The sequence below is a fragment of the Vibrio sp. 10N.286.46.A8 genome (assembly GCF_041470165.1).
Taxonomy (GTDB): Bacteria; Pseudomonadota; Gammaproteobacteria; order Enterobacterales; family Vibrionaceae; genus Vibrio; species Vibrio tasmaniensis_A.
Window position 1 is genome coordinate 1 of the sequence record NZ_JBFRLX010000058.1, and the last position, 41425, is coordinate 41425.

At 44.5% G+C, this 41425-nt stretch carries 41 protein-coding genes and 2 pseudogenes; 26 read left to right on the plus strand and 17 right to left on the minus strand.

What is annotated here, in order from left to right; translation table 11 throughout:
* The 9 genes from AB4232_RS06925 to AB4232_RS06965 all read right to left on the minus strand — a co-directional run.
* Positions 1-612, minus strand: a 612-nt coding sequence (locus AB4232_RS06925; protein ID WP_372086710.1) for a flagellar basal body L-ring protein FlgH, incomplete at its 3' end; no start/stop codon positions are given.
* 71 nt (positions 613-683) lie between these two features.
* Entirely contained in the window at positions 684-1472 is a 789-nt protein-coding gene (gene flgG, locus AB4232_RS06930) for a flagellar basal-body rod protein FlgG (protein ID WP_009848570.1), read from the minus strand.
* A 21-nt stretch (positions 1473-1493) separates the two neighbouring features.
* A complete protein-coding gene (gene flgF / locus AB4232_RS06935; RefSeq protein WP_009848571.1) occupies positions 1494-2243 on the minus strand; it encodes a flagellar basal-body rod protein FlgF in 750 nt (249 codons plus the stop codon).
* 269 nt (positions 2244-2512) lie between these two features.
* Complete coding sequence (gene flgE / locus AB4232_RS06940; RefSeq protein WP_009848572.1) at positions 2513-3817, minus strand: flagellar hook protein FlgE; 1305 nt, start codon at positions 3815-3817, stop codon at positions 2513-2515.
* Between the two features lie 45 nt (positions 3818-3862).
* A complete protein-coding gene (gene flgD / locus AB4232_RS06945; RefSeq protein WP_009848573.1) occupies positions 3863-4573 on the minus strand; it encodes a flagellar hook assembly protein FlgD in 711 nt (236 codons plus the stop codon).
* A 17-nt stretch (positions 4574-4590) separates the two neighbouring features.
* Positions 4591-5004 carry a flagellar basal body rod protein FlgC gene (flgC, locus tag AB4232_RS06950; RefSeq protein WP_009848574.1) on the minus strand — a complete coding sequence of 138 codons (414 nt, stop codon included), beginning with the start codon at positions 5002-5004 and terminating at the stop codon, positions 4591-4593.
* 4 nt (positions 5005-5008) lie between these two features.
* Complete coding sequence (gene flgB, locus AB4232_RS06955) at positions 5009-5404, minus strand: flagellar basal body rod protein FlgB (protein ID WP_009848575.1); 396 nt, start codon at positions 5402-5404, stop codon at positions 5009-5011.
* Positions 5405-5659: 255 nt separating this feature from the next.
* Positions 5660-6487 (minus strand): protein-glutamate O-methyltransferase, encoded by an 828-nt coding sequence (locus AB4232_RS06960; protein WP_009848576.1) that lies wholly within the window; start codon positions 6485-6487, stop codon positions 5660-5662.
* A gap of 11 nt (positions 6488-6498) precedes the next feature.
* Positions 6499-7425 carry a chemotaxis protein CheV gene (locus AB4232_RS06965; protein WP_009848577.1) on the minus strand — a complete coding sequence of 309 codons (927 nt, stop codon included), beginning with the start codon at positions 7423-7425 and terminating at the stop codon, positions 6499-6501.
* Positions 7426-7501: 76 nt separating this feature from the next.
* Between AB4232_RS06965 and flgA the strand changes: the two genes are divergently transcribed.
* The 3 genes from flgA (at position 7502) to AB4232_RS06980 (ending at position 9234) form a co-directional block, all read left to right on the plus strand.
* Positions 7502-8248, plus strand: a complete 747-nt coding sequence (flgA, locus tag AB4232_RS06970) for a flagellar basal body P-ring formation chaperone FlgA (protein WP_017099163.1) — start codon at positions 7502-7504, stop codon at positions 8246-8248.
* A 177-nt stretch (positions 8249-8425) separates the two neighbouring features.
* The gene (flgM, locus tag AB4232_RS06975; RefSeq protein WP_029223115.1) at positions 8426-8743 is read left to right on the plus strand and encodes a flagellar biosynthesis anti-sigma factor FlgM; all 318 of its coding nucleotides are present in this window, start codon (positions 8426-8428) and stop codon (positions 8741-8743) included.
* A gap of 65 nt (positions 8744-8808) precedes the next feature.
* A complete protein-coding gene (locus tag AB4232_RS06980; RefSeq protein ID WP_086048932.1) occupies positions 8809-9234 on the plus strand; it encodes a flagella synthesis protein FlgN in 426 nt (141 codons plus the stop codon).
* Between the two features lie 266 nt (positions 9235-9500).
* Here the strand turns inward: AB4232_RS06980 and flgP are convergent, their stop codons facing one another.
* Complete coding sequence (gene flgP / locus AB4232_RS06985) at positions 9501-9932, minus strand: flagellar assembly lipoprotein FlgP (RefSeq protein WP_012603423.1); 432 nt, start codon at positions 9930-9932, stop codon at positions 9501-9503.
* Positions 9933-9941: 9 nt separating this feature from the next.
* Positions 9942-10577 (minus strand): FlgO family outer membrane protein, encoded by a 636-nt coding sequence (locus AB4232_RS06990; RefSeq protein WP_012603422.1) that lies wholly within the window; start codon positions 10575-10577, stop codon positions 9942-9944.
* 192 nt (positions 10578-10769) lie between these two features.
* Here AB4232_RS06990 and AB4232_RS06995 point away from each other — a divergent pair, with 192 nt between their 5' ends.
* Together AB4232_RS06995 and AB4232_RS07000 are read left to right on the plus strand one after the other, a co-directional pair.
* A complete protein-coding gene (locus AB4232_RS06995) occupies positions 10770-11903 on the plus strand; it encodes a flagellar assembly protein FlgT (protein WP_372086713.1) in 1134 nt (377 codons plus the stop codon).
* Between the two features lie 139 nt (positions 11904-12042).
* Positions 12043-12549, plus strand: a complete 507-nt coding sequence (locus AB4232_RS07000; RefSeq protein ID WP_009848584.1) for a hypothetical protein — start codon at positions 12043-12045, stop codon at positions 12547-12549.
* 333 nt (positions 12550-12882) lie between these two features.
* Here AB4232_RS07000 and AB4232_RS07005 read toward each other — a convergent pair whose 3' ends face one another.
* Genes AB4232_RS07005 through AB4232_RS07015 form a run of 3 tightly spaced genes read right to left on the minus strand, consistent with a single transcriptional unit; the run spans position 12883 to position 15641 of the window.
* On the minus strand, positions 12883-14124 hold the full coding sequence (locus AB4232_RS07005; protein WP_372086714.1) for an NAD(P)/FAD-dependent oxidoreductase: 1242 nt from the start codon (positions 14122-14124) through the stop codon (positions 12883-12885).
* 24 nt (positions 14125-14148) lie between these two features.
* A complete protein-coding gene (locus AB4232_RS07010; protein ID WP_372086716.1) occupies positions 14149-15222 on the minus strand; it encodes a methyltransferase in 1074 nt (357 codons plus the stop codon).
* A 29-nt stretch (positions 15223-15251) separates the two neighbouring features.
* Positions 15252-15641, minus strand: a complete 390-nt coding sequence (locus AB4232_RS07015) for a hypothetical protein (RefSeq protein WP_372086718.1) — start codon at positions 15639-15641, stop codon at positions 15252-15254.
* A gap of 71 nt (positions 15642-15712) precedes the next feature.
* Here AB4232_RS07015 and AB4232_RS07020 point away from each other — a divergent pair, with 71 nt between their 5' ends.
* The 18 genes and pseudogenes from AB4232_RS07020 to AB4232_RS07105 all read left to right on the plus strand — a co-directional run bounded on the left by AB4232_RS07020 (position 15713) and on the right by AB4232_RS07105 (position 31448).
* The gene (locus AB4232_RS07020) at positions 15713-16492 is read left to right on the plus strand and encodes a beta-ketoacyl synthase chain length factor (protein WP_372086720.1); all 780 of its coding nucleotides are present in this window, start codon (positions 15713-15715) and stop codon (positions 16490-16492) included.
* Entirely contained in the window at positions 16489-17259 is a 771-nt protein-coding gene (locus AB4232_RS07025) for a 1-acyl-sn-glycerol-3-phosphate acyltransferase (protein WP_012603417.1), read from the plus strand. Before AB4232_RS07020 ends, AB4232_RS07025 begins: the two co-directional genes overlap by 4 nt.
* A 106-nt stretch (positions 17260-17365) precedes the next feature.
* Positions 17366-17626, plus strand: coding sequence for a phosphopantetheine-binding protein (locus tag AB4232_RS07030; protein ID WP_009848590.1), 261 nt, complete (start codon positions 17366-17368; stop codon positions 17624-17626).
* Positions 17627-17636: 10 nt separating this feature from the next.
* Positions 17637-17894, plus strand: coding sequence for an acyl carrier protein (locus AB4232_RS07035; protein ID WP_009848591.1), 258 nt, complete (start codon positions 17637-17639; stop codon positions 17892-17894).
* Positions 17894-18451, plus strand: a complete 558-nt coding sequence (locus tag AB4232_RS07040) for a septation protein IspZ (protein WP_012603416.1) — start codon at positions 17894-17896, stop codon at positions 18449-18451. The genes AB4232_RS07035 and AB4232_RS07040 overlap by 1 nt, the downstream gene beginning before the upstream one ends.
* Before the next feature lie 6 nt (positions 18452-18457).
* Positions 18458-19840 (plus strand): AMP-binding protein, encoded by a 1383-nt coding sequence (locus AB4232_RS07045; protein ID WP_372086722.1) that lies wholly within the window; start codon positions 18458-18460, stop codon positions 19838-19840.
* Between the two features lie 87 nt (positions 19841-19927).
* Positions 19928-20290 carry a 3-hydroxyacyl-ACP dehydratase gene (locus AB4232_RS07050; RefSeq protein WP_009848594.1) on the plus strand — a complete coding sequence of 121 codons (363 nt, stop codon included), beginning with the start codon at positions 19928-19930 and terminating at the stop codon, positions 20288-20290.
* A pseudogene (locus AB4232_RS07055) lies at positions 20283-21072 on the plus strand (glycosyltransferase family 2 protein); the annotation flags it as partial. The gene AB4232_RS07050 and the pseudogene AB4232_RS07055, both read left to right, overlap by 8 nt.
* A gap of 62 nt (positions 21073-21134) precedes the next feature.
* Positions 21135-22100, plus strand: a pseudogene (locus AB4232_RS07060) (glycosyltransferase family 2 protein); the annotation flags it as partial.
* Entirely contained in the window at positions 22078-23625 is a 1548-nt protein-coding gene (gene hutH / locus AB4232_RS07065; protein WP_372086725.1) for a histidine ammonia-lyase, read from the plus strand. The pseudogene AB4232_RS07060 and the gene hutH, both read left to right, overlap by 23 nt.
* Positions 23626-23664: 39 nt before the next feature.
* Positions 23665-24195, plus strand: coding sequence for an acyl-CoA thioesterase (locus tag AB4232_RS07070; RefSeq protein WP_372086727.1), 531 nt, complete (start codon positions 23665-23667; stop codon positions 24193-24195).
* Positions 24182-24880, plus strand: a complete 699-nt coding sequence (locus AB4232_RS07075; RefSeq protein WP_372086729.1) for an outer membrane lipoprotein carrier protein LolA — start codon at positions 24182-24184, stop codon at positions 24878-24880. Before AB4232_RS07070 ends, AB4232_RS07075 begins: the two co-directional genes overlap by 14 nt.
* Positions 24852-27224, plus strand: a complete 2373-nt coding sequence (locus tag AB4232_RS07080) for an MMPL family transporter (protein ID WP_372086731.1) — start codon at positions 24852-24854, stop codon at positions 27222-27224. Before AB4232_RS07075 ends, AB4232_RS07080 begins: the two co-directional genes overlap by 29 nt.
* Positions 27221-27844 carry a DUF3261 domain-containing protein gene (locus AB4232_RS07085; RefSeq protein WP_372086733.1) on the plus strand — a complete coding sequence of 208 codons (624 nt, stop codon included), beginning with the start codon at positions 27221-27223 and terminating at the stop codon, positions 27842-27844. Before AB4232_RS07080 ends, AB4232_RS07085 begins: the two co-directional genes overlap by 4 nt.
* 5 nt (positions 27845-27849) lie before the next feature.
* A complete protein-coding gene (locus tag AB4232_RS07090) occupies positions 27850-29049 on the plus strand; it encodes a beta-ketoacyl-[acyl-carrier-protein] synthase family protein (RefSeq protein ID WP_372086735.1) in 1200 nt (399 codons plus the stop codon).
* Positions 29042-29506 (plus strand): hotdog family protein, encoded by a 465-nt coding sequence (locus AB4232_RS07095; RefSeq protein WP_017103978.1) that lies wholly within the window; start codon positions 29042-29044, stop codon positions 29504-29506. The genes AB4232_RS07090 and AB4232_RS07095 overlap by 8 nt, the downstream gene beginning before the upstream one ends.
* On the plus strand, positions 29503-30228 hold the full coding sequence (locus AB4232_RS07100; protein WP_017099148.1) for a 3-ketoacyl-ACP reductase FabG2: 726 nt from the start codon (positions 29503-29505) through the stop codon (positions 30226-30228). The genes AB4232_RS07095 and AB4232_RS07100 overlap by 4 nt, the downstream gene beginning before the upstream one ends.
* Positions 30225-31448: a beta-ketoacyl-ACP synthase gene (locus AB4232_RS07105; protein ID WP_372086737.1), complete on the plus strand. Its 1224-nt coding sequence runs from the start codon at positions 30225-30227 to the stop codon at positions 31446-31448. The genes AB4232_RS07100 and AB4232_RS07105 overlap by 4 nt, the downstream gene beginning before the upstream one ends.
* A gap of 86 nt (positions 31449-31534) precedes the next feature.
* On the opposite strand, the gene gltX is transcribed toward AB4232_RS07105, so the two are convergent.
* The gene (gene gltX / locus AB4232_RS07110) at positions 31535-32962 is read right to left on the minus strand and encodes a glutamate--tRNA ligase (RefSeq protein WP_009848605.1); all 1428 of its coding nucleotides are present in this window, start codon (positions 32960-32962) and stop codon (positions 31535-31537) included.
* A 318-nt stretch (positions 32963-33280) separates the two neighbouring features.
* Between gltX and AB4232_RS07115 the strand changes: the two genes are divergently transcribed.
* Positions 33281-36064 (plus strand): heavy metal translocating P-type ATPase, encoded by a 2784-nt coding sequence (locus tag AB4232_RS07115; RefSeq protein ID WP_135382681.1) that lies wholly within the window; start codon positions 33281-33283, stop codon positions 36062-36064.
* On the plus strand, positions 36054-36494 hold the full coding sequence (locus AB4232_RS07120; RefSeq protein ID WP_029223113.1) for a DUF411 domain-containing protein: 441 nt from the start codon (positions 36054-36056) through the stop codon (positions 36492-36494). The genes AB4232_RS07115 and AB4232_RS07120 overlap by 11 nt, the downstream gene beginning before the upstream one ends.
* Positions 36495-36743: 249 nt before the next feature.
* Here the strand turns inward: AB4232_RS07120 and AB4232_RS07125 are convergent, their stop codons facing one another.
* Positions 36744-37457 (minus strand): oligogalacturonate-specific porin KdgM family protein, encoded by a 714-nt coding sequence (locus AB4232_RS07125; protein ID WP_009848608.1) that lies wholly within the window; start codon positions 37455-37457, stop codon positions 36744-36746.
* A gap of 536 nt (positions 37458-37993) precedes the next feature.
* Positions 37994-40648, minus strand: coding sequence for a beta-N-acetylhexosaminidase (locus tag AB4232_RS07130; protein WP_372086739.1), 2655 nt, complete (start codon positions 40646-40648; stop codon positions 37994-37996).
* A 404-nt stretch (positions 40649-41052) separates the two neighbouring features.
* Between AB4232_RS07130 and AB4232_RS07135 the strand changes: the two genes are divergently transcribed.
* Positions 41053-41425 (plus strand): TraB/GumN family protein (locus tag AB4232_RS07135; protein WP_372086741.1); only part of this gene is annotated, 373 nt, incomplete at its 3' end.

Genomic DNA, 41425 nt, shown 5'->3' on the forward strand with positions numbered 1-41425 from the left:
CTCATCACCCGTATTCAACGTCATCCACTTTTCACCACGAACCACTAGGTTGCCATTAGCTAATACTTCAATAACTTCAACCGTAATGTAACCGCTGATGCTGTTACTTTGGTTAGCTGATGCATCTCCAGCAAAGGTGTTGGTGTTACTAAGATCGTAAGAAAAGTTGTATTTACCAAGTTCTAGATTTTCACCGCCTACAGCTAACGGTTCCATCGATGCATCGTTCGATTTAGACATATCTGCATTAGCTTTTTTAGTCGCTCGCGTATTCTCATCTAACGCAACTGTAATAATGTCACCAATACCGCGAGGTTTTGAGTCGTCATACATGCTACCAATGTGGTTAGCATTGAACAGTGAGCCTGTTGCTGCCGCATAATGCTCTTGTTTTTTCTTCGGGTTAATTGGCGCCCATGCAGGATCACCAGCAATAGGGTCCGTTCTATCTCGAAGTGTGTCGATAATACCAGAGCTTTCCTGGGCCGACTTGTCGCCTTCTACGGCATCAACCACTGTGGTTGCGTTCTCTTGCGCCGGAGTTTCAATTGGAGCCAATGGGGCGCAGCCAGTCATAGACAAAAATAGGGCTAAACAAACAATACGTTTCATGGCGACATACTCTCAGCGGGCAATGGTAAACAGAACGATCAAAAGAAATAAGTAAACAGCGAATTAACTAGCTACAGTTGTTGGTTAACGAAGCTCATCATCTTATCTACCGCCGAGATAACTTTTGAGTTCATTTCGTATACACGTTGAGCTTCAATCATGTTAACCAACTCTTCAGTTACGTTTACATTGGATGCTTCAAGCATAGACTGACGAACATTACCTAAGCCATTCAACCCCGGAACACCCTCTTGCGGGTCACCACTTGCACCTGTAGGCAAGTAAAGGTTTTGGCCAATGGGCTCTAAACCACCTGGGTTTACGAAATCAGTAATAGTGATTTGACCAACCACGACGTTGTCTTGCTGACCACGTAGACGAACCGACACCTCACCATCGTTCCCAACCGTTACCGAGATCGCGTCTTCAGGAATAACGATTTCGGGTTGTAGGGCATAACCTTGACCCGATGTTACGATCGCGCCGTCACCGTTCAATGTGAACTGACCATTACGGCTGTAACCTGTTTCACCGTCTGGCATCTCAACTTGGAAGAAACCGTCGCCTTCAATCATCATATCTAGGCTATTCGACGTTGTTTGTGCGTTACCGTGAGTGTGCACCTTTTGGGTTGCAACTACCTTAGAACCAGCACCCAACATCAAACCACTTGGCAACTCAGTATTCTGAGACGATTGGCCACCTGGTTGGTTAATATTCTGATAGAACAGATCTTCAAACACCGCGCGGCTCTTTTTAAAACCAATGGTTGAGGCGTTGGCAAGGTTGTTTGAAATTGTTGAAATATTGGTTTGTTGGGCGTCTAAACCGGTTTTACTTACCCATAATGCTGGATGCATAGTAATTTCCTTAAAATTCTATTAGCTCATACGAAGCAGTGAATCAGACGACTTGTCCATTTCCTCTGCTGTGCTCATCATCTTGACCTGCATTTCAAACTGACGTTGTAAGTCAATTAAGCTGGTCATTTCACCTACGGCATTTACGTTACTGCCTTCGATAGCACCTTTAAGCAACGTTACCGCTGCATCTGCTTCGTATGCCTGATCTGGGTTTTTCGAACGGAAGAGGCCATTCGTATCTTTAAACAAGCTTTGGTTATCTGGACGCACAAGCTTAATACGATCAACTACGGCTAATTCTTCAGCTGGAGCGCCTTGAGGAATCACCGAAATCGTACCATCAGTACCAATTTCTACTTTACTGATTGGGATTGGGAGCGTGATTGGTGCGTCGTTTTCACCAAGCACTAAATGGCCACTTGCGTTGGTAAGTAGACCGTTTTGGTCAACCCTTAGGTTACCGTTACGAGTTAAACCTTCACGACCAGTGTTGTCCATAACTGAAATCCAACCATCACCTTGAATGGTGACGTCTAGATCTCGGCCTGTAGTAACCACACTACCCTGAGCGAAATTATGACCCGGACGCTCTGTCATGCTGAAAACACGAGTAGGCATACCTTCGCCATACGCTTGCATTGAACGTGCCTGTGCTAAATCAGCACGGAAACCCGTTGTACTTACATTGGCAAGGTTGTTCGAACGCAGCTGCAAAGCCTGCATATTTTGCTTAGCGCCGCTCATGGCAAGAAACAGTGCGCGATCCATAATTTTGCTCCAAAAATCATTTTCTGGAACTAATAAAGCAAACACTATGCCAATATTTTTAACTGTTATTTATCAAAAACTTAAACGGAGAAACAACAAAAAAAACTGACCATAAAGGATCATTGAGGAAGAATTGTTGCCAGAGGCATTACCGGGCGGCAATAGGGGCGGCAAATAGAAAAACAAACAGCCATACGTAATTCATCAACAATACCCAATTCAATAACATTGAATTGGGTATTCGCAGATGATTCAAACGCTCGAAACGATTAACGAATCTGAAGAATATTCTGTTGTAGTTGGTTGTGTACTTCTAGAGAACGAGAGTTCGCTTGGAAGTTACGTTGAGCAGAAATCAAATCAACCAATTCTTGAGTCATATCGATATTCGACTGCTCTAGTGAGCCATTGTTGATACTACCAAATGAACCTTTATTTGATTCACCCCAGATTTTATCACCTGAAGCGTTAGTAGAATCCCATTGAGTGCCGCCTTTCTTATCTAGACCATGCTCATTAGGTACACGAACTAAACCTACGCGGCCTAGTATCACATTTTCACCGTTTGAGTAACTGCCTAGAACACTGCCGTACTCATCGAAATCGATTTTCGTTAAGAAACCAGTTGTCGCGCCATCTTCATCAAACCTAGACAGTTCGAATGGAGCGGCAAACTGAGTTGAAGAATCCAGACCAAAGTTAAGTACCTGTGTCGGATCTGCACCGTTCAAATCAATTGCGTTCTCACCAGCGCCGATAGGATCAGATAGAATTGGCTGACCACTGTTAAGGCTTGCTAAGGTACCGTCATTGTTGAATTTCATGGTGTGACCAACATGACCTGCTGAATTCGTCGCGTCGCCACCAGTAATATTTACCGGCTTCTCGCCCGTTTCATCTGACATGGTGTAGTACGTTTGCCAAGTATTCGGTTGAGTCTGATCTTTTAGGTAGTAAGTCGTTAACTTGTAAGACTGTCCCATAGAATCGTAGACCGTCGAAGACGTTGCACGGTTATAGGTATCTGGATCTTTGAAGTCAAATGTTGCCGGGTCTTTAAGATCACCGTTCGCAGGAAGGTTAACCCCTACTTCAATGTTTTCTGTCTGTTTAGGCTTACCAAACTCAGCTGGAATGTCGAGAGGCTTTGGTGCATAAGAAAGAACTTCACCCGAGTTTGGATCGACATCATAACCTAAAAGAAACTCATCATTGGCCGTAACCATGTAGTTGTCTTTGTTTAGGTGAAATGCACCATTACGCGTTAGTTCATTGATCTCTGGCACCATACGGTCTTTCGATACTGCAAAGAAACCTGTACCACTTACACGCAAGTCCATTGGGTTATTCGTATAGATACTTGAACCTTCATGGAACTGTTGTGCCACTTGGCTAGCTTGCGCACCACCTCCTGGCGTCGTTTTTGCGTTAGTGAACAACGAGCTTGAGTAAACATCCCCGAACTCCGCACGAGACTCTTTAAAGCCAAATGTGTTTGCGTTCGCAATGTTGTTACTGGTTGTATTCAGGTCTAACTGTGCAGCGGATAGACCGCTTAAAGATACATATGACATTCCAATATTCTCCTAATCTAGCTAGCATAATCACTCTAAAAAGAGCTACGCTTTACCAACTTCTAGTACTTCAGCAAGTCGTACTGGCGATGTAAAACCAGCCAGATTGAGTAGTACGTTGCCATCGCCTTTACCAAGAAGCACACTGTTCACGTTCGCATAACTCGACACTTGGAACTCTGTGTTCTCACCTTCCAATAAACCCGACGCTTTCACGTTGTATTTACCGGCCGGCAATGGATTACCGTCTTCGTCTTTTCCGTCCCACTCAACACGCGTGTCACCAGATGGTTTTGAGCCGATATCAAAAGTGCGAACCAATTGGCCAACTTCATTCTCAACACGGACCATTACATTGTCCATTGCCTGAGGAAGCTTAACCATTGACGCCATACCGCCATCACCTTGTTTCACACCTGCCGCTCCAGGAACCAATACATCGCGGCCAACCAAAGAAGATGCCTGCAGTGCTTGGTTAGAGGTCATTGATGAATTCAAGCTTTCAAACTGTGTATTCATTTTGCCAATGCCATCTACGGTCGCAAATGAAGCCATTTGCGCAATCATCTGGTCATTGCTAACCGGCTTAAAAGGGTCTTGTTGTGCAAGTTGCTTAGTCAACAACGATAAGAAGTCATCTTGTTTAAGATCTTGCTTACCTGTCGTTTCATCGGGCTTCTTAGCACCATCTTGAAGACTCTTCAGCTGGTCAACATAGGACAAGCCGCTTTGACCAACATTGTTGATTCCAGCCATTTGCTACCTCCTTATCCTTATTGACCCATCTGCAGCGTACGCAGCAGCATTTGTTTACTCGAGTCAGCAACCTGTACGTTTGTTTGATACGCACGTGATGCTGAAATCATGTTTGCCATTTCTTCCATAACGTTAACGTTAGGCTTATAGATGTAGCCTTCGTTGTTCGCTAACGGGTGATCTGGGTTGTACTCCGCATTCAGCGGTTTATCGCTTTCTACGATACCTAATACTTTTACTGGCACAGTGTGACCACTATTACGTGCCTGATTTAACTCAGCGCCAAACACTGCGTGACGAGCCTTGTAAGTGTCTTTAGCAGAGCTACTTACACTGTCTGCGTTAGCAAGGTTACTTGAGGTAGTATTTAGACGAACAGATTCAGCACTCATCGCAGAACCAGTCACATTGAATACATTAAATAAGCTCATCTAGTTATTCCCCTTTTATCGCTTTAGTTAAATTCTTGAACTTACTTCCTAAGAAGTCGAGAGAGGCTTGATGCCTAATTTGGTTTTGCATGAAAAGATTTCGTTCCAAATCCAAATCAACCGTATTGCCATCTCCAGTATCAGGTTGCGTAGGAATTCGATACTTCGTTTCCCCATTCACCGTTGTTGAGGCAGAAATATGCCGACCGTCTGTTCGGCTAAGACCAATGCTTGCCCCAGAACTTGCCGCCTGCAGTGATTTATTAAAGTCTAATCCCTTTGCTTTATACCCAGGCGTGTTAGCTTGCGCGATATTGGTGGAAAGCACCTCAGCGTTACGCTCACGTACACCAACTGTGTGCTGGTGAATGCCTAAAGCATTGTCAAAAGAAATAGCCATGTAAACCTCAACTCAAGAACTGACTGTTATGAAATAACCCAAGCAATATATATACCAACTTTAAAAATAAAGTGGCCGACCATTACTTTTACAGGTTACTCGTGGGTAAACTTGCAATATACAAGCCAACAAATAGAGTAAATTGGAATGTCACTCTGACTTAAAGATATAGATTAAATGAGAAAAAGAAAACCCAGCACTTGGCTGGGTTTTAAATCTGGACAGTAATATTGCACCTTAAAGTGGTGACACTAATTACTTTAATTTGTAGATGATGCCTGGATTACAGCGAACCATTTCAAAACGATCTGTTAAGCCGGTTAACGATTCAGACGCACCCAATAACAGGTAACCACCAGGATTCAGGCTATTTGCCATCTGGTTAAGTACTTTTGACTTCATATCCGGAGAGAAATAAATCAACACGTTACGACAAAAGATAATGTCGAATTTGCCTAACAGTGCATAGCTCTCCATCAAGTTCTGAGGACGGAAGTTTACCATTCGCTTAACGTTGTCTTTCACTTTCATACGACCATCGCCAGCATCTTCAAAGAAAGTGCGACGGCGCTCAGGAGAAAGTCCTCGGCCCAAGGCAAGGTTGTCATAAGCGCCAGTGCGGCACATATCTAACATACTTGCTGAAATATCAGTAGCGGTAATCGATACATTTGGCAACATACCCGGCTTACGTGCTTGGGTCTCAAGTATCGTCATAGCCATTGAGTATGGTTCTTGACCTGAAGAGCTTGCCGCAGACCAAATCTTGATAGGACGTTTATTTGCCGCTATTTCCGGTAGAAGTTTATCCGCTAGTACAGCAAACGGATAAGTATCTCGGAACCAAAGTGTCTCGTTAGTCGTCATAGCATCCACTGCCGCCACTCTCAACTCACGGTTTCGACCTGTCACTACATCTCTTAGCAAATCAGACAATGAAGCAACATTAAACTTCGTTACTAATGGGCTTAAACGACTGCGCACTAAATACTGCTTACTGTCACCTAATACAATGCCACATTGAGATTCTAAGAAACGGCTGAAATCGCGATACTCTTGATCACTTATTGTTATAGCAGTCATTAATGTCTCTTTTAGTTAGTTAACGCAGCTTTAACCGCGCCACCAAGCTCATCAGGATTGAATTTCGCGATGAAGGAGTTAGCCCCTACACGCTCAACCATGGCTTGGTTAAATACACCACTCAATGATGAGTGCAAAATTACGTATAAATCTTTTAGTTCTGCGTGACGACGAATCTCAGCAGTCAGCGTGTATCCATCCATTTCAGGCATTTCAATATCTGAAATCACCAATGAAATTTGATCGTAAATACTGCCTTCCGATGCCATTTTCATCAGAGTCTCATAGGCTTCTTTACCATCTTTGACAGCAATGACCTCAAAACCAATAGATTCTATAGCACGTTGAACCTGCTTACGAGCAACCGTCGAGTCATCAGCAATCAAGATTCGGCGAACCAATTCTTTCTCTTGTTCAACTTCTGCAATTTCCTCTGCGATTCTGCTATCCATGGTTTCATCAACAGGTGATATCTCAGCAAGAATCTTTTCAACATCCAGAATTTCAACCAATTCATTATCGATGTTGGTTACCGCTGTTAGGTAATTATCTTTACCTGAACCATCTGGTGGTGGAAGAATAGCTTCCCAGTGCATATTAACAATTCTATCTACAGAGCTTACGAGGAATGCTTGGATAGTACGGTTAAATTCAGCAATCACCACAAAGCACTTATCGATATCAGATGTAGGACGTCCGCCTACCGCTAGGCTCAAATCAATGACAGAAACTGTCTGACCACGAATATGAGCCACACCTTTTACGAGATGATGTAAATTTGGCATTAAAGTCAGACGAGGGCATTGTAAAACCTCTTTCACTTTAAATACATTAATACCGTAACGCTGACGCCCCATTAGGCGAAAGGTTAGTAATTCTAATCGGTTTTGACCGACGAGTTGCGTACGCTGATTCACTGAATCAAGAATACCCGTCATGAGCTCATCTCCATATCAAACTTTTTGGATAGAAAGTGTTAGTCTACTGCAGGCTACGAACCACTAGAGAAATAAAATGACATATCATAAAGCAAACATATATCTTTTTTCCATAGCTATGTGTAGAACTATTTTTAAAACTGTCGCTAAGTTTATCGGCATTCTAACAATATTGTTTAGTTTTTTTACACACGCGGCAACGCCGGAACAAATTGACATGATCCAATCAGCGGCTGAGCAACACATCCTTGACTCGGTGGAGCAACCGCGAGGCGGTGAACTTTTTGTTAATTCCGCTAATGTAGACTCTAGAATCAAAGCAACAAATTGTCCTATCCCCCTTGAGACAAGTGCCTCTACAACAACCAACACTCGCAGCAGCATTACTGTTTTAGTTCGTTGTGTTCCTGATGAATGGCGTGTTTACGTGCCAGTGCGCCTTTCAATGTCAGTACCACTTGTCACAACGACTCGCTCACTGGCGAGAGGCGAAATTGTCGGTCAATACGACGTCACGACTACGATGATTTCTCTCAACAAATTTCGTCGCCAAGGCTTTACCACTCCACAACAAGTCATCGGTGCTAAGGTAAAAAAGAACCTAAGACCCGGTGATGTTGTCGAAAGAGGCGATATTTGTGTCGTATGCCGAAATGAGAAGGTTATCATACAGGCAGTAAAAGGTGGCATGACCATTACCACCAAAGGTACTGCACTTACCGATGGCTCAATGGGTGATCAAGTTAGGGTGAAAAATGACAAATCACAGCGTATAATCGAAGGTATTGTTACCAGCATGTCTGAAGTCACGGTTTACTTTTAACACTTCACTTTAAAGTGTCGGTATCGTTAGCGCTTTTATTCTCAACTCTAACATCCAATTATAACGGTTGAGGTGTTTGGTTCGTTTTCGACTATTGAGCTAAAAATTGCTAAAGTATTCTCACCCATGGTCGATATTGACTGTACAGGTTCCCATTTTGAAGAAAAAGGCTTAACTATGGCAGGTATTGATAATATTCGTTCAGGGCAAACCCTAGCGAGCACTAACCGCTCAGCAGTACGCTCTGATTCTAAGTCTGAGGCATCAAGATCTGATGCATCATCTAAATCACCAGCAAGCAAAGATGCGGTTTCACTAAGCCAACAAGGCAAGGCGATTGGTCAACTCCATCAAGAGATGGCAGCACAACCAAGTTTCGATTCAGTGAAAGTCGCGGCAATAAAAGAAGCGATCGCAAATGGTTCATACACTGTTGATCCAGAAAAGTTGGCCGACAACATGATGAAATTTGAAAACGAATTAAAAGGTCTTTAAGCAAACATTAGCTTTAAAATAAAGTTATTATCTTAAAGTACACGAGGTTATTAGTAGGTTACATTATGGCGGCACTAGCAGATTTAGTTAATTTCCAACTTCAAAATGCCAAAGCCTTATCTGAATTATTGAGTTCAGAGAAAATCGCTATTACAAGCCGACAATCAAGCGATATTGAGCGAATAGCCAAAGAGAAAGTGGTTCTTGTTGAACAACTAAGATCAACCGATCAACGAATCGCTGCCCATACTAATATATCTGAACTGACCGAGAACCCTGAACTTGCTCAGTTAGTCACAACCATCAAATCCATAGTGCACGACTGTCATCAAGCGAACTTGGTAAATGGCGAAGCCTTGAATCGAGCACACCTTAGCTTCAAAAAACTCAGCAATATGATGCAGCAAAGTCACGGCAAAATTGGCATGACCTACAATGCCGGAGGCCAAACGCATACAATTTCTACGCTAGGAACCAACGTTAAAGCCTAGTTAGGTAAACCACCTCCTTCTCATATCTGTATCTGTATCTGTATCTGTATCTGTATCTGTATCTCAGCCTACCCTTCTCGTTACACCAGTCAAATCTCCCACTAAACCTGTGAATGTACTCCCCAAGCCGATAAACAAAAAAGCGGCAAGTACTTTAATACTTACCGCTTTCTTATTCATAACCGTTACTGGTTGCCGTTACGCCATCTGGAAAGCGAATAGCAGCCAATATAAAAGGAGAAACCTATAACTAGACGATCCTTAAACTAGAACAACGTTTGTTGTCTCTTCTCAGGCACTGGCTGAACTTCGCCATAATTACGCAGTTGTTCCATTTTTTGGATATCTAACCGCAGTTCAGTCACATAGCTGTCGCCAACAGGGTAACTGCGCACCACTTCGGCACCACGGATAACACCATCAACCGCGCCTGAAGTTCTCTCAGTACCAAGACGCTGATCTTCAAGCTCAGCTCGACCACTCACGCGCATACCATACACTTGCTCGGCAAGTTCACGATACGCATCAATTTTAGAGGCTCTCATTGCTCGAATACGTTTCTCTTCGTCATTACGACCTTTCTGCTCGCTGACACTCGCGTAGCCAACCGCAACCAAAAAGTCATTAGGTCTCATGCTTTGTAATGGTTGACAGCCGACAAGCAATAAAGCGGCAACAACAAATATTAACTTCTTCATCACGAACTCCTAAGGGCGAAGAATAACAGTATGAGGCTGACTGATCGTTGGATCAGAACGAATAATAACCCCATCTTGAGTTCGAATACTGTTCAGGGTATCTAAGTCACGACCAATACGGTCTGCAGGTAAAAAGCCTTGTGCGGAAGCAACAACGATGCGAGTTTGCATTCCAACCACACGAGCATTCACTAGAACACCGCCTTCTTGACGAAGCATAGTTCCAGTCAAAACATACTGGACGTCTTGCTCTTGGGCTAAGTCTTTCCAATCGCGGCTAATAGCAAAATCCCCCTGGTGGGTCACTTGGATAGAGCCTGTGGTTTTAAAATCAACCACTTTAAAACCTCGACGCTGAAACTGATGAATGAAACCTTCTGATACCGAGTTTCCTAACCAACTGGTTGTGTCCATGTGTTGCAGATCGACAAACGAGGTAATGGCAATGGGTGTTCTGGCTGAAATACTCGTATTCGACAAGATCAAATCTTCGGTCATGCTTTCCACGAAAAAATCCATGGTATGACGCGGGCTGTCCATCAACATAAACGGACTGCCTGAATACTCAGACTTACCGTTATAGATTGGCGAATAAGCGCATGATGTCATTAACATGACACTCATTACTACGAGCCATTTTTTCATTCTCTTATCTCCAGATATATTTAGTGCTTGCTGTTCCAATATGTTCTCGCCATGACTCTTTTCAATGGATTACAATGTTGGAACAATCTTTGCTTTTCATTAATGGTTCAGATTATGAAAAACGCACTTGAGTCAGCTTTAAGCTTATAGATATTTGTTAAGCAATATTTATACCCAACTGGTAACGAATAGATGAAAAAAATAATTTATTACTTATTTTCAATAAGTTTACTGACAACCATCAGCTTCAGTACTCATGCCTCTTGGTATGAAGTTACCGGTACTGCAACCATCGTATCGTCAGAGGATGCGGCAAGGGTTCATGCCCTAGAGGATGCCGTTTACAAAGCCATACAGTTCTCTGGCGCTGACATCGGCAGTATTGCAAACCTCACCCCCTACTTAGATGCAAAAAAGAAAGAATTTCAATTTACCAATCATGAAGTGCGCTACATCTTAGTAGAAAAAGAGAAGAAACGCGGTGGCAATATAATGGTCACTGCAAGGATAGACATCTACCCTTCGGCAAGTGCTTGCCATGAAAGCCAATATAAGAAGACGTTTTTGGTCGGTAGTATTGATGTAAGCTCTCCACAACAAGCTGTGATGGGCCGAATCTATAACATTGGTGATGATTTTGGCCATGTCGTTAACCGACAACTGGCGCAAGAATCTCGCAGTTTTGTCTCTGTTGGCACAACAAATTACGACATAGACAAGCGTCGACCGGAAGTGATCAAAATGATCGCACAAGATACGGGGGCACAGTACATCATAGGTGGTGACATCACCGACTTAACCGCAACCATTGAATCGAAGCTTTTGAAAGACGACATTATCAATCGCCAATTTGCGTTAGAAATGCAGGTATTCGATGGTAAAACAGGTCATCAGGTTTACAACCGAAGCTATCGCGAAGTAGCAAAATGGCCATTTGCGAAGACCAGTGAAATCGACACCCGCAGTGCTCGTTTCTGGGCATCAACCTATGGCAGCATGATGCTTCGTGTCAGTCGTAATATTATGTTGGATTTAGAATCGGAAGTATCTTGTAAAATCACGCTTCCTGAAGTTGCTGCTGTGTTTGGGAATATGGTGACCATTGATTTAGGCCGAATGCACGGTGTAGAACAAGGTGACAAACTTCAGCTTTGGCACACAGGTTCATTTATCGACCAAAGAGGCTTGCCACGCAATAAGGTCTCTCAAAGTGATATCACCCTGACGGTTTCTCGCGTTTATGAAAACGAAGCTGAACTCACCATTGATCAACCAAGCCTTGCTGGAAGCATTCAAATTGGTGATGTAATGCAGAAAGTCATGTAGTTAGCAGCACCATCAACTCATGTTTTCTAATAAAGCCTTAGCAAAAATACTAAGGCTTTATTTTTTTCATGAGGATTAGTTTCGGTTTCGTGGTATTTGTCGTAACCTTATTAATAACATAATCATCATTTAGCGAACTATGAGCCAGAATAATCTAATTGGTGCTACCGGTTACCGCTTTATCTCGAAAGGTAAGACCGCTTTTAAGATCCACATTCATACACCCGACGATACGGTATTACATCGTTCAGTTGGCTTTGTTCGTATGGGGGAAGACAAAGCACTCAAGAAAACCATCAAATTAAGAGATGAGCTAGGTAGACAGCTTTGGGGCAAGTTTTGGCCAAAGGTCCTCAAAGAGCCCTATCTCATGACACGTCTGCCTCATAGTTTAGAGCCTAAAATTGTATTTAAGCCTAATCCAACGCAGAGTGACCCTGAACATCGCGACGAGTGCTACATAGCGAAATGGCGTGTTTTCTCTGAGAATGGTGATTACAAATACAGAACGAAAGTATGTTCTATACGGAAACACGGTCGACTCGCAGCCTACAGCCAAACCAAACGAGCACTGCTTGAAGCTCACAAAGATGTGATTGAGCTGCTTATCTTTATGGGACGATTGAACAGCATTGATCTGAAGTAGTATCAACCTCGATAACTTCGTTAGAAACTTTGGATTCTGACGTAATGGAGTTGGTATTCGATCTGAGAGGCTGATTATCAAATACAAAAACAGCCGCGCATTGCGGCTGTTTTGATTCATGGCTAACCATAGTGACCATTTAGCATGCTGTTATACCAATCACAGTAAGTAAGTGATCATAAATAGCGCAGGAAAAAGGCTTAAGAACAAGGCAGAAATTTTCGATAAGTAGTTATTCTACAATCAAAATTTCTAACGTAGTTATTGAGCGTTTTAACCAGCTAGGATGACCAGTTATTTACTACGATTGGTATTACATACTAAATAGACCATCTAGCTTCGGCATATCTCTGCCAGCGTCTTCAATCGACGTTTTGACTCGTTTACATAGGGGTTGCTTTGATCCCATGCGTAGCCCGCCAAAATCGAACATACCATTTGCTTTATCTTCGGGTTTGGTTCTTGATAGAAAATCACATCCTGAAGAGCCCCCGAGTACCACCCTTCAACATACGTTCTAAAAGTATTTACCCCAATCATCAATGGTTCAGCGTATTCACGATCCCAGTCGACTTTCTCGCCATTGAGTTGTTTTTCCACACACTCAACCACAAACTGAGCCGACTTCATCGCAATAGTCACTCCCGATGAAAATACAGGGTCAAGAAATTCCCCTGCATTACCCAGTAATGCATACTTATCGGTTGCAAGATGTTTAACGTTGACAGAATAGCCACCAATTTCGCCTGCGGGATTTGGATACTCCGCATTTGCCAAAATCTCGGCCAAGCCCGACTCTTCTGTTGCCAGCTGCTTAATCGCCGAAATCTTGTCTTCTGGGTATGATTCAAAGAATTTAGGTTCCCCTACCACACCGAATGAAGAGACTCCGTTACTGAAGGGAATCAACCAATACCAAACATCAGGATTGGTTGGATGTACCGAGACCAAAATTTTACTGCGATCGTATTCAAGATCAGTATCCGTTGCTGAGATATGATCATTAATATGTGTGAAGATAGCTTTGCGCGGAGGAAGTCGTGATGGCTCTTCTAAATCGAGCATCTTGGGTAACACTCGACCAAAACCACTACCATCCAGGACGTATTGAGCCTCTAACTGATAACGCTCTCCACCCTGTATTTGTACATCTAGTATAGTATGGTCTTCAGCGAAATTAATGCCTATCAGTTCATGTTGGTAATCAATGGTAACACCCTGCGCTTCAGCACAGTCTGCCATTACCTTATCAAACGCGCCTCGTTGAACCTGAAACGTCGTTCCCGGCCCAGAAGAGAACTTATCTTCAAAATTAAACGCCGTATAAACACCATTTTTACGAAAAGCCGCGCCATCTTTAAATTGGAAGTTAGCATTAGCCACAGCTTCGCTCATGCCCGCTTGTTCGATCACTTCCATGCACGCTGGTAACAGGCTTTCACCAATAGAAAAACGGGGGAAAAGGCTTTTTTCAATCACTCGAACATCGATGCCTTTTTTATGAAGCAAAGACGCAGCAATAGACCCTGATGGGCCAGCTCCGATGATCACTACTTGAGTTGACAGTTTTTTCATTAATTTAAGCCATGTTTACCATGATTATTTCGCGCTAGCTTTCAGCTCCAGAAGCGTATGCCCAAGACCGATATCGTCGGTACGAGTCACCACATCAAAGCCAGCCTCTTCCACTATCTCTAGGAAATCTTCACTGCGGTAAAAGCGGCTGTTGCCGTTGGCCAAGCAAGTGAAGTAGAGAGACGTCGCATTTAAGCTATAAGAAGCCGCATCGTATTTCTGTGCATCCCAAAACAGTTCAAGAATATAAACAGTCGCGTCTTCTGACATATGAGAGCGAACACGCTTTAATATGCTAAGAATTTCCAATGGCGAGAAGCAATCAAGGAACTGACTCATCCACCACACATCCGTACCTGTCGGCAGCGCTTGCTGTTTATCAAGCATGTTAGCGGGGAATGGAGTCACTCGGTCTTGATGACCGTGCTGTGTTGCGTTTGCCATTGCCATTTCTAATTGCTGCGGCAAATCGACAATCGTCACCTCGACATCAGAGTCGTAGTTACAACATTGCATTGCCCACTTACCTGTATTACCGCCAATATCCACCAGCGATTTAGGCTTCTTACTGAAAACTTTCTCAAGCAATACAGGGAACGAACGATCTGAGTAGAAATGATCAAACTTAAACCAGCTTTCTTTTGCTTTTTCTGGTAATTGAGACAAACCTTGGTAAATCGTTTCCCAATCACCCAGCTCTTTCAGGCCTGCAGGTGTACCTTCTTCTATTGCTTCGGTTAAATGCATCATCGCGGCATAACAAACATCAGCCGTGAAATCCATATTTGCGTTGGTCATGCCATCGTGCAATAGATAGAAGCCTAGGTTAGCCATTTTATAATGGGGCTTATCCCAAGTAACGATATGAGCACTCAGCGCCATATCAAGCAGAACTTTGACACCGTATTCGGATACACCCGTTGCTTGAGAAATAGTTTCAGCGGGTAAACCATCATTGCCCGCGTCATCTAACGCTTTCAAAATACCTAAATCACGAAGTGTACGAGCTGTATGAAAAACAATAGGAGCAAAAGACAATTTTTGCGCTTCTGTTTTTGCTTCTAATGCGTTAAATGGATCTAATTTATATTCCGACACGAAAAACCTAACTTTAAAATAATAGAGAGCTACATAGCAGCCATTTGTGCAAGCTTGCGTTTAATATCAACGTTCAAGTTATTAACCCAACGGTTGTAATTACGGTGTATTTCACCATCGTCGTACTTCAAATTCTCGGATTCGACGTAAAGAATAGAGTAAAACTTATCATTATATGGAATATCAACCACAGCATGATATGAACGGACATACAGTTCAGCACGGATTAGGCCTGGCTTAATTTCTGAAACCAACCAACCTCGGTTCTCAGCAGACTCATAAATTGCTGATTTCACCTGTTTACTTTGAAGATTCAAAGCAACTGGAGTATCCTCAACATTCATTACAGGTTGGACACGTCCACAGCCTGCAAGAACGAGTATAAATAACATTGAAACGGCTATTTTTAGTAATTTCATTTAAACTCCTTACCCGTGTTTATTTATAAGCATGCATAGTATTAGTTAGACCCAAAGTAAATCAATACTCTATGTCAAATCAATCCCAATTAATGTCGTTTAATATTGAAAAATGGTCAGCAAATTCGCCAGGCCTCTATTCCGTTGCCGAGTGGCAAACGTGGAGCACTCATTTAGATTGGCCACAAAGTGGCTCAACCGAATTTAAAGCCATCCCGCCCATGATGCGCCGTCGAATGAGCATGCAAAGCAAACTCGCTGTCCAAACCGCATTAACCCTATTAAAAGATACCTCGATTGATTATCTGGTTTTTGCCAGTCGACATGGTGAGCTCCACCGAACTGTTGCTTTGATTCAATCAATATTAGAAGGTGACGATGCCTCTCCAATGGCGTTTTCCCAATCAGTACACAACACCGCAGCAGGCCTAACAACGATTGCTGCAAAAGCACCGATTCCACTGACCTCTATCGCTTCTGGGCAAGATACCTTTCACAACGCCCTGATTGAAGCTTATCTTTACCTACATCAGTATCCGTCACATCGTGTACTCGTCATTGACTTCGACCAACCTCTGCCTGATGTATATCGAGAATACGAAAATCAGCACTATGCTGACTACGCTCTAGGTTTAGTCCTCACTGCAGGCAGTGACTACTCAGTTTCGAGAGCAGTAACAAGTAAACCAATCGCTAGCCCCCCCAAAGTTAGAGACAGCTCAGCCGCTGATTTACCACAAGGCCTACAAACGCTACAACATATCCTATTGGGAACACAGCATTGGACTATTGCTGGTAAGCACCAAAACTGGTCCTGGGTCAATAACGCCCAAGCAGGTGCACAGAAATGAGCAAAGTAGGCCAATGTTGGCGAGTATTCGCGACGGGGCTCTGCTTTACCATCTTTGGTTTGGGAGGCTTAGTCTTAAGCTTCTTAATCTTACCTTCGATCGCCCTAACGACTCGCAACGTCATAGAAAGAGAGCTCAAAGCACAACGATTAATCCGTTTCTCATTCAATGCATTCTGCCAAATAATGAAGTTCACAGGCGCGATTGATTACCAAATTGATGGCGCCGAACTGCTCCGCGAAGATCGCAACTGCATCATTGTCGCCAATCACCCTAGCTTGATTGACTATGTACTGATCGCCTCTCAACTTCCTCAATGTGATTGTCTTGTTAAAGCGGCAATATGGGAAAACCCGTTTATGAAGAGGATTGTCAAAGCAGCGGGATACATACCCAACCAAACCCCTGACGATCTTTTAGAACGCTGTGAAGAACGCTTTTCGCGTGGAAATGTATTGTTAGTTTTCCCTGAAGGAACTCGCACAACGCCAGGAATTGAACCATCCTTACAACGTGGTGCGGCACAAATTGCCACTCGAACACAAACCGACTTACGCGTGATTCATATTACAGTTTCTCCGACATTCTTAACAAAAGAGAAAAAATGGTATCAAGTTCCTGCCACTAAACCCTTTTTTCATATCGCAGTGAAAGGTAAAATAGACGTCGCACCCTTTATTGAGAATTCAAACAACTTAACTTCGGCAGCAAGGCGCCTCAATCAACACCTTGCACAGACTATTTTTCCTTCCGAAGAGAATATTTAGCTCATCAATAAAACAACTGGTGATATCAGCGTTTCGAAAATACATCACATAATGTAGAATCGCCCCCCTTGAAGTAGCATTTAGATAAAGTACTAAGTAGGCCTAAGTGGAAACATTACACAACGAACTAAAACAACTGATTATCGACGCACTGAATCTTGAAGATATGAGCATTGATGAAATTGAAACGGAAGCACCACTGTTTGGTGATGGACTTGGATTAGATTCTATCGATGCCCTTGAGCTCGGCCTTGCTATCAAGAAAAAGTACAACATTGTTATCGATGCCGACGATTCAAACACTCGCCAGCATTTTGCATCGGTTGAAAACCTAGCTAACTACATTTCATCTAAAACAAACAACTAGACAGATCTTTATGACACAAGCTAACCAACAAGAAGTATTCAACCAGGTTAAAGATGCGCTTATCGAGCTGTTTGAGCTTGATGCTGAAGATATCACTCCAGAAGCACACCTTTATCTCGACCTCGATCTCGACAGCATTGATGCCGTTGATTTGGTCGTTCACTTACAGAACGTTACAGGTAAGAAGATCAAGCCTGAAGAGTTCAAAGCAGTACGCACCGTTAATGACGTTGTCGAGTCTGTGGTTGAACTATTGAAGGACGCATAATGCGTCCTCTGCTGACTTTACTGTCGGCAATCATACTTTTCACTTATCCAATAGCGGTTTACTTTGGACTCAACAAGTTTGGCCTACAAACCGTTGGTATCGTCTTAGCCGCTATTTTTGCTGTCCGCATTTTCACCGGTGGTCAGGCTAAAATCAAAGAGCTAAAACACCTAGCTTGGATCAGCGGAAGTGCCGGAATTGTTCTGCTGGCATTAGGGTTAACCTTCAAACAGCACGGCTGGCTAACTTATTACCCCGTCATCGTTAATGTTTGTATGCTGGTTGTGTTCGCCTCGAGCCTATGGCAACCGCAAACGATTATCGAGCGGCTTGCTCGCCTCCAAGAGCCAGAACTTCCACAAAGTGGCGTTGATTACACACGAACAGTCACCAAAGTTTGGTGTCTGTTTTTTGTTATCAATGGCTCTATCGCCCTTTACACCTGCTTCCAACCTCTTGAAATATGGACTCTATACAATGGCTTACTCAGCTATGTATTTGCAGGGTTGCTCTTTGCAGGAGAGTGGGTAGTAAGACAGCGCATTCGTCAGAGTTAAATTGTTATGACCCAAACCGTCTCTTACACTTCCTTGTCTGAACTTCTCAGTCAGAACAGATCGCCTGATTGTATTGTCTGCTTTGACGACAATAGCGAGATTTCGTGGCAAACATTTAACGACGACTTATCTCAACTCGTACAGCTTTTATCTTCATCCCCTTTTCAACGAGTTGCGATTTGCACCCAAGACAGCTACCTATTTTCAGTGGCCTTTTTAGCGTGCGCAGCCAGCAACAAACACATCATCTTGCCAGGTAACTATCAACCGTGTGCGCTTGCCGAGCTGAGTGAGCATTTTGACTGTCTGTTGGTCGATGATGCGATTGGTGCAGTGGAAATAAATGAAGTTCGCAATATCCAAACCTTATTAGACACCGAAATACGAGAACCTCTAACCGATAATCTTCCCGCCATTGAGTTAGCAGCAATCCAATTGACCTTGTTTACTTCAGGCTCAAGCGGTACACCAAAAGCAATCCATAAGACCTTAGAACACCTAGATATTGAAATCGCTCAGCTAGATAAAAACTGGGGCGCCTTGCTTAAAGACAACCAAGTCCACAGCACCGTCTCACACCAACATATCTATGGTCTGTTGTTTCGAATCTTATGGCCGCTTTGTTCTAGCGTTCCATTTTCTCGAAACAATCTCGAATACCCGGAACAGATCCTGTCTCACGCTAACAAGCAGAGCGTGCTGATCAGCAGCCCTGCGCTACTCAAACGATTAAAACACGAGACAAAGTCTACGCATCTAGCGGGGGTGTTCTCTTCTGGTGGCCCTTTACCTACCGAGTCGGCTCATCAATCACGAGATCTGCTTGGGCATTTACCTATCGAGGTGTTTGGCAGCACAGAAACCGGCGGCATCGCGTTTCGTCAGCAACAGAGCGTTCAAACACCTTGGCAGCTTTTTGACTGTATTAAGGCTAGTCTTAATAGTGAGAATTGCATTAAGTTATTGTCGCCGTACATCGACAAAAACAACTGGTATCAAACCGCCGATGAATGCGAAATGGTCTCAGAGAATCAATTCATATTGAAAGGCCGAACCGACCGAGTGATCAAGATAGAAGAAAAACGAGTATCACTGGTTGAAGTCGAAAAGCGACTTGAGCAACTGCCTTGGATAAGCGAGTGTGTGGTCATTCCCTTTGAAGAGCCTGAACGCTTAATTTTAGCATCGGTTTTGGTATTATCAGAGGAAGGCCAAGCGACTCTCGCAACCATGAGTAAAGGTAAATTCTGGTTAATGTTACGTTCAGAACTCAGAAAATGGTTAGAGCCAATCGCTATTCCAAGAAAGTATCGTGTTGTTGATGAGATCCCCCTCAACAGCCAAGGCAAGCGACTAACCTCTCACATAGAGCAGCTCGTAAAATCATAAAAATCACTGGTCGCATTTTATACTGAGATTATCTTTTATATTTTTGTCAGAAGACCCATTTTAGCCCAAGGATTCTAAGCACACGCTATGGATAAGAGAAAACCAAACGTCATTGCTGTTGACACTGTAGAGAAAGAATCGACCCTGACACTCCATGTTACCGGAGACATCACCGATTTTAAGGGGCACTTTAAGAGCTTCCCTATTCTTCCCGGTGTGACACAAATTGACTGGGCACTTCACTATGCTGTCCAAGAGTTAAATGTCCCTGGTTACTTTAAAGGTATGGAGGTCATCAAATTCCAAGAGCCTATCCTTCCTGACGCCACAATCCAGCTATCACTCAAATGGGATGCTGACAAAGACAAGCTGAGCTTCAGCTACACCTCAAACAGCGGTGAACAGACCCACTCTTCAGGAAAAATGAAGCTGGGAGAGAAAAGTGAATAGCGCTCCTGAGGCTGCTTCTCAACACCTAACAAAAGAAGGCGACTACAAAGCTTGCTTCCTAATTCCGTGCTTTAACCACGGTGAAACCATGCCTGCAGTGGTGTCGTCACTCCATCATTTTGAGTTGCCGATCATCATCGTTGACGATGGCAGTGAACTCACCACGAAACAGTTTCTGGCTCCCCTAGTAGAGAATTCAAACGTAACCTTGGTGACGCTTGAGCAGAACCAAGGCAAAGGCGGTGCCGTAAAAGCTGGCATCAAACGAGCACAGGATCTCGGCTTTAGTCATGCCATTCAGATTGATGCTGACGGTCAACATGACCTAGACGCCCTACCCGCATTAATCGAAGCGTCACAAGCTAAGCCCCAGCGCCTGATCTCAGGTCAGCCTGTCTATGACGATAGCGTACCGAAGGCAAGGCTCTACGGGCGCTACGCGACACATATTTGGGTGTGGATAGAAACTCTATCTCTCTCGATTAAAGACAGCATGTGTGGCTTTAGAGCGTATCCAATCGATAAGGCACAAACAGTACTGAATAAATACGATGTCGGTTCGAGAATGGACTTCGATATCGAGATTCTGGTTCGCTTATACTGGGAAGGTTGCGACATTGACTTCATTGAGACGCGAGTCATCTACCCTGAAAATGGTGTCTCTCATTTCGATGCGCTGTGGGACAACGTAAAAATCAGTTGGATGCATACTCGACTGTTCTTCGGCATGCTGCCAAGAGCCCCTAAGCTGATTGCTCGTCACTTCAAATCAAATTCTGAAGATCACCTAACAAGTTCGACACAATTTTCAGAAAGCAATCAGGCGCAGCAGACACCAAATAGCACTGAACAGCCTCATTGGTCCAGAACTCAAGAGCGCGGCACAGTTCTCGGTATCAAACTGTTGTTAGCTGTGTACTCACTATTAGGCCGAGGTGTATTCAACCTAATTTTGCGCGGTGTGATGCGTTACTACCATTTGACAGGCAAGCGCGCGCGAAACGCTTCTGAGCAATACCTATTCCAGCTTAAGACATACGCAGAGCAACAGAATATTGAGTTACCCGCTGAATTAACCAGTTATAACCACCTGCTTTCGTTTGGCCATACCATGCTAGACAAATTAGCCGCATGGAAAGGTGATTTTTCAGTCGATAACCTGACCATTCATGGTCAAGAGCAATTCGAAAGTATGGTGGAAAACCAGCAAGGTGTGCTAATCCTGGGTTCTCACCTTGGTAATATCGAGTTGTGCCGTGCTTTGGGACGTCGACACTCACACATCAAAATCAATGCGCTGGTCTTCACGGAACACGCCGAACGCTTTAATTCGGTGATGAAAGCAGTAAACCCACAATCTGATTTAAACCTGATTCAGGTGACATCGATGGGCCCTGATACCGCCATCTTGTTGCAACAAAAATTGGAGCAAGGTGAATGGATTGTGATCGTTGGTGATAGAACCTCCACCAGCAAAGAGAGTCGCTCAGTATGGGCAGAGTTCTTGGGTAAAGAAGCTCCCTTCCCTCAAGGGCCATTTATGTTAGCCTCTGTTCTCAAAGCGCCAGTATTCTTATTGTTTGGCCTACGAGATGACTCACAAACCAAACCGCATTTTAATGTCTATTTTGAGCATTTCAGCGACAAGATAGAGCTACCAAGGAAGACTCGCGAACAATCTTTACAGCAAGTCGTGCAGAAATACGCAGACCGACTTCAGCACTACACACTGAAAGCACCGCTTCAGTGGTACAACTTTTTTAACTTTTGGACATTGAGCAAGCACCATGACGAAAACAAATCCAAATAGCATCACCTTTGGTGCCGAACGCCTCACGATTGAGGATGTTGTCGCTATTTCACAAGGCGCAAAAGCCTCGATGAACTCAAGCAATGAGTTCACATCAAAGATCGACCGCGGTGTCGCTTTTTTAGAACGCCTATTGAAAGAAGAAGGCGTGATCTATGGTGTGACAACGGGCTACGGTGACTCATGTACCGTTGCAATTCCGCCAAACCTTGTTGATGAATTACCACTGCATCTAACGCGCTTTCATGGCTGTGGTTTAGGCGAAATACTGTCTCACGAACAATCTCGTGCAGTATTAGCGACACGTCTTTGTTCATTGTCACAAGGTGTCTCTGGTGTGACTCACGATTTGCTCAACCAGATCGTCACTCTGATCAACCAAGATATCTCGCCGCGCATTCCTCAAGAAGGATCGGTTGGTGCCAGTGGTGATTTAACGCCGCTGTCTTATCTGGCAGCTGCACTGATTGGTGAGCGCGATGTTATCTACAAAGGTGAAGTTCGCCCTACTAGTGACGTTTACAAAGAGCTAGGGATTAACCCTATCAAGCTTAAGCCAAAAGAAGGCTTGGCATTGATGAATGGCACGTCAGTAATGACGGCTTTGGCTTGTATCGCCTACAAACGTGCAGAATACCTAGCTCAGCTATCGACTAAGATCACCGCAATGGTGTCTGTAGGTATGCAAGGCAACGATTTCCATTTCGATGAAGCGCTGTTTGCAGTGAAGCCTCATCCGGGTCAACAGCAAGTTGCTGCATGGCTACGTGATGACTTACAAGCGGATCGTCCGCCACGCAACAGTGATCGCCTACAAGATCGTTACTCACTGCGTTGTGCTCCACATGTGATTGGTGTGGTTCAAGACTCTCTGCCTTGGCTACGCCAAATGATTGAGAACGAGCTCAACAGTGCTAACGATAACCCAATTATCGATGGCGACAATGAGCGCGTACTGCACGGTGGACACTTCTACGGTGGCCACATCGCAATGGCAATGGATACGCTAAAAACAGCAGTAGCCAACCTTGCAGATCTACTTGATCGCCAAATGGCGCAGTTGATGGATTACAAGTTCAACAACGGCTTACCATTTAACCTAACGGGTGCTGAAGGCGAACGTAAACCAATCAACCACGGTTTCAAAGCGGTACAGATTGGCGTTTCAGCTTGGACAGCAGAAGCATTGAAACACACCATGCCAGCAAGCGTGTTCTCTCGTTCAACCGAGTGTCACAACCAAGACAAAGTCAGCATGGGCACCATTGCGGCTCGTGACTGCTTACGCGTTCTTGAACTGACTGAACAAGTAGCGGCAGCATCACTTCTGGCGGGGACACAAGCGCTTGAGCTTCGTAAGCGCCACAATGAGCTTGATGAGCACCACATGAGTGAAAACCTAAAGCACATTCGCGACGAAGTACTCAAAGAGTTTGAATTTATCGTAGAAGATCGACCACTTGAGGGCGATCTACGCCACTTCATTACTCGTATTCAAAGTCAGCATTGGTCACTTTACTCATAAAGTAGCTACCCTTTTACGCAATATTGTTGAGAGCGATTTATGTCTGAAATCCTTCATCCATTAAAATCAGAGGTGACGCTTATCACCTCATTCCAAGATGCCGACCCAATGGGCGTGATCTACCATGGCAACTACTTCCGATTTTTTGAAGAAGTTAGGCGCATCATGATGGATAAGATTGAGTACAACTACCATGAGATGAAGGATTCGGGCTACATGTGGCCGATCATCGACACGCGCGTAAAGTACATCAAAGCAATACCGTTTAATCATCAGATCACGGTATCCGCTAAGTTAACTGAATGGGAAAACCGCTTGCGTGTTGACTACGAAATTCACGATGCCAACACCGGTGCTCGTATGACACGCGCTCACACCATGCAGGTTGCAGTAACCATTGAAGAGCAAGAGATGTGTTTTGCTTCGCCGAAGGTGTTTACCGATAAAGTCGAACGCTGGCATCAATTTGGCTGCTTACCCCAATCAGCTGAGCAGCAACCAAACGACCAACAATCAGACCCATCTCAAGTATCTAACACACAGCAGCAGGTGAAACATGAGTCTGTTTAAACACGGCCGTAAGCAAATCAGTATCGCACTGCTAGGGCTTGCTTCAATGATGGCGAGCCACCTTGCTGGCGCTAGCGAGAACACAAATGCTGTCGGTTCTATTACAGAACTACAAACCGTGTTAAGCGAAAATAGTATCGTTCGTGGTCAGTTCACTCAAACACGCAACATGGAAATGTTCGCCCAACCTCTAACATCACAAGGTACTTTCCTGTTAGACAAGTCGAATGGTTTACTTTGGACACAAGCGACCCCCTTCCCTGTGAGCTTAGTGCTAACCGATAACAAACTGAGCCAAAGGTTTGCAGATCAACCCGCTAAAATCATCACCGACAAAGAAAACCCGATGGCGTTTTATTTCAGCCATATCTTCTTGTCAGTGTTTCATGGGGATACGCAAAAGCTTCAAGAGCAATTCTCACTTTCATTTGAACCAGCAACTGCGAAAAATTCTGATGAAAGTGCAAACTCAAGTTCAGAAGACACACGATGGACACTCACTCTAAAGCCAAAGAATGCACCAATGAACGCGGTGTTTGAAGCCATCACGCTGCAAGGACAAGATGACATTGAACGTATCGAACTTAGAGAAGTTCGTGGAGACAGCACAGTGATCGAATTTAGCCAGTTAAGCCATCTACCGGAAGTATTATCAGATGCTGAAGCGCAACAATTCCAATTCTAGTCTAGCCCTTGCTTGGCTTGTTGTCGTAGTGCTATTTAGCGGATTGTTGATCAAACAATTCGCTTTTTCTTCGTCAGCACCCATTGAAAGCAACATCATGAAATTGCTGCCAGAAAACCAGCAAGACCCCATAGTAGAGCAAGCCTTTCAGCAGATATCCAGCTCGATGAGCGAGCAAGTGGTCTTTATCATAAGTGCCTCCGACGTCGAACAAGCCATGACAGCGACTGACGCTTTTGAAAAAGCCCTCAACCGAAGATCTTTCTCAAATAAGCCAACGCTATTTAAGCAAGTTCAAGGAAAGATCAACGCCAGTACTCAAAGCCAGTGGAGCGACTTCTATTTTCGTCACCGAGCTCAACTGCTGACCCAACAACAAAAAGAGACGCTGACACACTCGCCGGATTCGCGAGCTCAATATGTCATTCAGTCTCTGTACAATCCGTTCTCAGGCGTCACTGCAGCAGAGCTATCTCTCGACCCATTTCTGCTATTTCGCGACTACATCAGTGCTGTTGGCGTTCAATCAAGTAACTTTGTTGTGAAAGAAGGCTACCTCACCGCTCAATCTAATGAGCAAACTCATATTTTGGTGACGGCGACTCTGGCAGGTTCGCCTTATAGTTTAGCGATTCAAGAGCAACTTCCCGATCTTGATTCAATTGAGCGCGAGATCGAAAAGCAGTTTGGTGTCAAAGTGCAGCATACCGGTGTGGTGTTCTACGCCAATTACGGTACCGAAAGCGCGAAATCAGAAATCAGTACCATTGGTTTGGGCTCATTGGCCGGTGTAATTTTATTGGTGTGGCTAACATTTCGTAGCGCCCTCCCACTTGCCTTGTCTTTGCTTTCAATCAGTACCGGATTATTGGTCGCTCTGGCAAGCACCGTCGCTATCTTCGGTAAAGTTCACCTGTTTAGCTTGGTGTTTGGCGCTAGCTTGATTGGCGTATCCATCGACTACTCCTTTCACTACCTGACTGATCGCTTGGCGGCTGGTAATCAATGGCAAAGCGACAAAGGCTTGAAACATATTATCGTTGCGATCACCTTGGGTCTGATCACCAGCTTGATTGGCTACCTAGGTCTGTTAGTGGCACCTTTCCCGGGGTTACAGCAACTTGCTCTTTTTTCGTCGATTGGACTGATCGCAGCTTACGCCAGTGTGGTGTGTTGGTATCCGGTTTTAGCGGCAAAACCAAGCCAAGAACGACCTCTTCCCTTATCGAAGCTTTGGCATACTTGGTTAAGCCTCTGGAGCAACCAAAAATTTAGAATTGGCTTACCATTAATAGTGACTGTCGTTAGTTTGATATCACTCAGCCAAATTCGCTACGACGACGATATTCGTCAACTTCAAGCGATGCCTGATCAACTCAAACAGCAAGAACAAGCCATTACTGAGATATCAGGATTAGGCAGTGGTCAAAATATGCTGCTGGTGACCGCCAACAGCGATCAAAAACTGCTAAAAAAACTGGCAGATATCACCACGAGCTTAGATTCTTTGGTCGATAGCCAAGGTATCTCCGGATATCGCAGCATCAATCAACAGTTGCTAAGCGAACAAGACCAGCATGATAACTATCAGTTAGTTGAACAGCTCTATGGCCAGCAAAGCCATATATTACAAAGCACGCTAGGTTGGTCTACTTTTCCACAACTACCAAAATTCGAACCAATCACGGTATCTGGATTTTTAGAATCACCGGTGTCAGAACCTGTTCGACCACTTTGGTTAAAACCGATCGATGGGCAAGCCGCGTCAGTCATTTTGATAAAAGACGTCACGAATTCAGAATTGTTCTCTCAATGGCTCGATTCAAGCTTTGCTCAGCAACAAGGCGTTAAATACCTTAATAAAGCCGATGAAATCTCCGCTCTCTTTGCGGAATATAGAGTCAAGATCACCGAGCTATTATTGATAGCTTTGGCGGCTATTGGCATGGTGTTGGGTTGGCGTTATGGTGTGAAGCAAAGCCTATTAATGCTGTTGCCTTCATTAATTTCCGGAGTCGCTGGTTTAGCGGTCACGGGTATTTTAGGCTCGACACTGAATCTGTTTAACCTGCTTGGACTGATTCTAATTTTAGGGATTGGTATCGACTATACCCTGTTCTTTGCTGAGCAGAAGAAATCACTAAGCACCTTATTAGCGATTACTTTGTCAGGCCTCACGACGCTACTCTCATTTGGCTTGTTGTCACTGAGTCAGACTCATGCCATTCATAGCTTCGGAGTCACCGTCCTAACTGGTATTTTCGTCGCGTGGTTGCTTTCGCCACTTGCAATCAACCACCAACAAGCAGCGGAAAAATCAAACTCTCGAGAGGCTTTTAGATGAACAAAACAATCAAGATAGCGCTCGCCGTTGGATTGGGCTTACTACTCAGCGCTTGTTCGATGGTGTCTCAACAGCCTACAGGCGCAAGTGTCGCAATCGACAAAGACACAGAGCTAGCCTTGCCGCTGCCTGCTGAACTGGGATACTCATTTACGGCAAGTCAGCTGATCAGCGCAACATGGCAAGATGATACGCAGCAACTTCCTGTTCAAGTCGAAGTCACATCAGACAGAGTCGTGTTGGCGGGTTTCTCCTCTTGGGGTACTCGCATTCTATCGCTGCAATACCAAAACCAAACGATTGATACTCAAGTTCTATCTGGTCTTGGCGCTACCCTGCCGCTACCCGAGCAAGTACTATTTAATTTGATGCTAACTCTATGGCCAGTTGAAGCATGGGCTCAACCTTTACAAGGCATCGGTTGGTATTTGGTCGATACCGAAAACAGCCGCACCGTATTTGATGAAAACCAACAGCCAATCATTAAAATTGATTACGAAGCAGAGCCCGGAACACACAAAACCGCAGGCAACATTGTTTTCAAGCATTTGATTCAAGGCTACACCATCACCATACAAACGTTGAACTCAACGATTGTCGATAATCCAAGTAAGAGCTAAACATCATGCCTATTTATATCCAAGACTGTGGTTTCCACTCCGCATTAGGCTCAAGCGTTGCTGACATTCATAGCTGCCTCAAAGGCGAGCATGAATCAAACATGGTTGAAGTGAGCGACATGCTAAACGACGGTAAGCCGACGGTCGTTGGTAAGGTGGCTGGCGAATTACCAGAAATCCCATCAGAACAAGCGGAATACGCCACTCGCAACAATCAACTGGCGTTATCGGCTGTTAATCAAATCAAAGACTCTATCGAGCAAGCAAAATCACAATTTGGTGCCGATAGAATTGCTGTAGTTATCGGCACAAGCACCTCGGGAATTTCTGATGGTGAAACGGCGTTTAAACACAAACTAGAACATGGCTCTTTCCCCGAAGATTTCCACTATTCAAAACAAGAACTAAGCAACACCTCTGAGTTTGTTAGCCAACATTGTGCATTAACCGGGCCAAGCTATGCGATATCGACCGCTTGCTCATCAAGTGGCCGTGTATTTGTTACTGCCCAACGTTTGTTAGATTCAGGAATGGCTGATGCTGTGTTGGTTGGAGGTGTCGATACACTATGTAAACTGACGCTCAATGGCTTTCATGGTCTTGAAGCGCTATCAACCACACATTGTAAGCCCTTTGGCGCCTCTCGTGATGGCATCAACATCGGAGAAGCAGCGGCATTTATGTTGCTTAGCAAGACAAAACCAACCGCTACTAATACAACTCAAAGCACTTCGAATATAGCCCTATTAGGCTATGGCGACAGCTCCGACGCACACCATATTTCCGCGCCCCATCCAGAAGGGAACGGTGCAGAACAAGCAATGAGAAAGGCGTTAGATTCTGCACAGTTACGAGCAAAAGACATCGGTTATATTAATGCCCATGGCACCGCAACTCCACTCAATGATTCAATGGAAAGCAAAGCCATCCATCGTATTTTTGCAAACAAGGTTCCCGTCAGTTCAACCAAGCCTCTAACAGGACATACTCTTGGAGCGGCAAGTGCGATAGAGGCTGCAATTGCGTGGCATATTCTAAAATATGACTTACCACTCCCCTTACAAAAATGTCAGTATAAAGCTGAAGATATTGAGATTGATTTGGTAAACTGTTCCCAGAAACTTAAAGTAAAGAACATCTTAAGCAACTCGTTCGCTTTTGGTGGCAACAACATTAGCCTGATTTTTGGTGTAGTAAATGACTGATATCCCTTCTGTAGACCAACTTCTCCCACACGATGATCCGATGATATTAATCGATCGAGCTATCAACGTTGAGGCATTGTCGATTCACTGCCAGGTCGATATTGGCGCGCACAACCTATTCTTTGACGTCGAATCTCAAACGGTCCCAGCTTATGTTGGCATCGAGTTTATGGCGCAGTCTGTTGCAGCTTGGTCTGGATACCATGCGCTGAAAAACGGCACTACTCCTCCAATCGGCTTCTTACTCGGTTCTCGTCGCTACAAGTCACTGTGTGATGAATTTACTCAAGGTCAAACCCTTGATATCTATGCTGAACAACTCATGGAAGACAGTGGCATGGCCGTGTTTACCGCCCGAGTCGAAGACCAAGGCGAGTTAGTGGCTCAATGCCAACTCAACGTCTACGTGCCGACCGAACAAAAATTACAAGAAATGAAAACTAGGAGCCCATCATGAGCCGTCAGGTTTTAGTCACTGGTGCCAGTAAAGGCATTGGTAAAGCGATCGCTATTCAACTCGCGAAAGACGGTTTTGAAATCGCCGTTCATTACATGGGTGACAAGCAAGGTGCTGAAGACACATTAAAGTCGATCACTGAGCTCGGTGCTGCAGGACGTCTGATCCAATTTGATATCAGCAATCGCAGCGAATGTCGCGAAACGCTTGAGTCAGATATTGCCGAACACGGCGCTTACTATGGTGTGGTGAATAATGCCGGTATTACTCGTGACACGGCATTCCCAGCTATGACGGAAGAAGAGTGGGATGGTGTTATCCATACCAACCTCGACAGCTTCTACAACGTACTTCACCCGTGCGTGATGCCAATGGTTCAAAAACGCAAAGGCGGTCGAATCGTTACTCTGGCTTCTGTATCCGGCATCATGGGTAACCGCGGTCAAACCAACTATGCCGCAGCAAAAGCAGGTGTGATTGGCGCGACTAAGTCACTTGCTCTAGAACTAGCAAAACGCAAGATAACGGTAAACTGTGTCGCTCCTGGTCTAATCGATACCGGGATGGTTGATGAGCATGTAAAAGAGCATGCGCTGCCTCAAGTTCCATTACGCCGCATGGGTGAACCAGAAGAAGTAGCAGGCCTAGTCAGCTACCTAATGTCGGATATTGCGGGCTACGTAACTCGCCAAGTGATTTCAGTTAATGGAGGCTTAGTATGACCCGCCGCGTTGTTGTAACTGGCATGTCAGGCGTTACCGCTTTTGGCAACGATTGGCAGCACATCGAGCCAAAACTAAAAGCATGTGAAAATGCGACCCAGTACATGCCTAGCTTTGAGCAGTACGATGGCCTAAACACTAAGCTTGCAGCTCCAATCGATGACTTCCAACTACCTAAGCACTATAAGCGTAAACAAGTACGTGGTATGGGCCGTGTGTCTCGCCTAGCAACAGTGGCGACCGAAAATGCACTAGAGCAAGCAAGGCTGATTGGCCACGACGTTTTGACTAATGGCGAAACAGGCATTGCCTATGGTTCTTCAACCGGCAGTACAGATGCTGTTGGTGCATTTGGCGTGATGCTTAACGAGAAATCGACACGAGCGATCACCGCAACGACTTACGTTCAGATGATGCCACACACCGCGGCGGTCAACGTCGGGCTATTCTTTGGCTTACGTGGACGTGTGATTCCCACCAGCAGTGCCTGTACTTCAGGTAGCCAAGCGATTGGCTACGCCTATGAAGCAATCAAACACGGTTACCAAACCGTGATGGTTGCCGGTGGTGGTGAAGAGCTATGCCCAACCGAATCTGCCGTTTTCGATACCCTTTTTGCTACCAGTTTAAAAAACGACACGCCAGAAAAATCCCCTAGCCCTTACGACAGTGAGCGCGATGGCCTGGTTATCGGTGAAGGCGCAGGTACACTTGTTCTTGAAGAGTATGAACATGCTGTGGCTCGTGGCGCAAAGATCTACGCGGAAATCATCGGTTTTGCCAGCAACTGCGATGCCGCCCATGTGACCCAACCTCAAATGGAAACCATGCAAATCTGTATGGAGAAAGCGCTGAAAGATGCACAGCTTCCTGCTGAAAAAATTGGTTACGTTTCGGCGCACGGAACGGCAACAGATAAAGGCGATATTGCCGAAAGTAATGCGACCGCGAACATTTTTGGTGAAGTGCCAATCAGCTCATTAAAAAGCTACTTTGGTCATACGCTTGGCGCATGTGGTGCCATTGAGGCTTGGTTGAGCCTAGAAATGATGCATTCCGGCTGGTTCAGCCCAACATTGAACCTTGAAAACATCGACGAACGCTGCGGTAGACTCGATTACATTACAGGTTCTGGTCGCGAATTGGATGTTGAGTATGTAATGAGTAATAACTTTGCCTTTGGCGGAATCAACACTTCCATCATCTTCAAAAAGATTTAAGCTTATTTATTAGCTAAAACTCGAGACAAATAAAAAGGGTCAGTAACCAAGTTACTGACCCTTTTTTGAATCTAGCAAAAGCTCAATTAAGCATTAGCTTCACGCTCAGCGATGAACTCAAGAGCCATCTTGATACGAGCGATTACGCGCTCTTTACCAACAAGCTCCATCACTGCATCAACAGAAGGAGACTGGCCGCCACCTGTTACTGCTACGCGAAGTGGCATACCGATTTTACCCATGCCGACCTCTAGCTCTTCACATACTGCTGCAATCACACCATCTTTGATGTTTGCAGTAGTGAAATCTTCAAGCGCTTCAACCTTAGCAAGAGCAAGCTCTAGTGGGCCTTTAGCAACACCACGTAGGTGCTTCTTCGCTGCGCCAGCTTCAAACTCAGAGAAATCTTCGTAGAAGTAACGAGACTGTTCAGCAAGTTCGATAAGCGTATTACAACGCTCGCCAACTAGCGTTATCACTTCAGTGATAGCCGGGCCATTTGTTGTATCGATCTTTTGTGCGTCTAGGTGCCATTGCAGGTATTTAGCAACGTACTCAGGCTCAGAAGTCTTGATGTAGTGGTTGTTCAACCAAAGTAGCTTATCAGTGTTGAATGCAGAAGCAGACTTGCTGATAGCGTTCAGGCTGAAGAATTCAATCATCTCTTCTTGAGAGAAGATTTCTTGGTCACCGTGAGACCAACCTAAACGAACTAGGTAATTGTTTAGTGCATTTGGTAGGTAACCTTCGTCGCGGTATTGCATTACAGAAACAGCACCGTGACGCTTAGAAAGTTTCGCACCGTCATCACCAAGAATCATTGCACAGTGAGCGAAAGTTGGAACTGGCGCGCCTAGTGCTTCATAGATGTTGATTTGACGAGGTGTGTTGTTGATGTGGTCTTCACCACGTACAACGTGTGTAATACCCATGTCCCAGTCATCCACTACAACAACGAAGTTGTATGTTGGTGCACCGTCGGTACGACGAATGATTAGGTCATCAAGTTGGCTGTTAGAGATTTCGATGCGACCACGGATTTGGTCATCAAAGACTACGCTGCCTTCTTTAGGGTTACGGAAACGGATAACGCATGCATCACCTTCTTTTGCTGCTTCGTTTGCTGCAACAATTTTAGGGTGGTTCGCATCGTAACGAGCCATCTCTTTGTTTTCTTCTTGCTCTGCACGAATTTCGTCAAGCAGCTCTTTAGACGCATAGCATTTGAAAGCTTTGTCTTCAGCAAGTAGCTTATCAACCATTTCGTTGTAACGGTCAAAACGCTTAGATTGGTAGTAAGGACCTTCATCCCATTCCATACCCATCCATTGCATGCCTTCTAGAATTGCATCAACCGCTTCTTGAGAGTTACGCTCAAGGTCCGTGTCTTCGATACGCAGAACGAATTCACCACCTTGATTCTTAGCGAATAGCCAAGAGTAAAGTGCAGTACGTGCACCACCAACGTGAAGATAGCCAGTTGGGCTAGGAGCAAAACGAGTTTTAACCGTCATTTAAATACCTTGATTATGTAGGTGATTCTTTTAGTGATTGCCATTACAAAGCCTGCAACAGAAAAATATCACTAAATTTTGGGCGCTATTTTATCACCACCGCTTAAATCTACAATCAGTAGTGAATGATTAATGCGCTGATCTTGTACGAAAGCTATCGTAGAAGGAGAAAACCAATAGCTCAAGCACATGTCAAATGCCCTAAAACGGCAAATTCTCGCCACGCTCGCGATAAACCTCATCTATTCCATCACTCAATATTCCAGCAAATATCAAATTCTTGAATTTATGTTTGACCTTACCCTTACGGGAAGGTTTATGTTAGGGCTAGATGAAAATTGGAGTATCGATATGAACCATTACACAGCTGTGCTCAACGGCCTAAATTGCATGGGTTGTGCGAAGAAAGTTCGCACACTGTTTGGCGATCTCGAGAATACGAAGATCAACGACATATCGCCGACCTACATCGATATTTCTACTCCTTTTAGTTACGTTCAACTCAACCAACAGTTAGCGACCCTTGGTTATTCCATGGGTAATTCGCTGCATCTTTCATTATCAGGGCTCAGCTGTGGTAAGTGCGTGAATAAATTGACTCAAGCGCTTGAGCAGACCGAGCTAATCTCAGACCTAGAAGTCAGCAAACATGAATTGTCGTTGGTTACTCTGCTTTCAGAATCCGAGCTTATTGAGCTAATCGAAAGTGTGGGTTATCACGCGACTCCTTACTCTGAAATTAATGAGCCTTTATCTAATAAAGAATCAGAAGACGATAAAAAAACAGCGTCAGTGGAACCGACACAAGATAAACCTGCTGCTAGCCAATATACCTATCACCTTGTTCTTGAGGGAATGACGTGTGCGAGTTGTGTTTCTTCGGTAGAGAAAGCGCTGAAAAAGAATGAGTTCGTCGACCAAGCTCAGATCAACCTCGCTGAACAGACAGCCTTGGTCTTCACATCTGAAACACGTGACGTCATCGAGAGCGCGCTAATAGAATCGGTGAAAAACGCAGGTTACGGTGCCGAGTTCGTTGATGACGCGGCAACTCAACAACAAAAACAGCAAGAGCAACAACTTCGTACCCAAAAAGCTTTCCTAAAGAATTCAGTAAGCGCGCTACTTATCGGTGCTCCGCTGATGGCGTGGGGTCTGTTTGGTGGCAGCATGACTATTGCTACATTTAACGACCAATTGGCTTGGGGCTTAATAGGTGTCGTCTGTTTAGTACTGCTTGCGACCTCAGGACGCAGCTTCTTTACTAACGCTTGGCAATCACTGATGCACAAGCGTGCAACCATGGATACCTTGGTCGCTCTAGGTACAGGCGCGGCATGGTTCTATTCAATGCTGGTTGTGCTGATTCCATCATGGTTCCCAGAACCATCACGCCATGTCTATTTTGAAGCGAGCGCAATGATTGTTGGCCTTATTTCTTTGGGTCACTACATTGAAGCCAAAGCCAAGGCACGCACCACCAAATCTTTGCAGGCACTGATTAATTTACAACCTCAAAAGGCTGTGGTTATCGTCGATGGTAAAGAGCAAACCATCGCTGTAGAAGCCATTCAAGTCGGTATGCAAGTTCGAGTGAAACCGGGAGAAAAAGTCCCTGTCGATGGTGTCGTGGTATCTGGCGAATCTTATATTGATGAATCGATGCTGACTGGCGAACCGCTTCCCAACGTTAAATCAATTAATGATGGCGTTTCAGCAGGTACCATTAATGGTGATGGCAGCTTAATCATTGAAGCTACGGGGATTGGCTCAAGCACCATGTTGGCTCGAATCATTCAGATGGTTCGCCAAGCACAAAGCAGCAAGCCTGCGATTGCGAAGCTTGCCGACTCTATCTCTGCCGTTTTTGTACCAGTTGTGGTCGCGATCGCAGCCATTGCCGCCCTAGTTTGGTTTTTTGTTGGACCACAACCGAGTGCAAGTTACATGCTCGTGGTATCAACCACTGTACTGATCATCGCCTGTCCATGTGCCTTGGGCTTAGCGACACCGCTCTCTATTACTGTCGGCGTGGGCAAAGCCGCTGAGTTTGGTGTTCTGATCAAGGATGCCGATGTGTTGCAATCTGCAAGCAAAATCGATGCTGTCGTATTTGATAAAACAGGCACCCTAACCCAAGGTAAACCAACAGTTCAGCAGGCCTTTTATGGCGACTTATCAGAACAAGAGCTGCTGGCTTACGCCTATTCGGTAGAGGTAGGGTCAGAACACCCATTAGCGAAAGCCGTTTGCCAATATGCTGAGAGCTTACAAGTTTCAGCACTACCCCACAGAGAATTCGAAAACCAACGAGGGCTTGGAGTACAGGCAATAATTAACGGCAAAAACGTTCAAGTAGGCTCACTTAAGTACCTCACCCAACTCGGCATCAATACAGACATTGGCGCGGACTTTATCGAGCTTTGTCGTACACAAGCATGGACACCCATCTTCGTTGTAATCGATCAAAAACTGGAAGGCATATTTGGCATTTCAGACTCGTTAAAAATAGATAGCAAACAAGCCATTGCTCAACTAAAATCCGCCGGAATTCACACCGTACTATTAACGGGCGACAACGACTCTGTGGCTCAAGCAATAGGTAAAAACGTGGGTATCGACGAGGTTATCTCGGAAGTACTACCAGAGCAGAAAGCTCAGCATATTGTTCAGCTGCAACAGCAATATAAGAGTGTTGCCATGGTCGGAGACGGTATTAACGATGCACCAGCTCTTGCTCAAGCGGATATAGGAATCGCAATGGGCAGTGGTAGTGATGTGGCGATTGAAAGTGCGCAAATGACGCTGCTGAACTCGTCGCCACTGTCTGTGAGTAATGCGATCGAGCTATCCCAGGCAACCGTGAGAAATATGAAGCAAAATCTGTTTGGTGCCTTCATCTATAACTCGTTAGGTATTCCAATTGCGGCTGGTGTGCTCTACCCATTCTTCGGATTTTTACTTAGCCCTGTCGTTGCAGGCGCAGCGATGGCGATGTCATCAATCACCGTAGTCAGCAATGCCAACAGATTAAGATTGTTCAAACCCACTCATTATAATATCAACAAAAACCATATTCATGAGGTTCACCATGATTCGTAAAGTTATGACTCTTACTGCACTCGCTGCAATTTCAGGACAAGCTCTCGCTACTAATGTACTAAACCATAAGTCTCCATATTGTGGCTGCTGCACAGAATGGACAGAGCACATGCAAGACGCAGGTTTCGATGTCACAGAGAAACTCCATGATGACATGAACCCAATCAAGCAGAAGTTAGGAGTAACGCCAGAACTGGCTTCTTGCCATACGGCAGAGATCGACGGTTACGTATTTGAAGGGCACATTCCTGCAGAGGACGTGAAAGCCTTTTTAGAGAACCCACCACGCAATGCGATTGGCTTGGCGGTTCCAGGCATGCCAATGGGCTCTCCGGGCATGGAGTATGGCGATAAGAAAGACGAGTATTCTGTGTATGCGTTTAACGAGAAAGGTCAGGTGTTTGAATACCGTCATTACAACGGAAAATAGAGCGTAAATAGACCTACGAACAGTAATAAAAATAGAGCCTAGCATTAAGTAAACCCAAGACTGTGGTTTACTTACTAGGCTCTTTGCTTTTGGACAGTAAAGCAAATCTTGTCGCGGCACCAACCGGGCTGTTAGTACCACTATGTTTTCGTCGCTAGTTAGCAAAAACTCTATTTAACAAAAAAGCTAATTAGCGAAGAAACTCACTTGGCTAATAATCTAATCGATTAAGCAGCCAAGTGAATCAGCTTAGAAGCCGTAAGATGCACCGAATACGAATGCGTTGTTTGTTTTAGACGCGCCGTTCGCGAAATCAACTCCGTTAGCTTGGCTACGGAATTCGAAGTAAGGTTGAACACCTTGACGAGTCCATGTTGCACGAAGCTCGTGATCCATAGCTTCAGCATCAATCATGTATACGTTGTTGTAGCTCAGCGCTAGGTCTTCGTTTACAGAGTAAGCAATGCGGTTATCCATGCGGTAATCAGTGTCTGCATCTGCAGAAGTGTCATCGATGTGTGCACGAGTACGGTTACTAATAGAGATACCGTTATCGAAGTTGTAGCCAATTTTAACCAATGGACGGAACTGAATGCTCTCGCCAGCAGAGAAGACATGTTGGTAACCCGCTGCAACCCATAGGTTGTCAGTGATATTGAAAGCTTGCTCACCACCAACAGTGATGAATGCATTTGCTTGACCAGTTGTTGCGTCGCCACCAGTTTCAGCAGCAGTTAGACCTTCAAGGTCGCCAAGTTGGATGCCATCAAACTCAGTGTAAACAGTTAAACCGCCTAGAGAGTTGTCAAACGTGTGGCCAGCTTCTAGAGTCGAAGTCATATCAGAACCGTGGATACGGCCATCGTCGTGAAATTGGATATTACCTGTAACGTAAGAAGAACCAGCGAAAGCACTAGAAGCGAAAGCAAGAGAAAGTGCACTTAGAGCGATAATTTTTTTCATAGTAAACTGCCTTAGTTTAAATTTTTCAGCGACATATCTTCGGTATATCATTCACCTTCGCCGCTTGAGTAATTGGTAGCCTCCCTGGCATGAAATCTATCTTGCTCGATTTAATTTACGTTTCAAAATAAAAGGACAAACAGAGTGATCTCTCTCACCATCAAAAAAAGGGAAGTTATTTAACTTAAATAAATCAATAAGTTAAAAACATAAAAATAGATAAAAAAAGAAACCCAATAATCAAAACGGATCAAGATCACGTTATTTCACGGCGTAAAATTAGATTCAGTTATTTCAATCACACCTGATTTATAGTTTTTTATGGCGGACTTATTTTTTGAAGAGAAGAATGAGAAGTGCGTCACTTTTGCGATGAATCTCACCTTATGTGCATTGTTGACGTTATAAACAAAGGCTATTTCTATATGTTTCAGTTTAAGGAATGTACCGAACTTAGTTTGGACGAAAAAAAAGCTCCCACTTTTATCTGAGTAAGATAATAGCTAGGGAGCTCATCTATTAATGTTGCTTATCGATTATTTCACCGAAGTCACTCGACTTACTTTCTCGCCACTTTCAGAGATAGAGCGGATGTAAGTTTCGCCAGAAACCGATGGACGTTGCTGCTCATCATACGCTAGCCAGTTTTCACCATCCGCTGAGTATTGAAGCTCTACGCCAGGGAATTGAACGTTCATCGCTAGCTTGCCATCAACCACTTTTGCCCCCGGAACTGGTAGTCGGTAATCAATACCCGCTTTCTCAAGCTTGGCCAGTTCACGTTGACCAACAATATTCGCGAAGCGATTAAAGTCGTTGTTTAAAGACTGCTTATTTACTAGGTCGGTATCTTGAGAGTACTCAACGCCCACTTTGTAGTCGTTTTCCCAATCCGCTCTGTGCCATGCGCGCTCTGCTGCTGCAAGTACGCGAGGGAACACCATGTATTCATACTGCTCGTCGGTACGTACTGTTTCAGACCAAAGCTGTGCAGACAAGCCGTAGAAAGGTTTTGCTTCAATCTCGCCTTTACCAGTGAAGCCATTGCCGTCACGGTCTAATGAGGTTTCCGCGTTTTGTGGCATGTTTTCTGGTGCGAAGCCAAACATCTTACGAGTATCCGTTGCACGCGTTGCCCAGTAGTAACCTCGCTCTGCTGCGTCAACTTCGTATGGCATATCCATGTATACGTAATCTGGGTTAGAGACAATCACGTCATAACCTTTCGCTGACCAGTCGTACACTGATGAAGTGCCGCCCCAGTAAAGAACGTCCCAGAAGTTAACGCGAGTAGTTTCAGTAGCGAAGCCAGATTCACCCTCTTCCACATACTTCAAGCCATCTTGCCAAGCTTGGAAGTGAGGAATGCCTTTGTCTGCAACAATTTTTGATACTTCTTTTGCAAAGTAACCAGGCAGGTGACCAAAATCACTCACTGAACCATCAGCAATCAAAGACTGACATTGTGGAGACTGTTGGAATGGCTTGTCTTGCTTGTCTAGCTCAATGTTACCTTTCCATGCAACTTTGTCTTGAGCATCAACATCTTGAAAGCCTGCGCCTAGCTTGATGTTTTTCGCTTCATCACCACCAAAGTGCCAAGTCGTTAGCGGCATACCCGCTTCATTGTGCATTGCTGCAATTTCAGTAATCACTTTATCAACAAAGCGAGTCGATGATTCCATACATGGGTTGATGAAGCTGTGCTTATCGTAGAACTGAATAGTCGTCACGTTTGAAGTATCTTGTGGATCCATCAAGCGATATTCACTTGCTTCAGCTTCTTTGCCTTCCGCCATTAGGCGAGTGTAACGCGCTTCCATTGATACCACAGCAGAACGAGCGTGTGCTGGCATATCAATTTCTGGAATTACTTCGATGCTGCGCGCTTTTGCGTAGCTTAAGATCTCGACGTAATCCGCTTTACTAAAGAAACCAGAGCCAAAGTTGTCTGTTGTTGGACCTGAACCTAGCTGAGGCAGTAAACAGCTTTGCTCTTCCAAATCAAAACAACGATTAGACCCTACATCCGTTAGCTCTGGTAAACCTGGGATTTCTAAACGCCAACCTTCATCATCAGTTAAGTGAAGGTGAAGTTTATTCATCTTGTATGCAGCCATTTGATCTAGCGTCGCTAGGATGGCATCTTTTGAGTGAAAGTTTCGAGCAACATCCACCATCACACCACGGTAATCAAAGCGTGGTGCATCTTTGATCGACAGTTGTGGTAGTGATTCAGCGTTCTGACTGTCTATTAGGCCAAAAATAGACTGAACTGCGTAGAAAGCACCTGTTTTATCAAACGCTTTAATCGCAATCCCCTCTTCCGAGATGCTTAGTTCATAAGCGCCAGATTTTGCTAAATCACCCGTAAACTGAGTAGGAACAACGGCAACACTAACAGGTAGGTCGCCACTCACATCTACGTTTACCACATCTGCACGTTCTTCAATTGCAGCGAACTGCTCAGCATCGAATGCCTCTTTAGGTAGGGCAATACCACCAGCAATACTCACTGAACCTTCCCCCGCTTCTACCGACATTGGGGTTGGTAAAAGCGTTGTTGAAACGTCTTGCGTTGCTAGATCCGCATTCTTTTCGAAACGCGTAACCGCAGTCGCCATGACATTGTTGTCATCAGGTGTACGCTTAAGGTTGTTTCCTTCCAAACCTGTTACGAACGACGCGACATCTTCAGTATTCAATGAAGCAATCATCTTAGGTTCTGCGTTTGGCGCAGTTACGAATGCACCCGGCATAAAGTCAGTTTCAAACAGTTGCCAGTACTCACTCGTTAACGGAAGAATCACTTCTTCACCAGCGGCAAAACCATCGAACTTATCTGTAGGTTCTAGTTTGTGTAGGTCACCCGTTACACGAGTGATTTTAAATTGTTCGTTATCAACATCTAAAATAAGGCGAATACTATGGAAGTAGATAGTCCAATCTTTCGAATCAATCGCTTCACCGTCATTGGTCAGGGTCATGTTCACTTTATTACATGACGCCCACTCAGCACCTAGGTCCTGACAAGCCATGCCTTCATTCGCACCGTGATTGGTTAGAATTTCATATTGCACATCAAGGTTATCAGCCAGTGCATCAACCACCTGTTGCTCAGGTGCTTGCGTTACAGCACAACCCGTCAAACCAGCCAGTACCGCTACAGATAGTAAGTTTCTCTTCAACATCGTATTCACCCATAAATTTAAAATTGAGTCAGAAGCAAAGTGGAGCGCTTCGAAAGTTAGATAAACTATATGGGCTTATTTTTTGCCGTGAATTAAATCAGGTTAATAAAGTGATCGGCTTCAAATCTCAAAAACACTGATAAAATTAATTATATTAAAATCATAAAGTTACAACCTACGGCACTTCCGTCATTTTTATTTTGACGTAAAAACTGAGAATTGAATCACAATCTTTTTAAAGGATTTCATAAAATCGTGTTGTTGGTAGGGAGAAAGGTTTAAGAGTTTGTTCGTGTTGTTATACTTTTCGTACAAACAACGTGACATCGTTCTCAAAAAAAACCGTTAAAAAACGCCGTCAAAATCAATTTTAACGAGTTCATATCTTTTAATAGGAGCTTTCCTTGCGCACATTTTTGTACGTAACTTTATTCGTTCTCGCATTTTCAGCCAAACAAGCTGCGGCCGAGCCTCTTTATTGGCAAGCCAAAAAGGATGATCTGACGCTTACTATCTTAGGTTCTGTGCACGTTGGGGATAAAAGTATGTACCCACTTCCTTCGGCAATCACCGACGCGCTAAAAAACAGTGATGGCTTAGTTATCGAAACGGATATAAGAAAGACAGAGGGTGTCGTTTATCCGACGACCAAAGTGACCACCGCTGATGTATTAAACAAACAACAAAAACAATTATTAACCGACATATCAAAATCATTGGGTATGCCAACGCAACAACTGCTTAACTCACCGCCTTGGGCAACCTCTCTATCGATAC

Coding starts and splice junctions, on each gene's coding strand:
- AB4232_RS07130 (WP_372086739.1), bottom strand. CDS start 40,648: ATGTTGAAGAGAAACTTACTATCTGTAGCGGTACTGGCTGGTTTGACG.
- AB4232_RS07090 (WP_372086735.1), top strand. CDS start 27,850: ATGCCTATTTATATCCAAGACTGTGGTTTCCACTCCGCATTAGGCTCA.
- flgF (WP_009848571.1), bottom strand. CDS start 2,243: ATGGATCGCGCACTGTTTCTTGCCATGAGCGGCGCTAAGCAAAATATG.
- AB4232_RS07025 (WP_012603417.1), top strand. CDS start 16,489: ATGAGCAAAGTAGGCCAATGTTGGCGAGTATTCGCGACGGGGCTCTGC.
- AB4232_RS06990 (WP_012603422.1), bottom strand. CDS start 10,577: ATGAAAAAATGGCTCGTAGTAATGAGTGTCATGTTAATGACATCATGC.
- flgA (WP_017099163.1), top strand. CDS start 7,502: ATGACATATCATAAAGCAAACATATATCTTTTTTCCATAGCTATGTGT.
- AB4232_RS07120 (WP_029223113.1), top strand. CDS start 36,054: ATGATTCGTAAAGTTATGACTCTTACTGCACTCGCTGCAATTTCAGGA.
- AB4232_RS06995 (WP_372086713.1), top strand. CDS start 10,770: ATGAAAAAAATAATTTATTACTTATTTTCAATAAGTTTACTGACAACC.
- AB4232_RS07020 (WP_372086720.1), top strand. CDS start 15,713: ATGTCAAATCAATCCCAATTAATGTCGTTTAATATTGAAAAATGGTCA.
- AB4232_RS06980 (WP_086048932.1), top strand. CDS start 8,809: ATGGCGGCACTAGCAGATTTAGTTAATTTCCAACTTCAAAATGCCAAA.
- AB4232_RS07035 (WP_009848591.1), top strand. CDS start 17,637: ATGACACAAGCTAACCAACAAGAAGTATTCAACCAGGTTAAAGATGCG.
- AB4232_RS07045 (WP_372086722.1), top strand. CDS start 18,458: ATGACCCAAACCGTCTCTTACACTTCCTTGTCTGAACTTCTCAGTCAG.
- AB4232_RS07080 (WP_372086731.1), top strand. CDS start 24,852: ATGCTGAAGCGCAACAATTCCAATTCTAGTCTAGCCCTTGCTTGGCTT.
- flgG (WP_009848570.1), bottom strand. CDS start 1,472: ATGCATCCAGCATTATGGGTAAGTAAAACCGGTTTAGACGCCCAACAA.
- AB4232_RS07070 (WP_372086727.1), top strand. CDS start 23,665: ATGTCTGAAATCCTTCATCCATTAAAATCAGAGGTGACGCTTATCACC.
- AB4232_RS07040 (WP_012603416.1), top strand. CDS start 17,894: ATGCGTCCTCTGCTGACTTTACTGTCGGCAATCATACTTTTCACTTAT.
- AB4232_RS07125 (WP_009848608.1), bottom strand. CDS start 37,457: ATGAAAAAAATTATCGCTCTAAGTGCACTTTCTCTTGCTTTCGCTTCT.
- flgB (WP_009848575.1), bottom strand. CDS start 5,404: ATGGCTATTTCTTTTGACAATGCTTTAGGCATTCACCAGCACACAGTT.
- hutH (WP_372086725.1), top strand. CDS start 22,078: ATGACGAAAACAAATCCAAATAGCATCACCTTTGGTGCCGAACGCCTC.
- flgE (WP_009848572.1), bottom strand. CDS start 3,817: ATGTCATATGTATCTTTAAGCGGTCTATCCGCTGCACAGTTAGACCTG.
- flgD (WP_009848573.1), bottom strand. CDS start 4,573: ATGGCTGGAATCAACAATGTTGGTCAAAGCGGCTTGTCCTATGTTGAC.
- AB4232_RS06960 (WP_009848576.1), bottom strand. CDS start 6,487: ATGACTGCTATAACAATAAGTGATCAAGAGTATCGCGATTTCAGCCGT.
- gltX (WP_009848605.1), bottom strand. CDS start 32,962: ATGACGGTTAAAACTCGTTTTGCTCCTAGCCCAACTGGCTATCTTCAC.
- AB4232_RS07000 (WP_009848584.1), top strand. CDS start 12,043: ATGAGCCAGAATAATCTAATTGGTGCTACCGGTTACCGCTTTATCTCG.
- AB4232_RS07085 (WP_372086733.1), top strand. CDS start 27,221: ATGAACAAAACAATCAAGATAGCGCTCGCCGTTGGATTGGGCTTACTA.
- AB4232_RS06965 (WP_009848577.1), bottom strand. CDS start 7,425: ATGACGGGTATTCTTGATTCAGTGAATCAGCGTACGCAACTCGTCGGT.
- AB4232_RS07095 (WP_017103978.1), top strand. CDS start 29,042: ATGACTGATATCCCTTCTGTAGACCAACTTCTCCCACACGATGATCCG.
- AB4232_RS07105 (WP_372086737.1), top strand. CDS start 30,225: ATGACCCGCCGCGTTGTTGTAACTGGCATGTCAGGCGTTACCGCTTTT.
- flgC (WP_009848574.1), bottom strand. CDS start 5,004: ATGAGCTTATTTAATGTATTCAATGTGACTGGTTCTGCGATGAGTGCT.
- AB4232_RS07100 (WP_017099148.1), top strand. CDS start 29,503: ATGAGCCGTCAGGTTTTAGTCACTGGTGCCAGTAAAGGCATTGGTAAA.
- flgP (WP_012603423.1), bottom strand. CDS start 9,932: ATGAAGAAGTTAATATTTGTTGTTGCCGCTTTATTGCTTGTCGGCTGT.
- flgM (WP_029223115.1), top strand. CDS start 8,426: ATGGCAGGTATTGATAATATTCGTTCAGGGCAAACCCTAGCGAGCACT.
- AB4232_RS07005 (WP_372086714.1), bottom strand. CDS start 14,124: ATGAAAAAACTGTCAACTCAAGTAGTGATCATCGGAGCTGGCCCATCA.
- AB4232_RS07050 (WP_009848594.1), top strand. CDS start 19,928: ATGGATAAGAGAAAACCAAACGTCATTGCTGTTGACACTGTAGAGAAA.
- AB4232_RS07075 (WP_372086729.1), top strand. CDS start 24,182: ATGAGTCTGTTTAAACACGGCCGTAAGCAAATCAGTATCGCACTGCTA.
- AB4232_RS07115 (WP_135382681.1), top strand. CDS start 33,281: ATGTTAGGGCTAGATGAAAATTGGAGTATCGATATGAACCATTACACA.
- AB4232_RS07015 (WP_372086718.1), bottom strand. CDS start 15,641: ATGAAATTACTAAAAATAGCCGTTTCAATGTTATTTATACTCGTTCTT.